General features: G+C 68.9%; 50 protein-coding genes. 31 read left to right on the top strand and 19 right to left on the bottom strand.

The genetic code is table 11. From position 1 onward, the window contains the following. Positions 1-382: 382 nt before the first annotated feature. Positions 383-1,594: a tyrosine--tRNA ligase gene (gene tyrS / locus IAE41_RS08415; RefSeq protein ID WP_200732779.1), complete on the bottom strand. Its 1,212-nt coding sequence runs from the start codon at positions 1,592-1,594 to the stop codon at positions 383-385. 167 nt (positions 1,595-1,761) lie between these two features. Here tyrS and IAE41_RS08420 point away from each other — a divergent pair, with 167 nt between their 5' ends. Both IAE41_RS08420 and IAE41_RS08425 read left to right on the top strand, forming a co-directional pair. After that, a complete protein-coding gene (locus IAE41_RS08420) occupies positions 1,762-3,234 on the top strand; it encodes a peptidoglycan DD-metalloendopeptidase family protein (RefSeq protein ID WP_200732780.1) in 1,473 nt (490 codons plus the stop codon). Between the two features lie 67 nt (positions 3,235-3,301). Beyond that, on the top strand, positions 3,302-4,429 hold the full coding sequence (locus tag IAE41_RS08425) for an anhydro-N-acetylmuramic acid kinase (protein ID WP_200732781.1): 1,128 nt from the start codon (positions 3,302-3,304) through the stop codon (positions 4,427-4,429). Between the two features lie 66 nt (positions 4,430-4,495). Here IAE41_RS08425 and IAE41_RS08430 read toward each other — a convergent pair whose 3' ends face one another. The 3 genes from IAE41_RS08430 to IAE41_RS08440 all read right to left on the bottom strand — a co-directional run bounded on the left by IAE41_RS08430 (position 4,496) and on the right by IAE41_RS08440 (position 6,896). Next, positions 4,496-4,726, bottom strand: coding sequence for a hypothetical protein (locus tag IAE41_RS08430; protein ID WP_079225485.1), 231 nt, complete (start codon positions 4,724-4,726; stop codon positions 4,496-4,498). Positions 4,727-4,803: 77 nt separating this feature from the next. Continuing rightward, positions 4,804-6,099, bottom strand: a complete 1,296-nt coding sequence (locus IAE41_RS08435; protein ID WP_200732782.1) for an MFS transporter — start codon at positions 6,097-6,099, stop codon at positions 4,804-4,806. Beyond that, entirely contained in the window at positions 6,096-6,896 is an 801-nt protein-coding gene (locus IAE41_RS08440; protein ID WP_200732783.1) for an exodeoxyribonuclease III, read from the bottom strand. The genes IAE41_RS08435 and IAE41_RS08440 overlap by 4 nt, the downstream gene beginning before the upstream one ends. A gap of 162 nt (positions 6,897-7,058) precedes the next feature. On the opposite strand from IAE41_RS08440, the gene pyrE reads away from it, so the two are divergent. From pyrE to IAE41_RS08480, 8 genes are all read left to right on the top strand, one after another. Then, positions 7,059-7,718: an orotate phosphoribosyltransferase gene (pyrE, locus tag IAE41_RS08445; protein ID WP_108767480.1), complete on the top strand. Its 660-nt coding sequence runs from the start codon at positions 7,059-7,061 to the stop codon at positions 7,716-7,718. A gap of 16 nt (positions 7,719-7,734) precedes the next feature. Continuing rightward, entirely contained in the window at positions 7,735-8,379 is a 645-nt protein-coding gene (locus IAE41_RS08450; protein ID WP_108758431.1) for a hypothetical protein, read from the top strand. 207 nt (positions 8,380-8,586) lie between these two features. Beyond that, a complete protein-coding gene (locus IAE41_RS08455; RefSeq protein WP_079225483.1) occupies positions 8,587-8,679 on the top strand; it encodes a potassium-transporting ATPase subunit F in 93 nt (30 codons plus the stop codon). Between the two features lie 12 nt (positions 8,680-8,691). Beyond that, positions 8,692-10,401, top strand: a complete 1,710-nt coding sequence (kdpA, locus tag IAE41_RS08460; protein ID WP_200732784.1) for a potassium-transporting ATPase subunit KdpA — start codon at positions 8,692-8,694, stop codon at positions 10,399-10,401. 10 nt (positions 10,402-10,411) lie between these two features. Further along, positions 10,412-12,469, top strand: coding sequence for a potassium-transporting ATPase subunit KdpB (kdpB, locus tag IAE41_RS08465; protein ID WP_200732785.1), 2,058 nt, complete (start codon positions 10,412-10,414; stop codon positions 12,467-12,469). Beyond that, positions 12,466-13,113: a potassium-transporting ATPase subunit KdpC gene (gene kdpC, locus IAE41_RS08470; RefSeq protein WP_200732786.1), complete on the top strand. Its 648-nt coding sequence runs from the start codon at positions 12,466-12,468 to the stop codon at positions 13,111-13,113. The genes kdpB and kdpC overlap by 4 nt, the downstream gene beginning before the upstream one ends. A 51-nt stretch (positions 13,114-13,164) precedes the next feature. Next, positions 13,165-15,825, top strand: coding sequence for a sensor histidine kinase KdpD (locus IAE41_RS08475; RefSeq protein WP_200732787.1), 2,661 nt, complete (start codon positions 13,165-13,167; stop codon positions 15,823-15,825). After that, positions 15,806-16,519, top strand: coding sequence for a response regulator transcription factor (locus tag IAE41_RS08480; protein ID WP_079224994.1), 714 nt, complete (start codon positions 15,806-15,808; stop codon positions 16,517-16,519). The genes IAE41_RS08475 and IAE41_RS08480 overlap by 20 nt, the downstream gene beginning before the upstream one ends. A gap of 144 nt (positions 16,520-16,663) precedes the next feature. Here the strand turns inward: IAE41_RS08480 and IAE41_RS08485 are convergent, their stop codons facing one another. Genes IAE41_RS08485 through coaBC form a run of 3 tightly spaced genes read right to left on the bottom strand, consistent with a single transcriptional unit; the run spans position 16,664 to position 20,787 of the window. Then, the gene (locus tag IAE41_RS08485) at positions 16,664-19,021 is read right to left on the bottom strand and encodes a phosphomannomutase/phosphoglucomutase (RefSeq protein ID WP_200732788.1); all 2,358 of its coding nucleotides are present in this window, start codon (positions 19,019-19,021) and stop codon (positions 16,664-16,666) included. 12 nt (positions 19,022-19,033) lie between these two features. Then, positions 19,034-19,522 (bottom strand): dUTP diphosphatase, encoded by a 489-nt coding sequence (gene dut, locus IAE41_RS08490; RefSeq protein ID WP_079224983.1) that lies wholly within the window; start codon positions 19,520-19,522, stop codon positions 19,034-19,036. Next, positions 19,519-20,787, bottom strand: coding sequence for a bifunctional phosphopantothenoylcysteine decarboxylase/phosphopantothenate--cysteine ligase CoaBC (gene coaBC, locus IAE41_RS08495; RefSeq protein ID WP_200732789.1), 1,269 nt, complete (start codon positions 20,785-20,787; stop codon positions 19,519-19,521). The genes dut and coaBC overlap by 4 nt, the downstream gene beginning before the upstream one ends. Before the next feature lie 227 nt (positions 20,788-21,014). Between coaBC and IAE41_RS08500 the strand changes: the two genes are divergently transcribed. From IAE41_RS08500 to IAE41_RS08515, 4 genes are all read left to right on the top strand, one after another. Then, entirely contained in the window at positions 21,015-21,641 is a 627-nt protein-coding gene (locus tag IAE41_RS08500) for a response regulator transcription factor (RefSeq protein ID WP_200732790.1), read from the top strand. 70 nt (positions 21,642-21,711) lie between these two features. Further along, positions 21,712-22,416 carry a DNA repair protein RadC gene (gene radC, locus IAE41_RS08505; protein WP_200732791.1) on the top strand — a complete coding sequence of 235 codons (705 nt, stop codon included), beginning with the start codon at positions 21,712-21,714 and terminating at the stop codon, positions 22,414-22,416. 127 nt (positions 22,417-22,543) lie between these two features. Further along, positions 22,544-24,232, top strand: coding sequence for an arginine--tRNA ligase (gene argS / locus IAE41_RS08510; protein WP_200732792.1), 1,689 nt, complete (start codon positions 22,544-22,546; stop codon positions 24,230-24,232). Positions 24,233-24,253: 21 nt separating this feature from the next. Continuing rightward, entirely contained in the window at positions 24,254-25,138 is an 885-nt protein-coding gene (locus IAE41_RS08515; RefSeq protein ID WP_200732793.1) for an SPOR domain-containing protein, read from the top strand. 136 nt (positions 25,139-25,274) lie between these two features. Here the strand turns inward: IAE41_RS08515 and IAE41_RS08520 are convergent, their stop codons facing one another. Both IAE41_RS08520 and IAE41_RS08525 read right to left on the bottom strand, forming a co-directional pair. Next, positions 25,275-26,027, bottom strand: a complete 753-nt coding sequence (locus tag IAE41_RS08520; protein ID WP_200732794.1) for an SDR family NAD(P)-dependent oxidoreductase — start codon at positions 26,025-26,027, stop codon at positions 25,275-25,277. Positions 26,028-26,118: 91 nt separating this feature from the next. Further along, on the bottom strand, positions 26,119-26,607 hold the full coding sequence (locus IAE41_RS08525; protein WP_200732795.1) for a hypothetical protein: 489 nt from the start codon (positions 26,605-26,607) through the stop codon (positions 26,119-26,121). An 84-nt stretch (positions 26,608-26,691) separates the two neighbouring features. Between IAE41_RS08525 and IAE41_RS08530 the strand changes: the two genes are divergently transcribed. Further along, complete coding sequence (locus IAE41_RS08530; protein ID WP_200732796.1) at positions 26,692-27,159, top strand: DUF1456 family protein; 468 nt, start codon at positions 26,692-26,694, stop codon at positions 27,157-27,159. Here IAE41_RS08530 and IAE41_RS08535 read toward each other — a convergent pair. Continuing rightward, a complete protein-coding gene (locus IAE41_RS08535; protein WP_200732797.1) occupies positions 27,128-28,015 on the bottom strand; it encodes a LysR family transcriptional regulator in 888 nt (295 codons plus the stop codon). The two genes, IAE41_RS08530 and IAE41_RS08535, sit on opposite strands and share 32 nt — an antisense overlap. Before the next feature lie 157 nt (positions 28,016-28,172). On the opposite strand from IAE41_RS08535, the gene IAE41_RS08540 reads away from it, so the two are divergent. Beyond that, entirely contained in the window at positions 28,173-29,321 is a 1,149-nt protein-coding gene (locus IAE41_RS08540) for an MFS transporter (RefSeq protein WP_234458392.1), read from the top strand. Here IAE41_RS08540 and IAE41_RS08545 read toward each other — a convergent pair. Beyond that, the gene (locus tag IAE41_RS08545) at positions 29,318-30,016 is read right to left on the bottom strand and encodes a TorF family putative porin (RefSeq protein WP_283222310.1); all 699 of its coding nucleotides are present in this window, start codon (positions 30,014-30,016) and stop codon (positions 29,318-29,320) included. The genes IAE41_RS08540 and IAE41_RS08545 overlap by 4 nt on opposite strands. A 171-nt stretch (positions 30,017-30,187) precedes the next feature. Between IAE41_RS08545 and IAE41_RS08550 the strand changes: the two genes are divergently transcribed. Beyond that, the gene (locus IAE41_RS08550) at positions 30,188-30,577 is read left to right on the top strand and encodes a DUF6165 family protein (protein ID WP_079224964.1); all 390 of its coding nucleotides are present in this window, start codon (positions 30,188-30,190) and stop codon (positions 30,575-30,577) included. A gap of 9 nt (positions 30,578-30,586) precedes the next feature. On the opposite strand, the gene IAE41_RS08555 is transcribed toward IAE41_RS08550, so the two are convergent. Continuing rightward, entirely contained in the window at positions 30,587-31,264 is a 678-nt protein-coding gene (locus IAE41_RS08555; RefSeq protein WP_200732800.1) for a response regulator transcription factor, read from the bottom strand. A gap of 188 nt (positions 31,265-31,452) precedes the next feature. Then, positions 31,453-32,025, bottom strand: coding sequence for an Ax21 family protein (locus tag IAE41_RS08560; protein WP_079224960.1), 573 nt, complete (start codon positions 32,023-32,025; stop codon positions 31,453-31,455). 286 nt (positions 32,026-32,311) lie between these two features. Between IAE41_RS08560 and IAE41_RS08565 the strand changes: the two genes are divergently transcribed. Continuing rightward, positions 32,312-32,671 (top strand): DUF1428 domain-containing protein, encoded by a 360-nt coding sequence (locus tag IAE41_RS08565; RefSeq protein WP_079224958.1) that lies wholly within the window; start codon positions 32,312-32,314, stop codon positions 32,669-32,671. Positions 32,672-32,695: 24 nt separating this feature from the next. On the opposite strand, the gene IAE41_RS08570 is transcribed toward IAE41_RS08565, so the two are convergent. Both IAE41_RS08570 and IAE41_RS08575 read right to left on the bottom strand, forming a co-directional pair. Continuing rightward, positions 32,696-33,379 carry a hypothetical protein gene (locus tag IAE41_RS08570; protein ID WP_200732801.1) on the bottom strand — a complete coding sequence of 228 codons (684 nt, stop codon included), beginning with the start codon at positions 33,377-33,379 and terminating at the stop codon, positions 32,696-32,698. A gap of 106 nt (positions 33,380-33,485) precedes the next feature. Further along, entirely contained in the window at positions 33,486-34,355 is an 870-nt protein-coding gene (locus IAE41_RS08575; RefSeq protein WP_200732802.1) for a histone, read from the bottom strand. Positions 34,356-34,803: 448 nt separating this feature from the next. Between IAE41_RS08575 and IAE41_RS08580 the strand changes: the two genes are divergently transcribed. From IAE41_RS08580 to IAE41_RS08620, 9 genes are all read left to right on the top strand, one after another. Beyond that, entirely contained in the window at positions 34,804-36,237 is a 1,434-nt protein-coding gene (locus IAE41_RS08580) for a Do family serine endopeptidase (protein WP_200732803.1), read from the top strand. 101 nt (positions 36,238-36,338) lie between these two features. Next, a complete protein-coding gene (locus tag IAE41_RS08585; protein WP_079224951.1) occupies positions 36,339-36,701 on the top strand; it encodes a hypothetical protein in 363 nt (120 codons plus the stop codon). 8 nt (positions 36,702-36,709) lie between these two features. Next, entirely contained in the window at positions 36,710-37,180 is a 471-nt protein-coding gene (locus IAE41_RS08590; protein ID WP_200732804.1) for a phage holin family protein, read from the top strand. After that, positions 37,177-37,623 (top strand): protein sip-5, encoded by a 447-nt coding sequence (locus IAE41_RS08595; protein ID WP_079224948.1) that lies wholly within the window; start codon positions 37,177-37,179, stop codon positions 37,621-37,623. Before IAE41_RS08590 ends, IAE41_RS08595 begins: the two co-directional genes overlap by 4 nt. Positions 37,624-37,690: 67 nt before the next feature. After that, positions 37,691-38,797: an AI-2E family transporter gene (locus tag IAE41_RS08600; RefSeq protein WP_200732805.1), complete on the top strand. Its 1,107-nt coding sequence runs from the start codon at positions 37,691-37,693 to the stop codon at positions 38,795-38,797. A 31-nt stretch (positions 38,798-38,828) separates the two neighbouring features. After that, positions 38,829-39,551, top strand: a complete 723-nt coding sequence (locus IAE41_RS08605; protein ID WP_200732806.1) for an HAD-IA family hydrolase — start codon at positions 38,829-38,831, stop codon at positions 39,549-39,551. 3 nt (positions 39,552-39,554) lie between these two features. Then, positions 39,555-40,922, top strand: coding sequence for a M17 family metallopeptidase (locus IAE41_RS08610; RefSeq protein ID WP_200732807.1), 1,368 nt, complete (start codon positions 39,555-39,557; stop codon positions 40,920-40,922). Positions 40,923-41,199: 277 nt separating this feature from the next. Then, positions 41,200-42,306: a catalase family peroxidase gene (locus tag IAE41_RS08615; RefSeq protein WP_200732808.1), complete on the top strand. Its 1,107-nt coding sequence runs from the start codon at positions 41,200-41,202 to the stop codon at positions 42,304-42,306. Beyond that, positions 42,303-42,839, top strand: a complete 537-nt coding sequence (locus IAE41_RS08620; RefSeq protein ID WP_108745758.1) for a cytochrome b — start codon at positions 42,303-42,305, stop codon at positions 42,837-42,839. The genes IAE41_RS08615 and IAE41_RS08620 overlap by 4 nt, the downstream gene beginning before the upstream one ends. A gap of 219 nt (positions 42,840-43,058) precedes the next feature. On the opposite strand, the gene IAE41_RS08625 is transcribed toward IAE41_RS08620, so the two are convergent. Genes IAE41_RS08625 through IAE41_RS08640 form a run of 4 tightly spaced genes read right to left on the bottom strand, consistent with a single transcriptional unit; the run spans position 43,059 to position 46,560 of the window. After that, on the bottom strand, positions 43,059-43,661 hold the full coding sequence (locus tag IAE41_RS08625) for a response regulator transcription factor (RefSeq protein WP_079224937.1): 603 nt from the start codon (positions 43,659-43,661) through the stop codon (positions 43,059-43,061). Beyond that, entirely contained in the window at positions 43,658-44,872 is a 1,215-nt protein-coding gene (locus IAE41_RS08630) for a sensor histidine kinase (RefSeq protein ID WP_200732809.1), read from the bottom strand. The genes IAE41_RS08625 and IAE41_RS08630 overlap by 4 nt, the downstream gene beginning before the upstream one ends. A gap of 6 nt (positions 44,873-44,878) precedes the next feature. After that, positions 44,879-45,655, bottom strand: coding sequence for an ABC transporter permease (locus tag IAE41_RS08635; RefSeq protein WP_200732810.1), 777 nt, complete (start codon positions 45,653-45,655; stop codon positions 44,879-44,881). Next, on the bottom strand, positions 45,652-46,560 hold the full coding sequence (locus IAE41_RS08640) for an ABC transporter ATP-binding protein (protein WP_200732811.1): 909 nt from the start codon (positions 46,558-46,560) through the stop codon (positions 45,652-45,654). The genes IAE41_RS08635 and IAE41_RS08640 overlap by 4 nt, the downstream gene beginning before the upstream one ends. Before the next feature lie 204 nt (positions 46,561-46,764). Here IAE41_RS08640 and IAE41_RS08645 point away from each other — a divergent pair, with 204 nt between their 5' ends. From IAE41_RS08645 to IAE41_RS08660, 4 genes are all read left to right on the top strand, one after another. Then, positions 46,765-48,015 carry an efflux RND transporter periplasmic adaptor subunit gene (locus IAE41_RS08645; protein WP_200732812.1) on the top strand — a complete coding sequence of 417 codons (1,251 nt, stop codon included), beginning with the start codon at positions 46,765-46,767 and terminating at the stop codon, positions 48,013-48,015. 103 nt (positions 48,016-48,118) lie between these two features. Further along, positions 48,119-48,808, top strand: a complete 690-nt coding sequence (locus tag IAE41_RS08650; RefSeq protein ID WP_200732813.1) for an ABC transporter ATP-binding protein — start codon at positions 48,119-48,121, stop codon at positions 48,806-48,808. Between the two features lie 14 nt (positions 48,809-48,822). Further along, positions 48,823-49,980: an ABC transporter permease gene (locus IAE41_RS08655; RefSeq protein ID WP_079224932.1), complete on the top strand. Its 1,158-nt coding sequence runs from the start codon at positions 48,823-48,825 to the stop codon at positions 49,978-49,980. Positions 49,981-49,992: 12 nt separating this feature from the next. Further along, positions 49,993-51,309, top strand: a complete 1,317-nt coding sequence (locus IAE41_RS08660; protein WP_200732814.1) for an ABC transporter permease — start codon at positions 49,993-49,995, stop codon at positions 51,307-51,309. Positions 51,310-51,562 lie beyond the last annotated feature (253 nt).

Here is a 51,562-nt window from a genome sequence, read left to right on the forward strand (position 1 = left end):
ATCCTTCCTGCAGGCGCCTTCACAAGATACCTGCGCATACTTTCAAAGATCCGGGAAGTGGCCTCAGCGCCGTTCCCGTGTGCTGCGAAGTTTCCTTCGTAGCGAGCCGCCCATTATGCCAGACTTTTTCAGTCCGTCAACACCTTCGTTCGATCATCTCGTTCGGCGGTGGTGGGCGCCCTGTTGTCGCTGAAGCCCTTGGTGGCGACCCCTGCGACGGGGGAGGAGAAGTATGCCCCCATCCACAGGGTTTGTGAAGGGGGTGTGGCGATTTTTTTCAACGGATGTTGCATCCGTTCATCCATCGCGCCCGTGGAGGCATATCGCGAAGAGCAGAAGCATAAGGAAGGGCCGGCTGGCGCCGGCCCTTCCTTATTTAGTGTCAGGCAACGACCAGGCGCACGCGGGCGAAGGTGCGCTTGCCGACCTGCAGCAGGCCTTCGAAGCCCGGCTGCAGCACCTGCTGTCCGTCCTCGACCACTTCACCGTCCACCTTGACCGCGCGCTCCTTGAGCTTGCGGTTGGCTTCGGAGTTGCTCGGGGTCAGACCGGCAGCAGTCAGCAGTGCGGCGATACGCAGGCCTTCGGCCGGAATGGCCACCTCCTGCAGCGGCAGCTGGGTGATGTCGCCCTGCCCGGTCACCGCCGCTTCCCAGCCGGCAATGGCCTGATCGGCCGCCGCGGCGTCGTGGAAGCGGGTTGCCAGCTCACGTGCCAGGCGCAGCTTGACCACGCGCGGGTTGAGATTGCCGGCGGCGACCTCTTCACGCAGCGAAACCGCTTCGGCCTGGCTGATATCAAAGGACAGCAGCTCGATCCAGCGCCACATCAGGGTGTCGTCGACCTTCATCGTCTTGGTGACGATCTCGATGGCCGGTTCGCTGATACCAATGTAGTTGCCCAGCGACTTGGACATCTTGTTGACGCCGTCCAGGCCTTCCAGCAGCGGCATGGTCAGCACCACCTGCGGCTTCTGGCCGTGGTGTTCCTGCAGGCCGCGGCCCATCAGCAGGTTGAACTTCTGGTCGGTACCACCGAGCTCGACGTCCGCTTCCAGGGCCACCGAGTCGTAGCCCTGCACCAGCGGGTACAGGAACTCGTGAATGGCGATGGACTGCTGGGCGGCGTAGCGCTTGGCGAAATCGTCGCGCTCGAGCATGCGGGCCACGGTGTGCTGGCTGGCCAGGCGGATCATGTCGGCCGCGCCCATCGTGCTGAACCACTCCGAGTTGAAGCGCACCTGGGTCTTGTCGCGGTCCAGCACCTTGAAGACCTGCTCCTCATAGGTACGGGCGTTGGCCAGCACGTCCTCGCGGCTGAGCGGCTTGCGGGTCAGGCTCTTGCCGGACGGGTCGCCGATCATGCCGGTGAAGTCGCCGATCAGGAAAATGACCTGGTGGCCAAGGTCCTGGAACTGGCGCAGCTTGTTCAGCAGCACGGTGTGGCCCAGGTGCAGGTCGGGCGCGGTGGGGTCGAAGCCAGCCTTGATCCGCAGCGGACGGCCTTCCTGCAGGCGCGCACGCAGATCCTCGATCTTGAGGATCTCGTCGGCACCACGGCCGATCAGGGCAAGGGCTTCTTCAATCGAGGACACGGTGACTACTCCCGGCTATGCCGTTTCTTGTGTGGGGTGTTAACGCCAAGTTAACCCATCCGGCTTCACAAAAGCCAATAGGCACAAGGGTTTGACGCGGTTTTCTCAGGTGTCTATGGTAACCGGCGATCAGGCCCGCGCTCCCGGGCCGCAGGAAAAAACCACTGATGCAAAATTCCGAACAAGGGCGCGCACGCAAGCAGCGCTTCCAGGAACGTCTCCACGTCCTGCACGACAACGCCCTGCACCGGAAGCTCAGGCAGCATCTCCCCGCCGCATTCAATGAACGCTGGACGCGTCGCCATTGGGTGCACGCGAGCCTGTTCGCCACCATCGGCGCCTTGGTGGCGACGATCGTGCCGGGTTTCTCGCACACCATCGATTCGCCCTACGCCGAAAGCCACACCAGCCTGGCCCTGCCCCTGCCGCCGCTGTCGCTGGCCCGCCAGCAGCAGACCCCGGGCGACAGCTGGCAGGTGCTGCGGGTGCAGCGCGGGCAGACCCTGAGCGACCTGTTCGACCAGGCCGGCATCCCCGCCACCACCCTGCACCGCGTGCTGGACCATCCGGGCGCGCGCGAATCGCTGACCAAACTGCGCCCCGGGGCCGAGATCGCCTTTGACATGCCGCTCTCGGGCGACCTGCGCAGCATCCGCTTCGACCGCGATGGCGACAACCGGGTGGAACTGAGCCTGGCCGGCGATGACATCAAGGAAAAGGTGACCAAGCGCGAGACGTCCACGCGCACGGTGGTCACCAGCGGCGAGATCACCAGCTCGCTGTATGCCGCGGCCCGCCGGGCCGGGCTGTCGCCGTCGGCGATCGCGACGATGACCGACGACATCTTCAAGTACGACATCGACTTCTCCAAGGACCTGCAGCCGGGCGACCGCTTCAGCGTGGTGATGGACGAGACCTGGCGCGAAGGCGAGAAGGTCGACACCAGCAAGATCCTGGCGGCGACCTTCACCACCGGTGGCAAGACCTACTCGGGCTTCCGCTTCGAGCGCGGCGGCAAGTCGGAGTACTACGACCTCAACGGCCGTTCGCTGAAGAAGAGCTTCATCCGCATGCCGATCCCGTTCGCGCGGCTGAGCTCGACGTTCGGCGCACGCAAGCACCCGGTGCTGGGCAAGATGCGCATGCACAAGGGCGTGGACTACGCCGCGCGCACCGGTACGCCGATCATGGCCGCCGGCGACGCCCGCGTGCAGTTTGCCGGCGTGCAGCGCGGCTACGGCAACGTGGTCATCCTCGACCATGGCCGTGGCCACACCACCCTGTACGGGCACATGTCGCGCTTTGCCAACATCAAGACCGGCCAGCGCGTGGCCCAGGGCACGGTGATCGGCTATGTCGGTTCGACCGGCCTGGCCACCGGCCCGCACCTGCACTACGAATTCCGCGTGAACGGCGAGCACCGCAATCCGCTGACGGTGACCATGCCGCCGCCGGAACCGCTGAAGGGCGCCGAGCTGGTGGCCTTCCGTGCGCAGACCGCGCCGGCCATGGCCCGTATCCAGGGCATGGAGAAGCTGATCTACGCCGAGGCCAGCCCGGCCCCGAGCAGCCGCGAGGCCGCGCCGACCGAGGTGGCCAGCGCCAAGGCCAAGCCTGGCAACAGCCACAAGCGCGGCTGACCCGCGCTGCGTTGACGAGGAAGGACGCGGCAGCCCAAGCTTGCCGCGTCCTTTTTTTATGCCCGCCATGAACACGACCGTCGACGTTGATGCCCCCCTCTACCTTGGCCTGATGTCAGGCACCAGCGCCGATGGCATCGATGCCGCGCTGGTGCAGTTCCCGGCCAGCGGCGGCTGCCGCTTCGTGCGTGGCCTGACGGCCCGCTGGGAGCCGGTGCTGCGCGCACGGCTGGTGGCGCTGGGCGAAGGCGGTCCGCTGGAGTCGCTGGAAGAGCTGGGCGATCTGGATGCGCGCATCGCGATCAACTTCGCCGCCGCCGCCAACCAGCTGCTGGACGAGGCCGGCGTGGACCGCCGCCAGGTGCGGGCGATCGGCTCGCACGGGCAGACCGTGCGCCACCGGCCGCTGGCCGACCCGGCCTTCACCGTGCAACTGGGCGATGGCAACCGCATTGCCGAACTGACCGGGATCACCACGGTGGCCGATTTCCGCCGCCGCGACGTGGCCGCTGGCGGCCATGGGGCGCCGTTGATGCCGGCCTTCCACCTGGCGATGCTGGGCACGGCCGGCGAGGACCGCGCGGTGCTCAACCTGGGTGGCATCGGCAACCTGACCCTGATCCCCCGGCAGGGCGTGCCGCGCGGCTTCGACACCGGCCCGGCCAATGCGCTGATGGATGCCTGGTGCCAGCGCCATACCGGCCGCACCTTCGACGCCGACGGGGCCTATGCGGCCAGTGGTGCGGTGGATGCACCGCTGCTGGCCAGCTGGCGTGCGGACCCGTGGTTCGCCCTGCCGCCGCCCAAGAGCACCGGCCGCGAGCAGTTCCACCTGGCCTGGGCCGAAGCGCGCATGGGCGAAGGCGAGTACGCCGCCGCGGATGTGCAGGCCACCCTGCTGGAACTGACCGCGGTGACCGTGGCCGATGCATTGCTGGCCCAGCAGCCGGAGACCCGCCGCGTGCTGGTCTGCGGCGGCGGCGTGCACAACCGGCAGCTGATGCGCCGGCTGGCGGCACTGCTGCCCGGCGTGGCGGTGGAATCCAGTGCCGTGCATGGGCTGGACCCGGAGTATGTGGAGGCGATGGGCTTTGCCTGGCTGGCACAGCGGACGATGGATGGGCTGGCCGGCAACCTGCCGAGCGTGACCGGGGCGAAAGGGCCGCGGATTCTCGGGGCGATCCATCTGGCGTGAGGTGATGCCATCGGCCGGGCGTGGCCCGGCGCTACCCCGTCCGCGCCATCCACGCGTGGTGTGGATCTACCGGAAGCCCTGCCCCGCCGGCATCGCCTGCAGAGCGGCGATCGCCGCTGACAGGGCGTCCACTTCGGGATCGCCGAAGCCGGAGCGGACCTCCAGCTCGCTGCTCAGCAGGCCCTGCTCGAGCAGCACCGAACAGGCCTGCTCGTGGCTCCAGCCGCGCGCCACGGCCACCCTTCGGATACGTTCATACAGCAGCGGGTCCACGTCCCGCAGCACTACATCGGCCATGCTCACTCCCCGTTCGCAAGGCACCGCCCCCTCGGCGCGTCCCGGGCGATCATCCCGCAGGTTGCGCAGTCAGGCAATCAGGGGGCGCTGCGGTCGTGGATGCGCGGCCACAGCCAGGCCAGCAGCAGCAGGGTCGGTACCACGGTGACCGCGCTGAGCATGAAGAAGGTGCTGTAGGAGCTGGCTTCGACGATATAGCCCGACACACCGCCGACGAACTTGCCCGGCAGGTTGGCCAGCGACACCAGCAGGGCGTACTGGGTAGCAGTGAAGTTGCGGTCGGTGAGCGAGGACATGAAGGCCACCAGCACGGTGCCGGCGAAGCCCTGGAACAGGTTGTCGGCGCTGAGCGCGGCGTAGAACGCCCACAGCTGGCCCGGGTTGTGCGCCATCAGCAGGAAGGCGAGGTTGGACAGGGCCACGCCCAGCGCCGCCACCAGCAGCATGCGGCGGAAGCCGAAGGCGGCCACGGCGATACCGCCAAGGAAGGCACCACCGATGCCCATCCACACGCCGAACAGCTTGGAGACGGTGGCGATGTCGGCCTTGTCGAAGCCCGAATCCAGGTAGAACGGGCCGGCCATCACGCCGATGACCTGGTCGGGGAACTTGAACAGCCCGACGAAAGCCAGCAGGCCCAGCGCCAGGGCGATGCCGTTGCGGGTGAAGAAGCTGGTGATCGGCTTGATGAAGGCTTCGGCGACGTCGATCCGGCGCTGCACGGCCTGCGCCGGGCGATCCGGTTCGCGGCACACCAGGGTGGTGATGATCGGCAGCAGCATCAGCCCGGCCATGGCCAGGTAGGCGACGATCCAGCCTTCGAACTGGGCCAGGTAGAGCGCGCCGGCACCGGCCAGGATCAGGCCGATGCGGTAGCCCAGCGTATAGGTGGCAGCCAGCGCGGCCTGTGCGGTTTCCGGGGCGATCTCGATGCGGTAGGCATCGACCACCGAATCCTGGGTGGCGCCGGCGAAGGACGCCACCAGCACCCAGGCCACCAGCGGCCACACGCCCTGTTCGGGGCGGACGAAGGCCAGCGCGACCAGGCCGATCAGCACCGCCACCTGCGACAGCAGCAGCCAGGAGCGGCGGCGGCCGAGGAACGCCAGCAGCGGGAACGCGTAGCGGTCCAGCAGCGGGGCCCAGGCGAACTTGAGCAGGTAGAAGAAGCTGGCCAGGCTGATCAGGCCGATGCTGCCCAGGTCCAGGCCGACATCACGCAGGCGGGTTGAAAGCGTCTGCGAGGCGATCAACAGGAACGGCAGGCCGCTGCCGAAGCCCAGCAGGGCCATGGTCAGGGCCGAGGGCGTGCCGAAGGCGCGCTTGATCCCGGCCCAGCCTTTGTAGCTGGGCTTTGCAGCGGCTTCGCTCACAGGTCGTAGTCCACGATGAACGGGGCGTGGTCGGAGAAGCGCTCGTCGCGGTAGATGGAGCAGCTTCGCAGGCGGTCACGCAGGCCGGGGGTGATGAACTGGTAATCGATGCGCCAACCGACGTTGTTGGCGCGGGCCGCGCCGCGGTTGCTCCACCAGGTGTAATCCTCGCCGGTGGGGTGCAGCAGGCGGTAGGCGTCGGCCCAGCCACGGCCGGTGGCCACGTCGGTGGCCTGGCCGTGGTCGGCACACAGGCCGTTGAGCCAGTCGCGTTCTTCGGGCAGGCAGCCGGAATTCTTCTGGTTGGACTTCCAGTTCTTGATGTCCAGCGCCGAGCGGACGATGTTCCAGTCGCCGCACAGGACGTAGTCGCGGCCGCTGCGCGCCCACTCCTCCAGGATCGGCCGCAGCCATTCCATCACTTCGAACTTGAAGCCCTGGCGCAGGTCGCCCGAGCTGCCGGACGGGATATAGAAGGAGACCACGCTGAGATTGCCGAAGCGGGCCTCGATGTAGCGGCCTTCGTCGTCGAACGGCGCCCAGCCCAGCGAAGTGATGACCTGGTCCGGCTCGCGCTTGCTGTAGATCGCCACGCCGCTGTAGCCCTTCTTGGTGATGGCGTCGCGGTAGAAGCAGTGGTGGCCGTCGGGGCGGAACATCGGATCGGTGAGCTGGTCCTCCTGCGCCTTGGTCTCCTGGATGCACAGAACGTCGGCGTCCTGGGCCCGGAACCAGTCGAGGAAGCCCTTGGTGGCGGCCGAGCGGATGCCATTGGCGTTGAAGCTGATGATGCGCATGCGGATGAACCTACGGCGGGAAACCGGGCAAGCATACCGGTTGCCCGGCGGCCCGCGCAGCCCGCCGGCCGGGCCCGGCAGGGCCTTCACAGGGGCCCAGGCGAGCGCGAAACGCCCAGCTGGATTAGGATTTGTGCTCCAAATGAAGACGAATCGAGTTTGATGAGCGACCACCGCCACCGTTTCCTGCAGCTGGCCCTGACCGCCGACGCCCTGCGCTTCGGCCAGTTCACCCTCAAGTCCGGCCGGCTGAGCCCCTATTTCTTCAATGCCGGTCGTTTCGACTCCGGCTCGCTGCTGTCCCAGCTGGGCGCCTGCTATTCGGATGCCATCGACGCCAGCGGCATCAAGTACGACGTGGTGTTCGGCCCGGCCTACAAGGGCATCCCGCTGGCCACCGCGATGGCCTGCGAGCTGGCCCAGCGTGGCCGCGACCTGCCGCTGTCGTTCAACCGCAAGGAAGTGAAGGACCACGGTGAAGGCGGCCAGCTGATCGGCGCCGACCTGACCGGCAAGCGCGTGCTGATCGTCGACGACGTGATCACCGCTGGCACCGCCATCCGCGAGGCCCTGGCCATCATCCGCGCTGCGGGCGGCATCCCGGCCGGCATCGTGGTGGCGCTGGACCGCCAGGAAATCGCCTCGGAAGCCGACCACCGCTCGGCGGCGCAGGCCGTGGCCGAAGAAGCCGGTATCCCGGTGATCGCCGTGGCGACCTTGGCCGACCTGCTTGATTTCGCCTCCGGAAACCCGGAACTTGTGGGCTACCGGCAGCCGCTGGAAGCCTATCGGGCCCAGTACGGCGTCCGTTCCGCACGCTGACCCAGGGGAAGGTCGCATGTTCCGAGTTCCTGCCATCGTTGCCACCAGCCTGCTGCTGGCGCTGCCGGCCAGCCTGCTGGCCCAGTCCGGCGCGCCGGGAAAGAAGCTGTACTGCTGGAACGAGGGCAAGGAGCGGATCTGCAGCGATTCGCTGCCGGCCGACGCGGTCAACAACGCCCGTGAGGAGTTCAATGCGAACAGCGGCGTGCGCAACGCGCAGGTACAGCGCGCGTTGACCGACGCCGAACGCGCCGCTGCCGCCACCGTGGCGGCGCAGGCGCAGCTGGACCAGATGGCAGCGCAGACCAAGCAGCGTACCGAGCAGGCCATGTTGTCGACCTACGGCAGCGAGGATGCATTGCGCAAGGTGTTCAACGAGCGCCAGGAGGTGCTCGACAACAACCTGAGCACCGCCCGCTACAACGTCACCAGCCTGCGGGATTCGCTGGTGACCCTGCTGGGGGCGGCGGGCGATCGCGAGCTGGCCGGCGGCAAGGTGGGCGACACGCAGGCCGAGGCGATCCGCCAGCGCCATGCCCAGCTGCAGGCACAGCAGCGCCTGCAGGCCAGCTTCGAGCAGCAGCAGGTGACGCTGAAGGCCGAGATCGACGCCAGCCTGCAGCGCTACCGCGAACTGAAAGGCATGGCCCCGGGCGGTTGAGGGCTGGCTGATCTGCCGTGGAGCCGAGCATGGGCTCGGCTCTACAACCGACGGCCTGCCGAGCATGGGCTCGGCTCTACAACGGGGCGGGCCACCGAATTTATGCACTCTTTACGCGCCGGCCCCGTCCGGCGCGTAGTGCGTTTATGGGGGGCAGGACGACGATGGCGGCCTGAGGTGGAGGGGTTCCACCAGGACGCATTTCCCATGTCCCCCTGGCTGTCGTTGTTCTGTGGCGTGCTGGTGCTGGTTGCCGCCGCCTATCTCCTTTATGTCGTGCTGCGGCCCGAGTCGTTCTGAGCGGAGCCTGCCATGACTGAGATGCTTGTGATTCTTGCTGCCAGCCTGCTGCTGGCCTGGCCGCTGGGCCTGTACCTGGCGCGTGTGATGCGTGGTGCGCCGATGAAGGTGGACGTGCTGTTCCACTGGATCGAAAAACCGCTGTACCGGCTGTTCGGCGTGGATGCCACGCGCTCGATGTCCTGGCGCGGCTACGTGCTGGCCTTCGTGCTGAGCAACGTGGTGGTGGCCGTGCTGACCCAGGCGGTGTTCATGACCCAGGCCTGGCTGCCATTGAACCCGGACCAGATCCCGAACATGCGCTGGGACACCGCGCTGCACACGATGATCTCGTTCCTGACCAACACCAACCAGCAGCACTACTCGGGCCAGGCGCAGCTGTCCTACCTCTCGCAGATGACCGGCATCACCGGCCTGCAGGTGGTGACGCCGATGATGGGCCTGGCGCTGGCGGTGGCAACGCTGCGGGCGCTGTTCGCGCGTGCGCCGCAGACCGTGGCGGCGCCCGCGGCCGGCGGCGACCGGCAGGTGCCGGTGGGCAACTACTACGTGGACGTGGTGCGCCTGTGCGTGCGCTTCCTGTTGCCGCTGTGCCTGGTCTGGACCCTGTTGCTGACCAGCCAGGGCGTGCCCTCGACGATGGCCGGCGGCCCGCAGGCCACGCCGATCGAAGCCAGCGCCGGCATGGCGCAGCAGAAACTGCCGCTGGGCCCGGTGGCGGCGATGGTCGCGGCCAAGCAGCTGGGCGCCAACGGCGGCGGCTGGTATGGCCCGAACAGCAGCTTCCCGCTGGAGAACCCGACCCCGGTGTCGAACCTGCTGGAGGTGGTGGGCATCCTGCTGATCCCGATGGCGGTGATCTTCATGATCGGTGCGTTCACCGGCCGACGCCGCTTCGGCGCCCTGGTGTTCAGCTGCATGCTCGGCATGTCGCTGCTGTCCACCGGCGCGATGATGTGGAGCGAGGGCCACAGCGCCAGCGCGGCTACGCCGCTGCTGATGGAAGGCAAGGAGGTGCGCTTCGGCGCCGACGGCACCGCGCTGTGGGCGGCAGTGACCACCCAGGTCTCCAACGGCTCGGTGAACGGCATGCACGATTCGCTGGCGCCGCTGAGCGGTGGCATCGCGATGGTCAACATGCTGGTCAGCGCGATCTGGGGCGGTATCGGCTGCGGCCTGCAGCAGTTCATCGTCTACCTGCTGCTGGGCGTGTTCCTGGCCGGGTTGATGACCGGGCGCACGCCTGAGCTGTTCGGCCGCAAGCTGGAAACACCGCAGGTGCGCCTGCTGGCCCTGCTGGTGCTGCTGCAGCCGATCACCCTGCTGGTGTTCACCGCGATCACCCTGGCCGTGCCCGGCCTTTCCGGCACGTCCAACCCCGGCTTCCATGGCATCAGCCAGGTCTTCTACGAGTACGTCTCGGCCTATGCCAACAACGGCTCGGGCTTCGAAGGGCTGGGCGACGCCACGCCGTGGTGGAACCTGAGCTGTTCGCTGGTGCTGCTGCTGGGCCGCTTCCCGCTGCTGATCATCCCGCTGGTGGTGGCTGCACAGCTGGCGGCCAAGCGCCAGGCGCCGGAGTCTGCCGGCAGCCTGCAGATCGAAACCCCGACCTTCGCCCTGACCCTGGTCTCGGTGATCGTCATCCTGACCGTGCTGCAGTTCATGCCGGCGCTGGTACTCGGCCCGATCGCCGACCACCTGAGCCTGGGACTGCACTAAGGACACCCTGATGAGTACCCACGCAAGTTCTTCCCGCAGTTCCCTTGTACCGCGCCCTGCCCTGCTTGATGGCGCCGGCCTGCGCCGTGCGCTGGTCGAAGCGGTGCGCAAGCTCGCACCGATGCACCTGGTGCGCAGCCCGGTGATGGCGGTGGTGATGGCCGGCACGATCGTCGCCGCCATCGTCACCCTGACCGGCAACGCGCCGCTGGGCTTCGGCCTGGCAGTGACCGCGATCCTGCTGGTGACCGTGCTGTTCGGCAATTTCGCCGAAGCCGTGGCCGAGGCACGTGGCCGCGGCCAGGCCGCATCACTGCGCCGGGCCCGCCAGGACCTGGTGGCGCGCCGCCTGGCCGGCCCGCAGCCGGGAGCCGCCGAAGCGCAGGTGCCGGCCGCCGAGCTGCGCCCGGGCGACCATGTGATCGTCAGTGCCGGTGAGCTGGTGCCGGCCGATGGCGAGATCGTGCAGGGCCTGGCCACCATCAACGAAGCGGCGGTGACCGGTGAATCGGCGCCGGTGCTGCGCGAGGCCGGTACCGACCGCTCCGGCGTGATCGGCGGCACCAAGGTGCTGTCCGACCAGATCATCGTGCGGGTGACCGCCGAGCCGGGCCACAGCTTCCTGGACCGGATGATCGCGCTGGTGGAAGGGGCCAACCGGCAGAAGACCCCCAACGAGGTCGCGCTGACCCTGCTGCTGGCAGCGATGACGCTGACCTTCCTGGTGGTGGTGGCGACCCTGCCGGCCATCGGGGCGGCCGTGGGCGTGCAGGTCGATCCGCTGCTGCTGATCGCGCTGCTGGTGTGCCTGATCCCGACGACCATCGGTGGCCTGCTGCCGGCGATTGGCATTGCCGGCATGAACCGTGCGCTGGCCGCCAACGTGCTGGCCAAGTCGGGCAAGGCGGTGGAAGTGGCCGGCGACGTGGACGTGCTGCTGCTGGACAAGACCGGCACCATCACCTACGGCGACCGCCAGGCCAGCCACTTCCATCCGCTGGCCGGCATCGACGCCAGCCAGCTGCGCGAAGCGGCACTGCTCTCTTCGCTGGCCGACCCGACGCCGGAAGGCAAGTCGATCGTGCGCCTGGCGCGTGAGCAGGGCTGCGCCACCGCCGAACCGGAGCAGGCCGACTACCTGGCCTTCAGCGCGCAGACCCGCATGTCCGGCGTTGACCTGGAACATGGGCGCCAGATCCGCAAGGGCGCGCTGGATGCGATCCGCAACCATGTGCAGGCGCTGGGCGGCACGGTGCCGGCCGAGCTGGCCGGGCGCGTCGAGCAGGTGGCACGCAACGGTGCCACTCCGCTGGTGGTGGCCGAGGGCCGCCACGTGCTGGGCGTGATCGAGCTGTCGGACGTGGTCAAGCACGGCATGCGCGAGAAGTTCGCGCAGCTGCGGGCGATGGGCATCCGCACGGTGATGATCACCGGCGACAACCCGCTGACCGCCGCGGCCATTGCCGCCGAGGCCGGCGTGGACGACTACATCGCCGAGGCACGCCCCGAAGACAAGCTGGCGCGCATCCGCCAGGAGCAGGCCGGTGGCCGCCTGGTGGCGATGGTCGGCGATGGCACCAACGACGCTCCCGCGCTGGCCCAGGCCGACATCGGCCTGGCGATGAACTCCGGCACGCAGGCGGCGAAGGAGGCCGGCAACATGGTCGACCTCGACTCGGACCCGGCCAAGCTGCTGGCGGTGGTGGAAGTGGGCAAGCAGCAGCTGATCACCCGCGGCGCATTGACCACCTTCTCGCTGGCCAACGACGTATCCAAGTACTTCGCGATCCTGCCCGCGCTGTTTGCCGCTGCGGTCCCGACCATGGCCGCCTTGAACGTGATGCAGCTGTCGAGCCCGCGCAACGCGGTACTGGCAGCGCTGATCTTCAATGCCCTGGTGATTCCTGCCCTGATCCCGCTCGCCCTGCGTGGCGTGCGCTTCCGCCCGGCCACCGCAACCGCGCTGCTGCGCCGGAACATGCTGGTGTACGGCCTGGGTGGCGTGCTGCTGCCGTTCGCGGCGATCAAGGCCATCGACCTCCTTCTTGTCCTGGTATCCGGCGCATGAACCGTTCTGTCTCCTCTTCCTCCCTGCCCCGCGAACACGCGGCCGAGGCCCGCGTGGCGCGCCTGCAGGACGATGCCACCTGGCGCCCGGCGATCGGCCTGGGCCTGGCCACCCTGCTGCTGGCCGGAGCGGTCTACGCCGGCATCGCCACCGGTTTTGCCGGCCTGAGCTACCCGACCCAGGCCGAAGGCAGCCTGCTGCGCGATGGCAGTGGCCAGGTGCGCGGATCGGCATGGCTGGCGCAGCCGTTCACCGGCGATGGATACTTCCAGGCGCGCCCATCGGCGGCCAGTTACGACCCGATGGCCGCGGCCGGTTCCAACCTGGCCCGCAGCAACCCGGCGCTGGCCGAGCGCGTGGCCGCCAGCACCGCTGCGGTGGCAGCGCGCGAGGGAGTGAGTCCGGCACAGGTGCCGGCCGATCTGGTCACCCAGTCCGGCGCCGGCCTGGACCCGCAGCTGTCGCCGGCTGCTGCGCAGGTGCAGGTGGCGCGCGTGGCGCGTGCGCGCGGCCTGCCGGTGGAGCGCGTGCAGGCGCTGGTGCAGGCGCACACCGAGGGCCGCCAGTGGGGCCTGTTCGGGCAGCCGCGGGTGAACGTGGTGACCCTGAACTTCGCCCTGGACCACGCTGCACGGGCACCGTGATGCCAGCCTGCACCGGCGGCGCGCACAATGGCGGCCATGACAGCAGCTGCGATGAATGATGCACGTACCCGCCAGGCCGATGCCCTGGTGGAAGGCCTGCAGCGCGAAGCCGGCGGCAAGCTGACGGTGTTCCTCGGCGCGGCGCCGGGCGTGGGCAAGACCTACACCATGCTGACCCGCGCGCAGGAACAGCTGCGCCGGGGCGTGGACCTGGTGGTGGCGGTGGTGGAAACCCACGGCCGCGTCGATACCCAGGCCCTGCTGGAAGGCCTGCCGCAGCTGCCATTGAAGGGCGTGGCCTACCACGGCCATGCCCTGCAGGAAATGGACCTCGATGCGGTGCTGGAGCGCCATCCGGCGCTGGTGCTGGTGGACGAACTGGCCCATCGCAACGCGCCAGGCAGCCGCCATGAACGGCGCTGGCAGGACGTGATGGAACTGCTGGACGCCGGCATCGACGTCTGGACCACGGTCAACATCCAGCACCTGGAAAGCCTCAACGATGTGGTGATGCGCATCACCGGCGTGCGGGTGAGCGAGACCGTGCCCGACGGCGTGCTCGACCGCCTGCATGACATCGTGCTGGTGGACCTGCCGCCGCGTGAACTGATCGCGCGCCTGCAGCAGGGCAAGGTGTACGTGCCCGAACAGGCTGCGCAGGCGCTGCAGGCGTTCTTCTCGCCGGCCAACCTGACCGCGCTGCGCGAACTGGCGATGCAGGAGGCCGCCGACCGGGTCGACAGCAGCCTGCGCGAAACCCGCGCCGCACGCGGCGAAGGCAACCTGCCGTTGCGCCGCGGCGTGCTGGTGGCCATCGATGGCGGCGGCCAGAGCGAATACCTGGTGCGCGTGGCGCGGCGCATCGCCGAACGCCGCGATGCGCCGTGGACGGTGGTGACCGTGCAGGGCCGGCGCCAGGACGAGGCGACCCGGCGCGAGATCGATGCGGCCTTCGCGCTGGCCCGGCGGCTGGGCGGCGAAGCCGAACTGCTGCATGGCTCGAGCATCGCCGATGCCCTGCTGGACCATGCCGCGCACAACGGCGTGTCGACGCTGGTGCTGGGGCGGACCCGCGAGCGGCCGCTGGCACGGATGTTCAACCGCACCCTGACCCAGCAGCTGATCCAGCGCGGCGCGCACTACGAGATCACGATCATCAGCACGCCGCAGGCGCGTGCGCGCGCGCGCCGCGAAGGCCTGCTGCCACCGATGCGCGGCATCAGCCACGAGCCGCTGCAGGCACTGCTGGCCACGGCGCTGGCCTGCGGCGTGGCGTGGCTGGGCGAACGCTGGGTGGGGATGGCCGACCTGTCGATGGTGTTCATCGTGGCGGTGGTGCTGGTGGCCGCACGCACCCGTGCCAGCGTGGCGGTGATGGCGGCGATCCTGTGCTTCCTGGCCTACAACTTCCTGTTCATCGCGCCGCGCTTCACCTTCGCCATCGGCGCGCGGCAGGGCGTGATCACCGTCTTCCTGTTCCTGGCGGCCGCGCTGGTGGCCGGGCGCCTGGCCTCGCGCCTGCGCATGCAGGTGATCGCCCTGCGCGCGGCCAACCGGCATGCGCGCGCACGCCAGCAGCTGGGCCGGCAGCTGGCCAGTGCGGCCGGCAACGGCGAGGTGGCGCAGGCCGGCCGGCTGGCGTTGGAACAGGCCATGGACGTGCCGGCCTGGCTGCGGATCGGCGCTGACACCGCCACCGGCGGCGGCGCCCAGCCTGGCGACACCGACCTGGCCGCCGCCGACTGGGCCCTGCGCCATCGCCAGCCCAGCGGCCGCTTCACCGATACCCTGGCCGGCGCGCAGTGGTGGTTCCTGCCGCTGCTGGATGGCGAAGACCGCGCCGTCGGCGTAGCCGGGCTGTACCTGCCCGGTGCGCAGGCCCGCCTGCTGCCCGAGCAGCGCCAGCTGGCCGAGGCCATGGTCGACGACATCGCCCAGGCCGCGCTGCGCACGCAGCTGGTGGCCGAACTGGAACAGGCCCACGTGAGCAACGAGACCGAGCGGCTGCGTTCGGCCCTGCTCTCTTCGGTGTCGCACGACCTGCGCTCCCCGCTGGCGGCGATGATCGGTTCGGCCGACAGCCTGGCCAGCTATGGCACGGCGATGGACGCGGCCGACCGGCGTGCGCTGCTGGACACCATCCTGGTGGAAGGCGAGCGGCTGGACCGCTACATCCAGAACCTGCTGGACATGACCCGGCTGGGCCACGAAGGGCTGACCATCCACCGCGACTGGATCGGCGTGGACGAGCTGATCGGTTCGGCCGCGCGCCGCCTGCAGCGCTACCAGCCCAAGGTGCGGCTGGAACTGGATATCCCGGCCACGCTGGCGCCGATCTGGGTGCACCCGGCGCTGGTGGAACAGGCGGTGTTCAACGTGATGGAGAACGCGGCCAAGTTCTCGCCGCCCGATGCGCCGGTGCAGGTGCTGGCGCGCGAGCTGGATGGCCAGCTGCGCATCGACGTGATCGATGCCGGCCCCGGCATTCCCGATGACGAGCGCGCGCGCATCTTCGACATGTTCTACAGCGTCGAGCGCGGCGACCGCGGCCGCCACGGCACCGGCCTGGGCCTGACCATCTGCCAGGGCATGATCGGCGCCCATGGCGGCAGCGTGCAGGCGCTGCCGGGACGCGACGGTCGCGGTACCCTGATCCGCATCACCCTGCCCCTGCTCAAGCCAGCCGCCCACGATGAGCCCGACCCCGATTGATGCCAGCGTGCCAGCCGCGCGCGTGCTGGTGATCGACGATGAAACCCAGATCCGCCGGTTCCTGGACATCAGCCTGCGCGCGCAGGGCTACCAGGTGCGCCAGGCCGCCACGGGCCAGGAAGGCCTGGACATGGCCGCCAGCGAGGACATGGATCTGGTGATCCTGGATATCGGCCTGCCGGACATGGAAGGCCACGAGGTGCTGGCGCAGCTGCGGCAGTGGAGCCAGGTGCCGGTGATCATGCTGACCGTGCGCGCGGGCGAGCACGAGAAAGTGCGGGCGCTGGATACCGGCGCCAATGACTACGTGACCAAGCCGTTCGGCACGCAGGAACTGATGGCGCGGGTGCGGGCGCTGCTGCGCACCCGCAGCGTGCCCAGCGATGGCACCCCGCCGGTGTTCGACGATGGCCACCTGCACGTGGATCTGGTGCGCCGCGAGGTGGCGATCGACGGCGAGCCGGTGGCGCTGACCCGCAAGGAATACGCGCTGCTGTCACTGCTGCTGCGCAATGCCGGACGGGTGGTGACCCAGCCGCAGATCCTGCAGGAGATCTGGGGACCGACCCACCAGCAGGACACCCACTACCTGCGCATCCTGGTCGGCAAGCTGCGGCACAAGCTGGGTGATTCGGCGCTGGATTCGCGCTACCTGTTCACCGAGCCGGGGGTGGGGTTGAGGTTCAAGGGGTGAGGCGTGCCGACCAACGGTCGGCACCCACCACACCGGTAGATCCACGCCATGCGTGGATGAACACCCATCGAAGTGCCGACCAACGGTCGGCACCCACCAAAGCGGTCGGCACCCACCAGGACGGTGGGCACCCACCAATATCGGTCAGAAGCCCAGCGGGGTGTCGCCCAGCAGGCCCTGCAGCTGGCTGCGGAACAGCGCCTGGATGCGTTGCAATGCGCCCTCGTCGTTGCCTTCGAAGCGCAGCACCAGCACCGGCGTGGTGTTGGAGGCACGTACCAGGCCCCAGCCGTCGGGGTAGTCCACGCGCAGGCCGTCGATGGTCGACAGGCGGCCACCGGCATACGGGTTGTCCTCCGACTGCGCCGCGGCCACCAGCATCGCCACCAGCGCATGCGGCGTGCCCGACGCCACCGGCACCTTCAGTTCCGGCGTGGACACCATGTCCGGCAGTTCCTCCAGCACCTCGTGCGGGGTCTCTTCGCGCTGGGCGAGGATTTCCAGCAGGCGGGCGGCGGCGTACAGGCCATCGTCGAAACCGAACCAGCGCTCCTTGAAGAAGAAGTGGCCGCTCATCTCGCCAGCCAGCTCGGCATCGGTCTCGCGCATCTTCGCTTTCATCAGCGAATGCCCGGTCTTCCACATCAGCGGGCTGCCACCGTTGCGCAGCACGTGGTCGGACAGCTTGCCGGTGCATTTCACGTCGTAGATCACCATCGCGCCGGGGTTGCGCATCAGCACGTCGGCGGCGAACAGCATCAGCAGGCGGTCGGCGTAGATGATCTTGCCTTCGCCGGTGACCACGCCCAGGCGGTCACCATCACCATCGAAGGCCACGCCGAGGTCGGCACCGAAGCGCTTGACCGTCTGCACCAGGTCTTCCAAGTTGGCCGGTTCGCTGGGGTCGGGGTGGTGGTTGGGGAAGGTGCCGTCGACATCGCAGTACAGCGGGATGACCTCGGCGCCGATCGCTTCCAGCAGCTGCGGGGCGAACGCGCCGGCCACGCCGTTGCCGGCGTCGGCCACCACCTTCAACGGGCGGTCCAGCTGCACGTCGTCGGCAATGCGCTGGATGTAGTCAGCCGCGACCTCGCGCTGCTGGTAGTCGCCCGGCGCAGCAGCCTGTGCCAGGCGGCCTTCGCTGATGCGCTGGTAGAGGTCGGTGATCGCGTCGCCGGACAGCGTTTCGCCGCCGATGACCACCTTGAAGCCGTTGTACTCAGGCGGGTTGTGGCTGCCGGTCACCGCCACGCAGGTGCCCGTGCGCAGGTGGAAGGCAGCAAAATAGACCAGCGGCGTCGGCGCCAGGCCGATGTCGATGACCGAACAGCCGGCGCGGCGCAGGCCCTCGGCCAGGCTGGCCGACAGCTCCGGGCCGGACAGGCGGCCATCGCGACCGACCACCACCTCGCGCAGCCCCTGTTCGAGGGCGACGGTACCGATGGCCTGGCCGATCAGCGCGGCGTTGCGCGCGTTCAACTCGGTGCCCACCACGCCGCGGATGTCGTAGGCGCGGAAGATGCCGGCCGGCAGATCCACCGGCGGCGGCGGCGGCACGGCCGGCGGGGTGCCGGCTCCGGCATCGTCCGCATCGGCGGCGGGTACTGCCGGTGCAGCCATCTGCAGGCTTTCGCGCAGGGTCGGGCCGTGATCGGCCTCGGCCGCAGCAGCACGACGCGCCGGCAGCGGCAGCGACTTCGGCAGGCGGCCCCGGCCCACCACCAGCAGCACGGCGATGAAGGCCAGCAGCAGCGCCACGATGGCACTGGGCAGGGCGCCCAGGCCCAGCGGGCCCGGCTGGATGTTGGGTGCGCTGGCGGTCAGCCGCAGCGGGGTGCCCTTGATCGGCCGCGCCATTGCCTCGGCACTGTCGGACAGGCTGGTGTTGCCCTGGGCAACGATGTCATGCGCGCCCTGGCGCAGCGACAGGAACCCACTGGATGGCGTGCGCAGCTGGTCCAGCGGGCTGGTCAGGCGCAGCAGCGGCTGCCGTACATAGACCACGGCCGGGCCCAGCGAGCCCAGCTGCACCGGTGCCGCCAGGCCGAGGCGGTTGCCACCGCCATCACGGACCACGCGCAGCCCCGGCTTGCCGTCGGCCAGGACCGACTCCAGCAGCGCCAGGCGGGCATAACCGAAGGTCGCGGCATCGGCGTAGGCGTCGGCCAGTCCGGCCGTCAGCACGTCCACCTGCTCCACCCCGGACCAGCTTTCACGCAGGGCCTGCGCGGCACCGGCGGCGTCGCCGGCCTGCAGTGACTGCTGCACGCGGTCACCCTTGAGATGCTGCTGCAGCTGCTGCAACTGGCCGGATGCGGCCTGCTGCACGCCCTGCACCGCCTCGTCGCGTACCTGCGCCAGCGTGTCCCCGCTGGCCTGCTGACGCCACTGCTGCACCGCGCTCCAGCCGAACCAGCCGGCCAGCAACAACAGCGCTGCACCGAGCAACGGCGCGTTGCGCCCCAATGACTGCTTCTGCCGTCCTTCCCCGCTGCCGCTCATCAGTTTCCCCCGTCAACGCACCCCGGTATGGCCGAATCCACCCGTTCCCCGCACGCTGTCGGTGAAAGTATCCACCACCTGCAGGCTGACGCGGGCAATCGGTACGACAACCAGCTGGGCGATGCGGTCGCCCGGCTCGATGGTGAAGGCTTCGCGGCCGCGATTCCAGACGCTGATCAGCAGCGGGCCCTGGTAATCGGCATCGATCAGGCCGGTGCCGTTGCCCAGCACGATACCGTGGCGGTGGCCCAGGCCCGAGCGCGGCAGGATCACGGCGCACAGGTTCGGGTCGCCGATGTGGATGGCCAGGCCGCTGGGCACCAGCGCGGTGTCGCCCGGCTGCAGGGTCAGCGCGGTTTCCAGCGCCGCGCGCAGGTCCATGCCGGCGCTGGCTTCGGTGGCATAGGCCGGCAGCGGCCAGCTGTCGCCGAAACGCGGGTCGAGCAGCTTCACCTGCAATGCCTGCAGGGGGGCCACCGGGGTGGATGTTGCCTGGGTCATGCCTGGAGTCTCCGCGCGATCAGCGCCAGCAGTTGTTCGGCCAGCTCGCGCTTGGAGGTGGCCGGGAATACCTGTTCGCCGTCCTGCCAGAAGGCAGTGGCGGCATTGTTGTCGCTTTCAAAACCGCCGCCGCTGATGCCCACCTGGTTGGCGATCACCAGGTCCAGGCGCTTGTCGACCAGCTTGCCACGCGCGTACTTCTCCACGTCGTGGGTTTCGGCGGCGAAGCCGACCACCAGCTTCAGCGACTGGGTCTGTGCGGCAACCTCGGCCAGGATGTCCGGCGTGCGCACCAGCTCGATCACCAGCGACTGGCTGTCGGCGGTCTTCTTCAGCTTCTGTGCCGCCACCTGGCGCGGGGTGTAGTCGGACACCGCGGCCGCGCCGATATAGATGTCCGCTGGCAGCGCATCCAGCACGGCCTCGCGCATCTGCGCGGCCGAGCGCACGTCCACCCGCTGCACGCCCGGCGGGGTCGGCAGCTGCACCGGACCGCTGACCAGCACCACCTGGGCGCCGAGGGCGGCGGCGGCACCGGCCAGGGCGAAGCCCATCTTGCCGCTGCTGCGGTTGCCCACGTAGCGCACCGGGTCGATGTCTTCATAGGTCGGGCCGGCGCTGATCAGCAGGCGCAGGCCCTGCAGCGCGCGGGTTTCCGGCGCAGCGGGCCGGGCGGCCGGGGCGGTGCCGCCCAGGCTGGCCAGCGCGGCGACGATGTCGCCCGGCTCGGCCAGCCGGCCGGGACCGGATTCGCCCTCGGCCAGCGGCCCGTCGACCGGGCCGATGATCTGCGCGCCACGCTGGCGCAGCAGGGCGATGTTGGCCTGGGTGGCCGGGTGCAGCCACATGCGGTGGTTCATGGCCGGGCACACGGTGAGCGGCGCGGTGCTGGCCAGGCACAGGGTGCTGACCAGGTCATCGGCGTGGCCCTGGGCCAGGCGTGCCAGCAGATCGGCGGTGCCCGGCGCGACCACGATGCGGTCGGCCCAGCGCGCCAGTTCGATATGGCCCATGGCCTGTTCGGCGGCACTGTCCCACAGGGTGGTACGGGTGGGCTGGCCGGACAGGGCCTGGAAGCTGAGGGGGGTGACGAACTGCTGGGCACCGGCGGTCATCGCCACCTGGACCAGGGCCCCGGCGTCACGCAGGCGGCGGACCAGTTCCAGTGCCTTGTAGGCCGCGATCCCGCCGCCGACGCACAACAGCAGTTTCTGGCCTTCCAGCGCGCGGGCCGGCGCGGGGAGGGCGTTGGGGGAATCAGCCACCTGGAAATCCTGTGCAAACGAGGGCGCTAGCTTACCCGATGGCCGGTAACGTCCCGGTACACAACGCACATAGCGCGCAGCTATCAGCAGATGGAGCTGCGACTACTTCATTTTCCGAATTGTCGCGCTGAGGTTTCAGAACATTCCTATACCTGTAACGGGTGCGGCTTCCGCAGAATCAATGCTGGCCCCCTCGGGTGCGCCATCTGCTATCCGAGGAGCCCACCGTGCCACCGCGCATCATCATCGCCGACGACCATCCGGTCGTACTGCACGGCATCCGCATCGTGCTTGAACGCCACAACATGTGCGTGGCCGGTGCCGCCTCCGACGGAGCGGCATTGCTGGATCTGGTGGCCCGCCGACCCTGCCATGCGGTGCTGACCGACCTGGCGATGCCCGGCACCGGGCCCGATGGCCCCGAACTGCTGGGCACGCTGCGGCACCGCTACCCGGCATTGCCCGTGGTGGTGCTGACCAGCGCGCGCCATCCCGGCCTGCTGGATGGCCTGCTGCGCGACGGCGTGCAGGGGCTGATCGACAAGCGCGCCGATTTCGCCGAACTGCCACGGGCCCTGCGCGCCGCCATTGCCGGGCGCACGTTCGTTTCCAGGCAGCTGCGCCGCCTGCTGGAATCGCGCGACCTGCTGCTGCAGCGGGTGCCCTGCGCGCCGTCGGCACGCGAACAGGAGGTGCTGGACCTGCTGGGCGACGGGCTGAGCGTGAACGCCGTGGCCGAACACACCGGCCGCAGCGCCAAGACCATCAGCCGCCAGAAGGCCGAGGCCATGCGCAAGCTGGGCCTGGACAACAACCAGGAGCTGTACGACTACCTGCAGGCCCAGCGCGTTTGAGGCATCGACTGACCGCCGCGGGCGGCAAACGCCGATGGCTGGCGCGGGCGGGGGCAGCGACCATGTGGCCATGCCCATCCATGACTGGCCCATCGACGAACGCCCGCGCGAGAAGCTGCTGACGCGCGGCCCCACTGCCCTGTCCGATGCCGAACTGCTGGCCCTGTTCCTGGGCTCCGGCTTCGGTGGCCGCGATGCGGTGCAGACCGCGCGCGACCTGCTCGGCAGCCACGGCCCGCTGCGGGTGCTGCTGGACCGCCCCGCCGCCAAGCTGGCCCGCCTGCCCGGGCTGGGGCCGGCTCGCAGCTGCACGCTGGCGGCCGGCCTGGAGCTGGCCCACCGCTACCTGGCCGCCGAACTGGCCCACGGCGAGAGCGTGGGCGACAACCCGCTGGCGGTCGGCCGCTACCTGCAGCACCGGCTGCGCGGGCAGGCGCGTGAACTGTTCCTGGTGCTGTTCCTGGACAACCGGCACCGCCTGATCGCCTGCGAGGAACTGTTCGCCGGCACCATCAACACCGCCCCGGTCTACCCCCGGGATGTGGTGCGGCGGGCCCTGCTGCACAACGCCGCGGCGGTCATCCTCAGCCACAACCACCCCTCCGGCGACCCTGAACCCTCCGGCGCCGATGCACGCATCACCGAGGAGCTGCAGCAGGCCCTGGCCCTGGTCGATATCCGCCTGCTGGACCACTTCGTGATCGGCGAGGGGCGGCCGGTTTCATTTGCTGAACGCGGCCTCCTGCCGCAGCTGCAACCGCGCCTGTTCGGATGACGCCGGGGCCCGGGGCGCCCGGCCGGCGGAGGCCGCGCGCGTTCACATGGGCAGGCCCCGGTCAGCGTACGCGCCGGCATCTGCGCTAAAATGGGCGATTCCGCCGCTCATTCTCACAGCAGGCCTCGTGAAAAATCTCCTCCGCGCCCTGATCAGCCAAGGCATCGAAGCCTTGCGCGCCAACGGCACCCTGCCCGCCGACTCCCTGCCGCCGGACTTCGTGGTCGAGCGCCCGAAGACCCGCGACCACGGCGACTTCGCCACCAATGCCGCCATGCTGCTGGCCAAGGCCGCGCGCAGCAACCCGCGCGCACTGGCCCAGGCGCTGGTTGAAGCGCTGCCGCGCAGCGAGGACGTCAGCAAGGTCGAGATCGCCGGCCCCGGCTTCATCAACTTCCACCTGGCCCCGGCCGCGTACCAGCGCGAAGCCGCCTCGGTCATCAAGGAAGCCCACGACTACGGCCGCAACCTGTCCGGCAATGGCCGCACGGTGGGCGTGGAGTACGTGTCGGCCAACCCGACCGGTCCGCTGCATGTCGGCCACGGCCGCGCGGCGGCGATCGGCGACTGCGTGGCCCGCGTGCTCGATGCCAACGGCTGGAACGCCAAGCGCGAGTTCTACTACAACGATGCCGGCGTGCAGATCGAGAATCTGGCGCTGTCCGTGCAGGCCCGCATCAAGGGCATCGCACCGGACCAGGACGGCTGGCCGGAAGGCGGCTACCGCGGTGAGTACATCGCCGACGTCGCCCGTGCCTACCTGGCCGGCGCCAGCGTGGACCTGGAAGGCACCATGGTGGTCGGCGCCAAGGATCCGGACGACCTGACCGCGATCCGCCGCTTCGCCGTGGCCTACCTGCGCAACGAGCAGAACCTGGACCTGGCTGCGTTCGGCGTCGACTTCGACATCTACTTCCTGGAAAGCTCGCTGTACGCCGACGGCAAGGTCGCCGAAGCGGTGGCCAAGCTGCAGGCCTCGGGCCACACCTACGAGGAAGGCGGCGCGCTGTGGCTGCGCAGCACCGACTTCGGTGACGACAAGGACCGCGTGATGCGCAAGTCCGATGGCACCTTCACCTACTTCGTGCCGGACGTGGCCTACCACCTGTCCAAGTGGCAGCGCGGCTACGAGCGCGCGATCACCGAGCTGGGCGCCGACCACCACGGTTCGCTGGCGCGCGTGCGTGCCGGCCTGCAGGCCATGGAAGTGGGCATCCCGCAGGGCTGGCCGGAATACGTGCTGCACCAGATGGTCACCGTCATGCGTGGCGGCGAGGAAGTGAAGCTGTCCAAGCGTGCCGGCAGCTACTTCACCCTGCGCGACCTGATCGACGAAGCCGGCCGCGATGCGACCCGCTGGTTCCTGATCGCGCGCAAGCCCGATTCGCAGCTGACCTTCGACATCGACCTGGCCCGCCAGCAGAGCAACGACAACCCGGTGTTCTACGTGCAGTACGCGCATGCCCGCGTCTGCAGCCTGCTGCGCCAGGCGCAGGAGAAGGGCCTGGTGTACGACCAGGGCAACGGCCTGGGCAACCTCGGCCGCCTGGCCGACGACGCCTCGCTGCTGCTGATGAACGAGATCTCGCGGTACCCGGAAGTGGTGGAAGCGGCTGGCGTGGCGCTCGAACCGCACCTGGTGGCGCAGTACCTGCGTGAATTGGCGCACGCCTTCCACACGTGGTATCACGGGACGCCGGTGCTGGTGGACAACGCCACCGACCGCAATGCCAAGCTGACCCTGGCCTGCGCCGCGCGCCAGGTACTGGCCAATGGCCTCGACCTCCTGGGCGTCAGCGCCCCGGAAAAAATGTAAGTCTCAGGAGACGCAGTACACATGGCAGCACGACGCGGCAAAAGCCAGGCACGACGCAACAGCAGCAGCCAGGGCACACCCGGATGGGTGTGGCTGGTCGCGGGCGTGGCGATTGCTGCGGTGGTGTTCCTGGCGGCGCCGAACCTGTTCAAGGGCGAAGGCGATGGCTTCCTGCGCGCGGGACCGCAGCCGAACCCGAACGCGCAGCCGGCCCCGGTTGCCGATGCCGACAGCGATGTCGGCAGCCAGCCGGTGGAAGCACCGGCCACGCCGAAGCCGGCCGAACCGGCCAAGCCTGCAGCCACCCAGTACGACTTCTACACCCTGCTGCCGGGCAAGGAAGTGGAAATGTCCGACGCCGAACTGGCCGCCAGCACGCGCGCCGAGGAACTGCGCCGGGCCAAGGCCGAGGCGCAGCGCGCGCAGGCCGCACTGGAAGGCAAGCCGGTTCCGGCGGCTGCGGCTGCGGCACCGGCGGCGCCCCCCAGCGTGGCCACCGCCACCCCGGCCACCCCTGCCGCACGCCCGCTGCCGGCACCGCTGAGCGAACGCCCGGCCACGCCGTCGGCATCGGCGGCGGCACCGGCCAGCACCAGCACCGCTGCGACCACGCCGGCCGCACGTGCAGAGGCCGCGCAGGCGGCCGCTGCCGCACCGGCCGCTGCCGCCGACAACGCGCGCTACATCCTGCAGGCCGGCGCCTTCGGGGCGTCCGGCGATGCCGAAGCGACCAAGGCCAAGCTGGCGATGATGGGCCTGGCGGCACGGGTGGAATCGGCGCAGATCAACGGCAAGACCGTGTACCGCGTGCGCATGGGGCCCTACGGCAGCGCCGGCGAGCTGTCCGAAGCCAAGCAGAAGCTGGATGGCACCGGGCTGCAGGCGATGGCGATCAAGGCGCAGTGACGTTCTGCGGGACCGCATGAAGAAAGCCGGGCATTGCCCGGCTTTTTTTTGCTTCGGTAGAGCCGAGCCCATGCTCGGCTGCATTCAACGGCAGCCGAGCGTGGGCTCGGCTCTACAAGAAGCGATACGACGCCGGTCAGCCTTCGCGGGCGACCTGGAAGCCGGCGAACGACTGGCTGACCGGCATCAGTTCCAGGCGATTGATGTTCAGGTGCGCCGGCAGGGATGCCACCCAGAAGATCTGCTCGGCGATGTCCTCGGCGGTCATCGGGTTGGCGCCGGTATACAGCTTGTCCGAGGCGGCCTGGTCGCCATGGGTGCGGACCACGGTGAATTCGGTTTCGGCCATGCCCGGCTCGATCGTGGTCACGCGCACGCCGGTGCCGTGCAGGTCCGAGCGCAGCCCCAGCGAGAACTGGCTGACGAAGGCCTTGGTGCCGCCGTAGGCGTTGCCGCCCGGGTACGGGTATACGCCGGCCACCGAGGAAATGTTGATGATCGCGCCCTTGCGCTCGACCAGCAGCGGCAGCAGGCGGTGGGTCAGGGTCACCAGGGCGGTGATGTTGGTGTCGATCATGGTGGTCCAGTCCGACAGCTTGGCGTTCTGCGCCGGCGCCGTGCCCTGGGCCAGGCCGGCGTTGTTCACCAGCAGGTCGATATCGCCGAAGGCCGGCGGCAGCGCCAGCAGGGCGGCTTCCATCGCCACCGGGTCACGCACATCGAACACAGCAGCGTGCACCACGTCCTTGCCATAGCGCTCGACCAGCGGCTGCAGGCGTTCGCCACGGCGGCCGGTGGCGATCACCTTCCACCCAGCCTGGGCGAAGCGATGGACGGCGGCGGCGCCGAAGCCGGAGGTGGCGCCGGTAATCAGGACGGTGCGGGTCATGCAGACAACTCCGTGGGGAACCAGACCCCCATTCTGGCACCGTCGACCGATGCCTGCGTTGCCGGATCAGGCCGGGGTGCCCAGCCCGGGATCAGCGCAGGCGGAACACGCGTGCCTTGGGCAGGTCTTCGTCCACCTGCAGGAACCAGCGCCCGGCGATGCCCGGGATCACTTCGATCTGCGGTGCCTGCAGGGTCCTGCGCAGCTTCATCTGGCCCTTCATCACCTGCCACTGCTGGCCATTGTCGAGGGTGAAGACGGTGCCGGGTTCCCAGCCGGCGACATCGCCCACCACCCGCGCCGTGACCGGGCCTTCTTCCAGGCCCAGGTGCATGGCGGCCGGGGCCGGAACGTTTGCCGGCAGGGGCGCCGCCGGTCGGGTGGCCAGGGCTGCGGGGGCCGGCGCTGCGGTTTCCGCCTCGCGCATCACCCGGTTCAGCGCCTGCAGCTGTGCCGGGCTCAGCCCAACTTCGGCCAACTGGGCCGCGCTGAGGCGCTGTTCGACCGGCACGAAGCGGTCCTGGGCGGTGGCGGCGAAGCTGCTGGCAACCAGCAGGGCGGACAGGAGGAACCGGCGCATCGGCGAAGTCTCAGCGGAAGTGCGCACACTTTGCTACGACGGGATGACAGTCCGGTGACACGCGCCAGGCCGGTACAATGGGCCATGATCAACAACGATGTACTGCGCAGCGTGCGCTACGCGCTGGACCTGGGCGACCACCACGTGGTGACCCTGTGCCAGATGGCCGACCCGGCCTTCGTGGTCGATGCCGAGCAGGTGAAGGCCTGGCTGCGGCGCGACGACGAAGCGGGCTTCGAACCGATGAACGATGGCGCGCTGGCGCACTTCCTGGATGGCCTGATCGTGCACCTGCGGGGCCGCGGCGAGAGCCAGCCGCTGCGCGCGGTGGAAACCCGCATCGACAACAACCTGGTGCTGAAGAAGCTGCGCGTGGCCTTCCAGCTGCGCGACGTGGACCTGATGGAGATCTTCGCCAGCGTCGGCTTCAAGGTGTCCAAATCCGAGCTCGGCGCGCTGTTCCGCCAGCCCGGCCATACCAACTACCGGCGTTGCCTGGACCAGATGCTGCGCAACTTCCTCAAGGGCCTGAGCCTGCGCGTTCGCGGCTGAGCACGGCATCGACGAAGGCCCGCGCCGCCGGCGTGGGCAGGCGTTGCCAGGCCAGGTGCACGCGCCGGGTCGGGGTGGGCTGCAGCGGTATCCGCACCACCCCTTCAAACCCCTGCGCGATCAGCACCGGCACGATGCCCACCGCCAGGCCATGGCGGACGAAGCGCTCGATCAGCTCCATCTGGTTGACCTCGAAACGCACCGGGTGCGGCAGGCCGGCCGCGGCGAATGCATCGTCGGTCTGCCGGCGCGCGCCGGTCCCGCGCGCGAAATCCACCAGCGCCTCGTCCTGCAGCCGGGCCAGCGGCAACCGCGCCTGCCCGGCCAGCCGGTGCGTCGGCGCCACCACCGCCACCAGGTCCTCTTCCTGCAGCATCTGGTGGCAGACGCCATCCAGGCTGGCCGACGGTGCCAGACCGACCAGGGCGACATCCAGTTCGCGCGCCTGCACCTGCGCGATCAGGGTTTCGCTCTTGTCCACGCGCAGCTGGAATTCCACCTGCGGGTAGGCCTCGCGGAAGGTGGCGAGGATGGCCACCACGTCGATGTCGGTGAGCGAGGAAATCTGCCCGATCGCCAGCGTGCCGCGTACCGTGCCGGTCACCGCGGCGACATCGGCGCGCAGGTGGCGCAGGCTGGCCTGCACCTGCCGCGCATGCACCAGCAGCGCCTCGCCGGCCGGGGTGACCCGCACCTGGCGCGGCAGCCGCTCGAACAGCGGCGTCCCCAGTTCTGCTTCCAGATGCGCGATCTGGTGGCTCAGCGCCGACTGCACCACGTGGCAGCGCGCGGCGGCACGGGTGAAGTTGCCCTCCTCGGCCAGGGCCACGGCGAATTCAAGCTGCTTGAGGTTCACGGCATGCCGCCCCGCATCATCATCTGGTTTCCAGATGCCAAGGATGATGATGATTCATTTCCATCATCAATGCAGCAGGAGGACACTGTGCTCCCACGTTCTGGAATGCCCCGTGAGCCCGTCCCTCCCTCCCCTGCACCGCTGGCAGGTGCTGCTGATGTCGGTGGCCACCGGCGTGGCGGTTGCCAGCAACTACTACGCGCAGCCGCTGCTGCACACCATTGCCGATGCCTTCGGCGTGCCGTTCGGCCAGATCGGGATGGTGGTGACGGCCGCCCAGCTGAGTTACGCCGCCGGCCTGATCCTGCTGGTGCCGCTGGGCGACCTGTTCGAGCGGCGGCGGCTGATCGTGGTGATGAGCCTGCTCTCGGCCACCGGGCTGGTCATCAGTGCCTGTGCGCCGTCACTGGCCTGGCTGCTGGTGGGCACCGCCATCACTGGCCTGTTCTCGGTGGTGGCGCAGGTGCTGGTGCCGTTCGCCGCCACCCTGGCCGCACCGGAACATCGCGGCAGGGTGGTCGGCACGCTGATGAGCGGGCTGCTGCTGGGCATCCTGCTGGCGCGTACCGTGGCCGGCCTGCTGTCCAGCCTGGGCGACTGGCGCCTGGTCTATGCCATCGCCGCCGCCGTGCTGGTGCTGACCGCACTGGCCCTGCAGCGCGGGCTGCCGCGCTTCCACCACAGCGCCGGCCTGGGCTACTTCGCCCTGCTGCGTTCGATCGGCACCCTGTTCGTGCAGGAACCGGTGCTGCGCCAGCGCACCCTGCTCGGTGCCTGCAGCTTCGCCATGTTCGCCATCTTCTGGACGCCGCTGGCCTTCCTGCTGGCACAGCCGCCCTACGAATACAGCGACGCCACCATCGGCCTGTTCGGCTTGGTCGGTGCCGCCGGCACGCTGGCAGCGGGGCTGGCCGGGCGCATGTCCGACCGCGGCCAGACCGGCCGCGCCACCGCCATCGCGCTGCTGATGCTGCTGCTGTCGTGGCTGCCGCTGGGCCTGTCGGCGCACTCGCTGCTGGCGCTGCTGGCGGGCGTGGTGGTGCTGGACCTGGCCGCGCAGCTGCTGCATGTCAGCAACCAGAACCTGATCTATGCGCTGCAGCCGGAAGCACGCAACCGCCTCAACGCCGGCTACATGACCGGCTATTTCATCGGCGGTTCGCTGGGTTCGCTGCTGTCGGCGCAGGTCTACCAGCACTTCGGCTGGGCCGGTGTATGCGTGGCCGGTGCCGCGGTGGCCGTGCTGGCCCTGCTGCTGTGGCTGCCCGGCGCGTGGCGTGCGCGCCAGGCGGCCATCGCCCGCTAGAAGCTGCCCTGCAGGGCCAGCTCCCAGCGCCCGCCGGCATTGCCGGGGAACAGCCGGCGCGCGGCATTGTCGGTGTCATGCACGGTGGCCCGCAGTTCCCACGCAGGTGCCAGGGTGGCGATGGCGCTGAGCTGGCCATGCAGGTAGTCCGGGCCCTGTGCGTCGGCCAGCCAGTAGTGGCCGACGGCCGCTTCCAGGCGGAAGCGTTCGTTCAACGGCAGGCGTGCCCCCAGCTGTGCATAGGTGCCGCGATGGCCACCGGCCAGCGCATCGCTGGAATGGGCCAGCTGCAACCAGGCCCGCTGCTTCCAGCCGAGCGTGGCGCCCAGTTCGGTCCAGTCCAGTGCACGGCCGGTGCCCGGGTAGAGGTAGCGGGTGAGGTTGGCATCCAGGGTCCAGTCCTGCGCCACCGCGCCGGACCAGCCGGCCACCAGATCGAATTCACTGCGCGCGCCGCTGTCCGGGGTGAACGACACGTTCGATCCCCACACGCTGGCATACAGGCCTGAAGGCAGAGCGAGCTTCGCCCCGGCCTGCACCGCCGGGTCGCCGCCGGTCTGCGAGCTGCCGCGCCACACGTAATCGCTGGTCACCGCCATGTTGCCGCTGGCCTGCACCTGCGCCTGCGCGCTGCCGATGCCGAGCAGGCCGGCCACCAGTGCGGCCACGGCCGCGCTCATCCCCTTGCTGTCCACTGCGTGGTGTTCCTCGTCGAAGGCGGTCGCGCCGCCGGGACGGCAGTGTCGGCGGCAGCGCCGTAACGGATCGATGGCGCAGCCACGCCCAACGCGCAAATTCACCGTAAAGCGACCGGGCGCCGGCAACAGCCGGGGTATCATGGCCCCCTGTTTCCAGGAACCAACCGCGTGGACGCCATCCTGACCCCGGTATCGATCGGCGAGCTGATCGACAAGATCACCATTCTCGAGATCAAGGCCGAGCGCATCGACGATGCCGCCAAGCTGGCCAACGTACGCACCGAGCTGGACGGCCTGCTGCCGTTGCTGCAGCAGCAGCTGCAGGCGCAGCCGGCGCTGGGCGCGCTGCGCACCCAGCTCAAGGCCATCAACGAACGCATGTGGGACATCCAGGACCAGCTGCGCGACAAGGAAGCAGCGCAGGTGTTCGATGATGCGTTCATCCAGCTGGCCCGCGGCGTCTACGGCACCAATGGCGAGCGCATCGTGGTGAAGAACGAGATCAACCGCGTCGCCGGCTCGGCGCTGGTGGAAGAGAAGCAGTACCAGGGCGAGTAAGCCTGCGCTTCAACTGGCGTCCAGCAGGTGGCGGATGCGGAACAGCTCGCCATCGCTGCGGATGCCCAGCTTCTGGTAGGCCGTTTTCTTCTGCGTGCTGATGGTGCTGGCCGAACGCTGGAAGCGCCGTGCCACTTCCCCGGTGCTGCAGCCCTGCAGTACCAGCCGCAGCACTTCGCGTTCGCGCGGGCTGAGAGGCGTGAGCGCCAGCGCGGTCGCACGCTGCGTGTGCGATCGGTTGAGCTGCCTGTGCAGCTCCGGCGGCACGAAGCGGCCGCCCCGCGAGAGCGTGTCCAACGCGCGCAGCAGCGCGTCCGGCGAGGAAGCCTTGGAGATGAAGCCGCGCGCACCGGCCTGCATGGCCGTGGCCACCGTGCTGGCATTGCAGTGGGCCGACAGCACCAGCACGGGCAGGTGCGGGTAGCACTGGTCCAGCTCGCGCAGCAGGGCCAGGCCATCGCCTCGATCGCCCAGCGCGAACGCATCCACCACCAGCAGGTCCAGTGACTGCGGGTCTCGCTGCAGCTGTGCCAGCAGCCGTGCCGGGTCGGCATGACTGGCGCAGACCAGCACGCCGCTGTGCTGGCTCAACAGCACTTCCACGCCCAGCCGCAGCACCGGATGCGGATCCAGCAGCGCCAGGCGACGCGGCTGATCGGAAAGCAAGGGAGGTAGCGCAGGTAGCATTGCGGCGGTCCTGTTGCACAGCACCCACACCGTAGGTGCGCGCCGCCAGCAGCGGAATCCAATTTATTGCAATGCAACAGGCAAGCCGTTCAACGGTCACCTTTCATTCCGGTTCGCCAGAACGCAACAGGCCCGGCAATGCCGGGCCTGTCGATGCACATCCAGCGCACGGGCGCGCCGTGGTGCGATTACCAGCTGAAGCGCGGGCCGACGGTGTATTCCTTGTCGCCGTGGCGGTTCATCTTCAGCTCGCCGTTCAGGCCCCAATTCTGGTTCAGCTTGACCTGGCCACCCAGGCGGCCGTACCACTGGCCTTCCGGATTGACACCGTGCTTCTTCGAATAATCTTCGTAACCCACCAGGCCGTAGACTTCGGCGTGCGGGCCGAAGGCGGTGCGGATACCGGCTTCAGCGCTGTAGCCGTTGAAGTCCAGGCCGTGCTTCGGGTCGAACTTCTGGTAGGCGACGCGGGCAACGAAGTCGCTCGACGGGGCGATTTCAACGTTGTAGCCGGCACCGATCTTCCACTGGTCAACCTTCAGGTTGGTGTGGTCGATTTCCTGGCGGCTGTATTCACCGAAGGCATGGAAGTTCGGCAGGAAGCCATAGGAACCCTTCACGCCCCAACCGTCGGCCTTGATGCCGTCGACGTCGGTCTTGGCGTAGTCGGCTTCAGCGTAGTTGTAGGACAGGTTCTCGGCGGCCGAGGCAGTGAACGGCAGGGCAGCGGCCAGCGCCAGGGCAATCAGCGAATTCTTCATGGGGGTACACCTTTACTTTCTTATGTTGTGCAGCAGCGCCAGGGCGCCATCGCATCGGGAATGTAAATTCTCCGTTATTCGCCACAACGCTCCCTGAAAACAGCGACCTTCGCATTGCTGAATTTTTTGCCTTGATTCAGGCTCTTTCAGGCATACGCGCGCGGTCGCGAACGCAGCTCTGGCGTGATTGCCGCGTGTTGCCAGCACCGTTGTCGATTTCCCCCACGCTGGTTCGTCGGGTCATTGAAGGCCGTGCATGTGGCACGGCCCACCTCGGAGGCAAGCGATGAGTTACATCGATGGTTTCGTCCTGGCGGTGCCCACCGCCAACAAGGAAAAATTCCTCGCCCACGCGCGCAGCGGCGACGTGGTGTTCATCGAGTACGGCGCGCTGCGCGTGGTCGAGTGCTGGGGCGATGATGTGCCACACGGCAAGACCACCGATTTCTTCGGTGCGGTGAAGGCCACGCCGGAGGAAACGGTGGTGTTCTCCTGGATCGAGTGGCCGGACAAGGCCACCCGTGATGCAGGCATGCAGAAGATGATGGAAGACCCGCGGCTGGATCCGGCGAAGAACCCGATGCCCTTCGATGGTGCGCGGATGATCTACGGTGGCTTCATCCCGATCTACGAACTGACCGCCTGAGCACCGATGGCCGGGCGCGCGTGCTCAGCGCGCGTCCGTGTCATCACTTCCGGCCGCATGGCCGGCGCCCAGCGCGGCGCCGGCACCCAGGCCCATGCCACCCATGCCGCCGCCCATGCCGCCACCACCGCCGCGGCCGCCCTTGGCATCGCCGTCGTTGCGCCCCTTGCCACTGCCACCGCCACTGCCACCGGGCCGGGTGGGCCCCTGCGGTGGAATGCGCAGATCGCTCGGGATGGGCGCCAGATCGAGTGCCTCGCGCACGAAGTCGCGCAGCGATATCACCAGTTCGTGGGTGTGCACCGGCCGGCCCTGTGCCAGTTCCTCGGCGGCACGCGCGGCCAGGCGCACCTGTTCGTCGGTGCCCAGCAGCAGGATGTCGGACAGGGCGGCTTCGACCGCATCGCGGATGCGCCGGGCGCGGTCCGAGCGTGGCTCAGCGATGCCTTCGGCTTCTTCGCGCTGGCGCAGGTCACGGCGATGGGTGGGGTCCACGCCCAGTTCGCCGGTGAAGGAACCGCCCAGGGTCTTGTAGGCCGCCATCAGCGTGCGCAGGCGTTCGTTGATCTGCCGGTTCTCGCGCTCGCGGCGCTGCTGCAGGGTCTGCATCACCAGCAGGCGGATGCCCACGCCCAGCAGGGTGATGAGGACCAGGCCGGCCAGGGTGGACAGTACGCCCTGCCAGGAACTGAAATCGATACCGCGCATGCCCGGGGCTCCAGCGGGAAGAACCCGCATCTTGCCGCAATGCCTGCCCCTGGAATGCGAAAGGCCCTCCCGCCCGGGGGCGGAAGGGCCTTCTGTCACCGCGCGATTACTTGCGCTTGGCGACCTTGCGCACGGCCTTGGCCGGGGCCTTCTTGGCAGCGGCCTTCTTGGCCGGCGCCTTCTTGGCGGCAACCTTCTTCAGCGGCGCAGCCTTCTTGGCGACGGCGACCTTCTTGCCGACAACCTTCTTGCCGACAACCTTCTTGGCAGCAGCGGTCTTCTTGGCAACGGTCTTCTTGGCGACAGCAACCTTCTTGCCGACGACCTTCTTGGCAGCGGCGGTCTTCTTGGTGGCGACCTTCTTGGCAACGGCGGTCTTCTTGCCGACAACCTTCTTGGCGGCGACGGTCTTCTTGGCCACAGCCTTCTTGGCCACAGCCTTCTTGGCGGTAGCGACCTTCTTGCCGACAACCTTCTTGGCGGCCGCGGTCTTCTTGGCAACGGTCTTCTTGGCGACGGCAGCCTTCTTGGTGGCGGCCTTCTTCACGGTGGCGACCTTCTTGCCGGCAGCCTTGGTGGCGGCCTTGGTGGTCTTCTTGGCCGCAGCGGCCTTCTTGGTCACGGCCTTGCCGGCAGCAGCCTTCTTCTTGGCCACTTCCTTCTTCAGGGCAGCGGCTTCGGCCTTGGCGTTCTTCTTGGCCGTTTCCAGCTTCTGCTTCGCCTTGGCGACGGTCTTGCCGACCGACTTGGCAGCCTTGTCAGCCTTCTTGGCAACGGTCTTCTCGACCTTGGCCACAGCCTTCTTGGCCTTGGCAACGCGGGTACCGGCAGCCTTGGTGGCGCGCTTGACGGTCTTCTTGACCGACTTCACGGCGTCTTCGGCGGCGTGGGCGATGGTCTCGCCAACGTTGGCGGCGGTTTCTTTAACGTTCTCGACGGCGTCGGTCACGACCGACACACCATTACCGTTGCTCATGTTGCCCTCCTGGGGGCCTGGATTGTCAAAACGGGGCGATGCTATACCGACATTGTCCATCGTGGAACGGGGCGCACATATCCAATCGCATCGGATGCGACGGCCCTGGTGTAAGCGACAGCCAGTGCCAGGCCGACCTTCATTCAGAAAACCCCTTTATTTAAGTGCTACGCGATGATGCCCGCGTGTGCACCGGCATCCCGCCCATGGCGCTGCATGGCCCGTGCAAGAGATGCGCGGCAAGCGCCATGGCAACGCCAGGATGCGCCGAACTGCGCAAGTATCGGAACGTGTCGGCACGCGGCGGAGGCACGCCTGCAGGGTCGATATGCGCGTCGCGAGCCAGGCTTTTTTTCATGGGCCATTTATCCGGATCGCGACACACTCATTCAGCTTGTTCTACCGTATAGCCCTACGGCCCCACTCCACCGCCAGCGAACCGACTCCCATGCGACCGCTTCCCACCCTGCTCACGCTCGCAATCGCGGCTGCCTTCGGCGGCTTCGTCGCCACAGGCATCAACGCCCACCTGGACAACCGCGCCGATGCCGCGCCGCTTCCCGCCGCGCTGACGACCAGTGCCGCGTTGCCGGCCGCGGTTGCCGGGCAGGCGGTACCGTCGCTGGCGCCGATGCTGGAAAAGGCCATGCCGGCGGTGGTCAGCGTCAACACCAAGCAGGTGGTGCGGGTGCGCAATCCGTTCTTCAACGACCCGTTCTTCCGCCGCCTGTTCCCGGACGTGCCGCAGGAACGCATCAACGAATCGCTCGGTTCGGGCGTCATCATCGATGCCAGCGAGGGCCTGGTGCTGACCAACCACCACGTCATCGACAACGCCGACGACGTGCAGGTGACCCTCGCCGACGGGCGCACGGTGAAGGCCGAATTCCTCGGTTCGGACCGCGACACCGACATCGCCCTGATCCGCATCCCGGCGCAGAACCTCACCGACATCAAGCTGGGCAACAGCGACCAGCTGCGGGTGGGCGACTTCGTGGTGGCCATCGGCAACCCGTTCGGTTTCAGCCAGACGGTGACCTCGGGCATTGTCTCGGCGGTGGGCCGCACCGGCATCCGCGGCCTGGGCTACCAGAACTTCATCCAGACCGATGCGTCGATCAACCCGGGCAATTCCGGTGGCGCGCTGGTCAACCTGCAGGGCCAGCTGGTCGGCATCAACACGGCCAGCTTCAACCCGCAGGGCAGCATGGCCGGCAACATCGGCCTGGGCCTGGCCATTCCGTCCAACCTGGCGCGCAGCGTGGTCGACCAGCTGGTCAAGCACGGCGTGGTGGTGCGCGGCACGCTGGGCGTGGAAGCACAGAACCTGAGCGCGCAGATCGCCCAGGGCCTGGGCCTGGGTGAAACGCGTGGCGCGCTGATCACCCGCGTGCTGGCCGGTTCGGCCGCCGCTGCAGCCGGGCTGAAGCCGGGCGACGTGGTGGTGTCGGCCAATGGCCAGCGCGTGGACAGCGCCGAAGCGCTGCACAACGTCGAAGGCCTGGCCGCCGTCGGCAGCGTGCTGGCGCTGGACGTGCGCCGCGAAGGCAAAGCGGTGCAGATCAAGGCCACGCTGAAGGAACAGGCACGATCGGTCACCGGCGAAAGCCTGGACCCGCGCCTGACCGGCGCCACCTTCACCGACCTGCCCGAGTCGCTGCGCCAGTCCGGCGTGGGCGGCGTGCTGGTCAGCGAGGTCAAGCGCGGCAGCCGCGCGGCCAGCAACGGCCTGCAGCAGGGCGACATCATCGCCGAGGCCACGGTGGGCGAATTCGCCGACCTGGCCAGCTGGCGTGCCAACTTCCAGCAGCGCCCGGCCAACCTGGTGCTGCGCATCCTGCGCAACAATGGCCAGCAGCAAGGCCAGCTGGTGATGCGCTGATCGCCCCGCCGTAACACCCCCTATACCCGGCCGATGCTATTGCTGTACGCCCTATCGGCCGAACCCTTCGTTCGTCCCCCCATCGCAACAGGAGTGATTCGATGAGCCCCACCAATACCGAGAACCTGAAGGAACACCTGGGTGAAGCCGGTTCCCACCTGAAGCAGGCCGCCACCGCTGCCGGCGGTGCGATCAAGGGTGCAACCGGCGCCGCCGGTGACGAACTGCGCATCGGCAAGGCCAACGTCAAGGCCGAACTGTCCGACAGCGCGCTGTCCGGCCTGGCCGCTGCCGAATTCGGCGGTGCCGCTGCCAAGGAACAGGTCGACGCACTGATGGACAAGGGCAAGGACCTGGTCGACAGCGCCGCCGAGCTGATCCGCGAGCGTCCGCTGGCGTCGTTCGGCGTGGCCTTCGCCGCTGGCTGGCTGATCGCCAAGCTGGCCAGCAGCAGCGACAAGTAAGCTGCGGCGTGAGCGAAGAGACCACGCAAGCACCCGATCCGGCGGCGACCCCGCCGCTGGACGAGAGCATCCGCCAGGTCGGCGCGGCAGGTAAGGCCGCCGCCGATTCGGCCAGGAATTCGCTGCGCTCGCTGCGGCGGTTGGCTTCGGCCGACTTCGCCCTGGCCCGCAGCGCATTCGGCCGCGCCCTGGCCTGGGCCGGGGTGGGCATCGTCTTCGGGGCCTCGGCCTGGCTGCTGATGGCCGCCACCCTCATCGCCCTGCTGCAGAGCTGGGGCTTGAGCTGGCTGCAGGCCCTGCTGATCACCTCGCTGCTGAGCCTGGCCGTGACCGGCTATGCGATCTGGCGGGTGTCCTACTTCTTCCACCACACCGGCATGCATGCCACGCGGCGCCAGTTGTCGAAGTTGGGCCTGTTCGACGAACCCAGCGAAGACGACCCCGACGCCGAGGTGCAGATTCCGGAGGGCAAGCCATGAAGTTCGGCGCGCTGCAGCGGCGGGTGAAGCGCTGCGAACAGGTGATGGCCGTGCGCATGGCCGAAACCGAAGACAACTGGACCGTACTCAGCCAGGTCTGGCGGCAGGGCTGGTCGCCGCTGCGCATCATCACCGTCGGCCTGGCCGGCGGTTTCCTGGCCGGCAAGCTGGAAGTACCAGGCAAGGTGAACGGCGCACGCTGGCTGCAGATGATCGGCTCGGTATCGAACCTGTTTGCCAGTGGCCAGGCCGCGTTTGCCGCCGCGATGGCGGCACACGCGGCCGATACGGCTGATGAAGCCGCCGACCAGGCCGATGAGGCGGCCGAGCAGATGGCCCCGCAGGCCGCGGCCCGCCCTGCCCCGCGCGCGGCTGCCACGCCCGAACCGGAACTGCGCGAACCACAGCCGGCCGAAGCGGCCACCGACGTCTCCGAGCGTTGACTCGACACACCCGCCGCGTTGATCGCGGCGGGCTGATAATGGGCCTCCCTTCCCGGTTGGTGCGTCGATGAGCGAGTCCCTGCTGTCCCCTGCGGCACCCCGACCGGACAACGCGGCGCCCCTGCCGCCGCCGTCGCGCCCACGCGGGCCGATGTCGCTGGTGGTGCTGGCCACCCTCGCCGTGGCCTTCACCCTGTGGGCCGCGCAGGACATCATCCTGCCGGTGCTGCTGGCCATGTTCTTTGCGCTGGTGGGCAACCCGATCCTGCGTTTCCTGCGCCGGCTATGGATCCCTCGCGCGGTCGGTGCACTGCTGATCCTCGGCACCGGCCTGGGCGTGACCGCCTCGCTGGGCGTGCAGCTGATCGGACCGGCGATGGACTGGGCGCAGGAAGCACCGCAGCAGCTGCGCAAGGTCGCCCGCCAGGTGCAGGACCTGACCAAGCCGGTGCAGCAGGCCAACCTGGCGGCGGAGAACTTCGCGCGCGCGGCCGGTGGCGAGAGCAACCGCAGGATCCAGGTCATCCGCACCCAGCTGGACGACCCCTACCGCATGCTGACCCGGGCCCCCAAGCTGGCCGCATCGGTGCTGGCGGTGGTGCTGCTCACCCTGTTCTTCATGATCTATGGCGAGAGCCTGCAACGCGCGGCCATCGCGCTGTTCCCCAACCGCCAGCAACAACGGTTCACCACGGACATCCTGCGCTCGATCGAACGCGAGGTCTCGCGCTACGTGCTCACCATCAGCGTCATCAACACGCTGGTGGGGCTGGTGTTTGCCGGCGTGCTGATGCTGCTGGGCATCGGCCTGCAGGAAGCGCTGCTGTGGGGCACGGTGGCCGCGCTGCTGAACTTCGCGCCGTACGTGGGCCCGCTGATCGGCGTGGCGATGATGCTGCTGATGGGCTTCGTCGAGTTCCGCGACCCGCTGCAGGCCCTGCTGCCGGCCGCGGCCTACCTGGGCCTGCATACGCTGGAAGGGCAGCTGGTGACCCCGATCGTGCTGGGCCGGCAGATGAAGCTCTCGCCGCTGGTGCTGATCCTGGCCCTGATGGTGTTCGGCTGGGCGTGGGGCATGGTCGGCCTGCTGCTGTCGGTGCCGCTGCTGGTCTGCATCAAGCTGGTGCTGGCCCGCGTGGAGGGCATGCAGGGCTGGGCGCGGCTGCTGGAATGAAAGCCCCGGCGGGCAGGCGTAGAATGGCCGGGTGAAATTTCCAGTCCAAGCCATCACCCTCGACCTCGACGACACGCTGTGGCCGTTCGCGCCGATCGGCGCCCGCATCGACGTGGTCCTGCACGAATGGATGTGCGAGCACAGCCCCGCCACCGCTGCCATGTACCCGGTGGCGGCGATGCGCGAACTGCGCGAGCGCTCCTTCCGCGACAACCCGCACCTGCATTTCGACCTCAGCGCACTGCGCCGGCTGACGATCCAGGAGGCGCTGCAGAACAGCGGCGCCAGCCTGGACCTGCTGGAGCCGGCCTACGAAGTGTTCTATGCCGCACGCAACCAAGTCGAATGCTACCCCGACGCGCTGGAGGCGCTGGCGCGCATCGCCGCGCGGGTGCCGGTGGCAGCACTGAGCAACGGCAACGCCGACCTGGAGCGGATCGGCCTGTCGCATCTTTTCGCCTTCCAGCTGGGCGCGCGCGAACACGGCGCGGCCAAGCCGGAGGCCAGCATCTTCCATGCCGCCTGCGAGCGCTTGGGCGTGGCCCCGGCGCAGGTGCTGCACGTGGGCGACCATGTCGAGATGGACGTGGCCGGGGCGATCGCCGCTGGCCTGCGCGGTTGCTGGATCAACCGCGACGCCGCCACCTGGACCCATCCGCAGCTGCAGCCGGACCTGCAGTTCGACACCCTTACCGGCCTGGCCGACTGGTTGGACGCCAACCTTGATGCCGCCGACGAACACCGGAGTAACTGACGCATGAGCGAGATCACCGGCTTCACCGCCACTGCCACCGCCGCACTGCCGCTGCACGTGCTGGACCGCGACCAGTTCGCCCGCTGGAAGGCCGCCCAGCCGGCTGCCCGGCAGGCATGGCTGGACGCACAGGGCTTCACCGCCGGCGCCCACAGCGTGGCCCTGCTGCCCGGCGAGAACGGCCTGGCCGGTGCGGTGATCGGGGTGGGCGACCGCGCCGATGCCTACGCCTATGCACATGCCCCGCACGCCCTGCCCGAAGGCAGCGTGTGGCAGCTGGCCACCGAACTGCCGGCCGCCGAACAGGCGCTGCTGCAGCTGGGCTGGGGCCTGGGCAGCTACCGCTTCGACCGTTACCGCAAGCGCAACCGTGCACCGGCGCAGCTGCTGGCCAGCCCCGGCGCGGAAGTGGCCGACCTGATCGCCGCCAGCCTGCGCGTGCGCGACTGGGTCAACACCCCGACCGAGGACATGGGCCCGCAGCAGCTGGAAGACGCCGCGCGTGCGCTGGCCGACACCCATGGCGCGCAGGTCGAAGCGATCACCGGCGATGAACTGCTGAAGCAGAACTTTCCGGCCATCCATGCGGTGGGCCGTGCCTCGCACCGTGCGCCGCGCCTGATCGTGCTGCGCTGGGGCAAGGACAGCGACCCGGCGCTGGCGCTGGTCGGCAAGGGCGTCTGCTTCGACACCGGCGGCCTGGACATCAAGCCGGCCGACGGCATGCGCAACATGAAGAAGGACATGGGCGGCGCCGCCCACGCACTGGCCCTGGCCGGGCTGGTGATGGCCCAGAAGCTGCCGGTGCGCCTGACCCTGCTGATTTCGGCGGTGGAAAATGCAATCGGCCCCGATGCCTTCCGTCCGGGCGAGATCATCGCCACGCGCAAGGGCCTGAGCATCGAGATCGACAACACCGACGCCGAAGGCCGCCTGGTCCTGTGCGACGCACTGACCTTCGCCGGCGAGCAGAAGCCCGACCTGGTGCTGGATTTCGCCACCCTCACCGGTGCGGCGCGCATTGCCCTGGGCCCGGACCTGCCGGCGCTGTTCAGCAATGACGACACGGTGGCCCAGCAGTGGCTGCAGGCCGGCGATGAAACCCGCGACCCGGTGTGGCGCATGCCGCTGTGGCGCCCGTACCTGCGTTACCTGAGCAGCGGCGTGGCCGACCTGGCCAATGCCGGCTCGCGCATGGCCGGCTCGGTGACCGCCGCGCTGTACCTGGAACGTTTCCTGGAGAACGACCAGCGCTGGGCGCACCTGGACGTGTACGCCTGGAACGACGGCGAACGCCCGGGCCGTCCGGCCGGTGGCGAGGCCCTGGCCCTGCGTTCGGCCTGGGCGATGCTGAAGGCACGGTACGCCTGAGCCTGCGCGCTCCCCTGCCCCACCGGCCTGGCCGGTGAGGCGGCGGGGCGGCGGCACGCGCTCCACGGTAGAGTCGACTGTCAGTCGACTATCGCGCGCAGCGCGGGATTTTCCAGGGCCGGTCGGAGAGCAGTCGACCAACGGTCGACTCTACCGCTGCCGGGGCCGGGGCCGGGGCTGGCAAATCTGACGAAAAATTGAATTTCGGCCCCGGCCGGGTTCTGCGAGGATGTGCGGGTCGACCACCCACACGATCCGTGAAGGCAGGAACCCGACCATGTCGCTCTTCCGCTACACCCGCGCCGGCCAGACGCCCGGCGCACCGCGCGCCCATTCCCCGTTGCCCTGGATCACCCTGATCGCCTTGATCCTGGGCGGCGTCGCGCTGGCCTTCGCCTGGCTGGCCGGCTGGATCGGCAACCGCCTCACCGCGCAGCGCTTCACCGACACCATCGAAGCCACCGGCCCGGCCCACCCGGGCTTCCGCCGCGCGCACAGCAAGGGCATCTGCGTAAGCGGCTGGTTCGAACCCAGCGCGCAGGCACCCACCCTGTCCAGCGCGCGGGTGTTCTCGCAGGCCCGCGTGCCGGTGATGGGCCGCCTGTCGATCGGTGGCGGCGACCCGTACGGCGCCGACAACACCGCCCGCGTGCGCAGCATGGCCGTGCAGATGGTCAGCGACGATGGCCAGGAATGGCGGATGGCGATGAACAGCTTCCCGTTCTTCGCGGTGCCCGACGCCGAGGCGTTCTACGAGCAGACCCGCGCTTCCATCCCCGACCCGGCCACCGGCAAGCCCGACCCGCAGAAGATGGCGGCCGTGCTGGCCAGGTACCCCAGCGCGCAGGCCTTCCAGCAATGGGCGAAGACTGCGCCGTGGACCAGCAGCTGGGCCGACACCACCTACAACAGCGTCAACAGTTTCTGGTTCACCAACGCGCAGGGACAGAAGCGCGCGGTGCGCTGGCGCTGGCAGCCGCTGGCACCGGTGGTGGAGATGGATGCGGACACGCGCAAGCAGGCCAGCGTCGATTTCCTCAGCCAGGAACTGCAGCAGCGCCTGGCCAAGGGTCCGGTGCAGTGGAACCTGGTGGTCAGCACCGCCGCGCCCGGCGATGCCATCGACGATCCGTCCACGCCGTGGCCGGACACGCGCGACCAGGTGGTGGCCGGCGTGCTCAGCCTGGACCGCATGCAATCGCAGGAGGAAGGCGCCTGCGGCCAGATCAACTTCGATCCGTTGATCCTGCCCAGCGGCGTACGCGGCAGTGACGACCCGATCCTGGCCGCGCGCTCGGCCGTGTACTCGCAGTCCTTCAATCGCCGCGAACGCGAACGCGCCGCCGGCAACGTTGAACCGCCGAAGAAGGAGGCCGCACGATGAGCACCGGCAACGGCCACTTCAACCTGCTCGCGCGCATCCTGCACTGGACCATGGCGGTGATGATCCTGGCCATGCTGTTCGTCGGCGTCACCATGGTCGCCTCGCTGCACCTGCGGCCGATGCTGGTCGACCTGCACCGCCCGCTGGGCATCGCCATCCTCGTGCTGGTGCTGCTGCGCCTGTACAACCGCCTGCGCCACCGCCCGCCGCCGCTGCCGGCGGACCTGCCGGTGTGGCAGGCGCTGGCGGCCAAGGCTTCGCACTGGATGCTGTACGGGCTGATGCTGGCGATGCCGCTGATCGGCTGGGCGATGCTGTCGGCCGGCGGCTACCCGATCACCCTGTGGGGCGGCGTGCACCTGCCGCCGATCGTGCCGCACACTCCGGCGCTGTATGCGGCCCTGCGCAACGCGCACAGCCTGCTGGCGTATGTGTTGTTCGCCACGGTACTGATGCACGTGGGCGCGGCGCTGTTCCACCTGTGGGTGCGCCGCGATGGCGTGTTCCAGGCGATGGCGCGCGGAAAGGATTGAGCGACGCGAATCGGTAGCGCCCGAGCCCATGCTCGGGCGGCGGCGCGCAGCGACGAACAGCAGCCGAGCGTGGGCTCGGCTCTACAACAGTACGTGTTGGGCGTGTTCCAGGCGATGGCGCGTGGAAAGGATTGAGCAAAGCCGGCATCCGGTAGCGCCCGAGCCCATGCTCGGGCGGCGGCGCGCAGCGACGAACCGCAGCCGAGCGTGGGCTCGGCTCTACAGCCAGCCCTTCTGCCGGGCCAGCCGGTACGCCTCGATGCGGTTGGCCACGCCCAGCTTGCCGATGCATTCGGACAGGTAATTGCGCACCGTGCCGTGCGACAAGCCCAGCTGCTCTGCAATCTCGCTGGCCGTGCGGCCTTCGCCGGCCAGGCGCAGCACGCGCCGCTCGCGGTCGGTCAGCGGGTCGGCCTGCGACCACGCGTCCATCGCCAGCTGCGGGTCGATCGCGCGGATGCCCTGCTGGACCTTGCGCAGCGCGTCGGCCAGGTTTTCCGCCGGGGCGTCCTTCAACAGGTAGCCCAGCACCCCCGCTTCCAGCGCGCGGCGCAGGAAACCGGCGCGGGCGAAGGTGGTGACGATGACCACCTTGATCGGCAGTTCGTGGCGGGCAATGCGCTGGGCCAGCTCCAGGCCGGTCAGGCCGGGCATCTCGATGTCGGTCACCAGGATGTCCGGCTGCAGCTGCTGCAGCATGCGCCAGGCCGCCTCGCCATCGGCAGCGCTGCCGAGCACCTCGATGTCCGGTTCCAGGCCCAGCAGCGCCGACAGCGCGCCGCGCACCATCGCCTGGTCCTCGGCCAGCAGGATGCGGATCATGCTGCACCATCCTGTGCCAGCGACGCCGGCGGGACCGGCGGGGTGGCTGCCGCCAGCGGTACGCGCAGGGTCAACAGCGTGCCCTCGCCCTTGCCCGACTGCACCTGCAACTGGCCGCCCAGCGCAGCCACGCGCTCGCGCATGCCGCACATGCCGTTGCCCTCGGCCTGCAGGCCGCCCCGTCCGTCATCGCGTATCTGCATCACCAGCTGCCGTCCTTCCTGCATGAACTCCACCCGTGCCTGGGTCGCCTGCGCATGGCGCACGATGTTGGTGGCCGCCTCGCGCAGCGCCAGCGCCAGGCCGCGCTCCACCTCCACCGGCATCGGCGGCGGCACCGTGTAGTGCAGGTGCACCTGCTGGCATTCCAGCAGCAGCCGCGCCGAAGCCAGCTCGCCGGCCAGATCGCTGGCGCGGATGCCGGTAACCGCGCTGCGCACCTGCGCCAGCGCTTCGCGGGCAATGGCCTCGGCCTCGCCGATCTCCTGCCGCGCACGCGCGTCATCGCGGTCGTACAGCTTGCGGGCCAGTTCCAGCTTCAGCGTGATCAGCGACAGCGTGTGGCCCAGCAGATCGTGCAGGTCGCGGCCGATGCGCTCGCGCTCGGCCGTGGTCGCCAGCCGCCGCACTTCCTCCTGCGACAGCTGCAGGGCCACGTCGCGCTGCTGGCTCAACGCCTCCACGTTCACCACCAGGCCGACGATGAAGGACACCGCCGGCATCCACACCAGCGCCTGCCACGGGTAGCCGAAGTACAGCGCGGCGGCGCAGAACACGATGTTCAGTGCGGTCAGCTGCAGCAGGTACATCCACCAGCCACTGCGCCCGCTCATGCGCATCATCACGCAGCCGAACACGAAGTAGCTCAGGCCGGACGGATACCAGGGCAGCAGCACCAGCGACAGCGCGACCATCGCCAGCGCATAGCGCGGGCCGTGGTGGCGCGGCGCCAGCATCACCCGCGCATACAGCAGCAGGAACAGCGGATAGCTGGCCAGGGTGAGGAACAGCCAGCGCAGGGTGAAGCCGTTGCCCAACGCGGGGGTGAGGAAGATCCACACCGACCAGAGCAGGTGGATCGCACCGCTCCACGGCGATTTGCCCCGCCGCAGCAGGTCGGCCACGGCCGAATCCGGCGCGGGGCGCAGCAGCGACGCAAGCCGGTTCGATGGCACGGGCGGATCCAGGCGGGAACGTTCGCTGCCGATCATGCCAGTTCAGCCGACCCGGCGCAGGCGACGGCGCGCCAGCAGCAGCGCCGCCACGGTCACGCCCAGCAGCACCAGCAGATGCCCGGCGATGCTGCCCACCGCCGGCTGCCCCACCACGGGCAGTGCCAGCTGGGCCAGGTGCCAGGTCGGCCACAGCGGTGCCATCGTGGAAAACAGCTTCGGCAGCGCCGACAGCGGCAGCCACAGCCCCGACAGCAGGGCCAGCGGCAGGTACACCAGGTTGACCATCGCCGGTGCCGCGCTGGCACTGGCATGGCTGCCAATCAGCAGGCCGATGGCGCCCAGCGGCAGCGCTGCCAGTGCCGCCACCGCCAGCAGCTGCAGGATCTGCTGCGCCTGCAGATGCACGCCGCCCAGGGTGCAGGCCACGGTGACCAGCAGCCCGGCCACCAGCAGCGCAAACAGCACCGCCATCGCCAGCCGCGCCAGCAGGGGCGCTGCGGCCGGCATCGGCAGCGCGCGCTTCAGGGTCAGCAGGCCACCCTCGCGGTCCAGCGCCAACTGCACGCCGAAGCCGAACAGGGCCGGTGCCATCGCGCCGAACACACAGTAGGTGGCCAGCAGGTACAGCGGCGCATGGCCACGCCCCAGCAGCACGCCGAACAACAGGTAGAACAGCACCGGGAACAGCAGCGAGGGCACGGCGAAGGCCGGCGTGCGCCAGGCCCGGCGCAGTTCGGCCTGCAGCTCGGCGATGTAGGGGCGCAGGACGGCACGCAGGGATGGGCGCGGCGCAGCGAGGGAACGGGTCACGGTGTTCATGCAGCCTCCCGGGTCATGTCAAGGAAGGCGTCGGCCAGCGCCGCGCCCTGTACTTCCAGTTCCTGCAGCTGCGCATCGGCGGCCAGCAGGCGGGCCACCACCGGTTCGGCCGGGCTGGCCAACAGGTGCAGGTGCGCGCCATCGCGCTGCACCTGCTGCACGCCCGGCCAGCGCTGCACGTCCTCCACCGCCAGGCTGCTGCGGCAGCGGATGCGGCGCGGCCGGTCGGCCAGGCGCAGTTCGGCCAGCGGCGCATCAGCCAGCACGCGGCCCTGTTCCAGCACCACCACCTGCTGTGCCAGTGCTTCGGCTTCCTCCAGGTAATGGGTGGTCAGCAGCACGCCGCAGCCTTCGGCCACCAGCTGCCGGATCGCCTGCCACATCACCTGCCGCGCCTGGATGTCCAGGCCGGTGGTGGGCTCATCCAGGAACAGCACGCGCGGGCGGCCGCACAGCGCGATGGCGAACTGCACCGTGCGCTGCTGGCCACCGGACAGCTTCCCATAGCGACGTCGGGCCAGATCCTGCAGTCCGGTGCGCTGCAGCACCTCCGCCAACGGCATCGGCGCGGCATAGCAGGCGCTGGCCTGTGCCACCAGTTCATCCACCTGCAGCATCGGCGGCAGGCTGGTGCTCTGCAGCATCACGCCCAGCCCCAGGCGGCTGGCGCGCTGCTGCGGATCGCCACCGAGCAGTTCAACCTGCCCAGCATCGGCGCGGCGCAGGCCCAGCAGCACGCTGATCGCGGTACTCTTGCCAGCACCGTTGCGGCCCAGCAGGGCCAGGACCTGGCCGGCACGCACCTGCAGGTCGATACCCTGCAGTGCGGCATGGCCGGCGTAATGCACCTGCACCTGGTGCAGGCGGGCCAGCGGGGCCGTAGTGGGAGCTGCGGTCGGATCCATCGGTGCGGTACCGGTAGCGGGGACGTTGCCATCCTGTGCCGCGCCGGTCACGTTTCGCAGTGGCCGCCGTCAGCTCCATCGGGTGACAGCTGTCACTGCCATCCCGCCCCGTGCCACCTGCATGCTGCGCTGCACGCTTGTCCACCGGAACCGCCGCTGTCGCCCTTCCGGCCATATCCGCCCGAACGCCTGTGATGGAACGCAATGAACGCTTCTGCCGAGCTGTTGAAGGAACTCCGCATCGACCGCAAGAACCCGCCACCGTCCTCCGGGGATGGCCCGGGCGGCCGCCGCTGGCTGTGGATCGCCCTGGTCGTCATCGTGCTGCTGCTGGCCGGCGGCGCCTTCCTGCTGTTCGGCCGCGAGCCGGCGCCTGAGGTCGAGACCGCACCGGCGGTGGCGATCCAGCAGGGCAGTGCCAGCAGTTCGGTGCTCGATGCCAGTGGCTACGTGGTGGCCCGGCGCATGGCCACGGTGTCGGCCAAGATCACCGGCAAGGTGCGCGAGGTGATGATCGAGGAAGGTATGCGGGTGGAGGCCGGCCAGATCATGGCCACGCTGGACCCGATCGATGCCGATGCACAGCGCAGCCTGTCCGCGTCGCAGGTGCAGGCGGCGCGTGCGCAGGTGGCCGGCCTGCAGGCGCAGCAGCGCCAGGCCGCCGCCGAAGCCAGCCGCCTGCAGGCACTGGTGGGCCAGCAGCTGGTCTCGCGTTCGCAGTACGACCAGGCCGTGGCCCAGCGTGACAGCGTGCGTGCACAGCTGGATACCGCCCAGCGCAACGTCAAGGTGGCCAGCGACCAGCTCGCCATTGCCGACCTCGGCGTGGACAACAACATCGTGCGCGCGCCGTTCTCCGGCGTGGTCACCGCCAAGGCCGCGCAGCCGGGCGAGATCGTCTCGCCGCTGTCGGCCGGCGGCGGCTTCACCCGTACCGGCATCGGCACCATCGTCGACATGGATTCGCTGGAAATCGAAGTGGAAGTGGGCGAAGCCTTCATCGGCCGCGTGCAGCCGAAGATGCCGGTGGAAGCCACGCTCAATGCCTACCCGGAATGGAAGATCCCCGGCGAGGTGATCGCCATCATCCCCACCGCCGACCGTGGCAAGGCGACGGTGAAGGTGCGCGTCGCGCTGAAGGTGAAGGACCCGCGCATCGTGCCGGAGATGGGCGTGCGGGTCAGCTTCCTGGAGCAGGCGCAGCCGCAGGCCGCCGCCAGCAGGCCGCAGGGCGTGCGCGTGCCGGCCACCGCCGTGGTCGAGCGCGAAGGTGCCAGCGTGGCCTTCGTGCTGGGCGATGCCGACCGCGTGCAGCAGCGCACCGTGCAGGCCGGCCAGGCGATGGGCAAGGACCGCCAGATCCTCAAGGGCCTGAGCGCGGGTGAACCGGTGGTGGTCAACCCACCGCAGACCCTGCGCGATGGCGCCAAGGTGCAACAGAAACAAGCGCAGTAACGACCAGGCGCCCGCGTGGCGCCGCCGGCAGCACCGTTCGACGCACGCCTGCGGCTACCGCAGGCGCAGTGCCCCGTTTCCCGCCTTCCGTGGAGAACCACCCATGTCGACCCTGGTTTCACTGCGCAACATCACCAAGACCTACCAACGCGGCCCGGAAAAAGTGAAGGTGCTGCACGGCATCGACCTGGACATCGCCAGCGGCGACTTCGTCGCGCTGATGGGCCCGTCCGGGTCGGGCAAGACCACCCTGCTCAACCTCATCGGCGGCCTGGACAACCCCAGCGGCGGCGAGATCAGCATCGAAGGCGAGCGCATCGACCAGATGAGCGGCGGCCAGCTGTCCACCTGGCGCAGCCACCACGTCGGCTTCGTCTTCCAGTTCTACAACCTGATGCCGATGCTGACCGCGCAGAAGAACGTGGAACTGCCGCTGCTGCTGACCCACCTCAGCGCCGCCCAGCGCAGGCGCAATGCCGAGATCGCGCTGACCCTGGTCGGCCTGGCCGACCGCCGCAACCACCGCCCCAACGAACTGTCCGGCGGCCAGCAGCAGCGCGTGGCGATCGCCCGCGCCATCGTCTCCGACCCGACCTTCCTGATCTGCGACGAACCCACCGGCGACCTCGACCGGCAGTCGGCCGAGGAGATCCTGGGCCTGCTGCAGCAGCTCAACCGCGAACACGGCAAGACCATCATCATGGTCACCCATGACCCGAAGGCCGCCGAGTACGCCACCCACACGGTGCACCTGGACAAGGGCGAGCTGGCCGACGCCCCGCTGGCCCACTGACGGAGGCCCCGGCGATGAAATACTTTTCCCTTGTCTGGGCGCAGCTGTTCCGCAGCCGCACCCGGACCCTGCTGACCCTGCTCTCGGTGGTCGCCGCGTTCCTGCTGTTCGGCATGCTCGATTCGGTACGCGTGGCATTCAACTCCGGCGGCAGCGTGGAAGGTGCCAACCGCCTGGTCACCGCATCGCGCCTGTCGATCACCCAGTCGCTGCCGATCCGCCTGGAAACGCAGATCCGCCAGGTCGACGGCGTGCGCGACGTGGCCTATGGCATGTGGTTCGGCGGCATCTACCAGGACCCGAAGAACTTCTTCCCGAACTTCTCGGTGTCGCCCAACTACTTCGATGTCTACCGCGAACTGCAGATCGACCCGGCGCAGCTGGAAGACTGGAAGCAGACCCGCACCGGTGCCATCGTCGGCGAGAGCCTGGCCAACCAGTTCGGCTGGAAGATCGGCGACACCATCCCGCTGCAGGCCACCATCTTCCCGCGTGGCGGCAGCAATGACTGGCCGCTGGAACTGAAGGGCATCTTCCGTTCCAAGGACCGCGCGCAGGCGGGCAACGAAGAGCGCCAGTTGATGATGAACTGGAAGTACTTCGACGAATCCAACGACTACATCAAGAACCAGGTGAGCTGGTACACGATCACCCTGGACAACCCCGACCATGCCTCGCGGGTGGCCCAGGCCATCGATGCGATCTCGGCCAACTCCGACCACGAAACCAAGACCCAGACCGAATCGGCGTTCCAGCAGGCCTTCGTCAAGCAGTTCGCGGATATCGGCATGATCGTCACCTCGATCATGGGCGCGGTGTTCTTCACCCTGCTGCTGTTGACCGGCAACACCATGGCCCAGGCCGTGCGCGAGCGCATTCCCGAACTGGCCACGCTGAAGACCCTGGGCTTCAAGGATGGCACCGTGCTGACGCTGGTGATGGTCGAGTCGGTGCTGCTGATCGGCCTCGGTGGCCTGATCGGCATGGGACTGGCCGCGCTGGTGCTGCCGGCCATCGCGCCGAAGAGCATGGGCATGCTGCCGCCGCACGTACCCACACCCACCTGGCTGGTGGGCGTGGGCCTGATCGTGGTGATCGGCATCGTGGTCGGGCTGCTGCCTGCGCTTCGGGCCAAGCGCCTGAAGATCGTCGATGCGCTGGCCGGCCGCTGAGGAGGACTTCCAATGAACAAGCTCAAGAAGTGGCTGGGCAACGCGCTGACCGTGCTGCTGCTGGCGGTGGGCCTGGTGCTGTGGATCGGCCTGCCATGGTTTGGCGTGCTGGCCGTGGCCGTGCTGGTGGCGCTGTGGCTGCTGCTGACCCGCAGCGGCCGCCTGGCCCTGGCGGCCACCCGCATCGGCATCGCCAGCCTGCCGCAGCGCTGGGGTGCCTCCTCGGTGATCGTGGTCGGCATCGCCGGCGTGGTCGGCGTGCTGGTGGCGATGCTGGCGATGGGCGAAGGCTTCCAGGCCACGCTCAACAACACCGGCGATGACACCACCGCCATCGTGCTGCGGGGTGGCTCGCAGGCCGAGACCAACTCGGTCATCACCCGCGAACAGGTACCCACGCTGTCCACCCTGCCCGGCATCAGCCGCGATGGCGAAGGCCGGCCCCTGCTGTCGCCGGAACTCTCGCAGGTGGTGAACCTGGTGTCGCGGGCCGATGGCACCGACGTCAATGCGCAGTTCCGCGGCGTCGGCCCACAGGCGTGGGCAGTGCATGACAAGGTGAAGATCGTGCAGGGCCGCAAGTTCGCCACCGGCCTGCGCGAGATCGTGGTCGGCCAGGGTGCGCAGGGACAGTTCCGCAATCTGGATGTCGGCAAGACGCTGACCCTGGGCAACCAGGCCTGGACCGTGGTGGGTGTGTTCGCCACCGGCGACGCACATGATTCGGAGCTGTGGACCGACGCCGATACGCTGGCCACCACCTACCAGCGCGGTGCATGGCAGTCGATCAGCGTGCGCACCGATGGCAAGGCCGGCTTCGAGCAGTTCAAGGCGGCGGTGGCTGCCGACCCGCGCCTGAAGCTGGACGTGGAAACCACGCGCGCCTACTACAGCAAGCAGGGCGGCGGCCTGACCACGCTGATCGACATCCTCGGCAAGGTGATCGGCACGATCATGGCAGTGGGCGCGGTGTTCGGTGCGCTCAACACCATGTATGCCGCCGTGGCCACGCGTGCACGCGAGATCGCCACCATGCGCGCGATCGGCTTCCGCGGCCTGCCGGTGGTGACTGCGGTGATGCTGGAAACCATGCTGCTGGCGCTGCTGGGTGGCTTGCTCGGCTGCGCCGTGGCCTGGTTGTTGTTCAACGGGTACAGCGTGTCCACCATCGGCAGCAATTTCAGCGCGGTGGTGTTCAAGTTCCATGTGTCGCCGGAGCTGCTGTGGAATGGGCTGAAGTGGGCGCTGGGCATCGGCCTGGTCGGTGGCCTGTTCCCGGCACTGCGCGCGGCGCGCCTGCCGATCACCACGGCGCTGCGCGAAACCTGATCGGCGCGCGGGCGTTTGGAATGATGGATGTGGAAGGGCGAAGCGAAGGCTTCGCCCTTTTTTGTTGGGCGTCATCCACGCATGGCGTGGATCTACCGGTGCCTTGTCCACGCATGGCGTGGATCTACTGGTGCCTCATCCACGCATGGCGTGGATCTACCGGTGCCTCATCCACGCATGGCGTGGATCTACTGGTGCCTTGTCCACGCATGGCGTGGATCTACCGGTGCCTCATCCACGCATGGCGTGGATC

The sequence above is a fragment of the Stenotrophomonas sp. S39 genome (assembly GCF_016624665.1).
Taxonomy (GTDB): domain Bacteria; phylum Pseudomonadota; class Gammaproteobacteria; order Xanthomonadales; family Xanthomonadaceae; genus Stenotrophomonas.

What these genes read in the sequence shown, in the direction of transcription:
- IAE41_RS08530 (WP_200732796.1), top strand. Translation starts at nt 26,692, where the DNA reads ATGATCAACAACGATGTACTGCGCAGCGTGCGCTACGCGCTGGACCTG.
- IAE41_RS08625 (WP_079224937.1), bottom strand. Translation starts at nt 43,661, where the DNA reads ATGATCCGCATCCTGCTGGCCGAGGACCAGGCGATGGTGCGCGGCGCG.
- IAE41_RS08475 (WP_200732787.1), top strand. Translation starts at nt 13,165, where the DNA reads ATGAATGATGCACGTACCCGCCAGGCCGATGCCCTGGTGGAAGGCCTG.
- IAE41_RS08525 (WP_200732795.1), bottom strand. Translation starts at nt 26,607, where the DNA reads ATGCGCCGGTTCCTCCTGTCCGCCCTGCTGGTTGCCAGCAGCTTCGCC.
- kdpB (WP_200732785.1), top strand. Translation starts at nt 10,412, where the DNA reads ATGAGTACCCACGCAAGTTCTTCCCGCAGTTCCCTTGTACCGCGCCCT.
- IAE41_RS08610 (WP_200732807.1), top strand. Translation starts at nt 39,555, where the DNA reads ATGAGCGAGATCACCGGCTTCACCGCCACTGCCACCGCCGCACTGCCG.
- IAE41_RS08655 (WP_079224932.1), top strand. Translation starts at nt 48,823, where the DNA reads ATGAAATACTTTTCCCTTGTCTGGGCGCAGCTGTTCCGCAGCCGCACC.
- IAE41_RS08595 (WP_079224948.1), top strand. Translation starts at nt 37,177, where the DNA reads ATGAAGTTCGGCGCGCTGCAGCGGCGGGTGAAGCGCTGCGAACAGGTG.
- kdpC (WP_200732786.1), top strand. Translation starts at nt 12,466, where the DNA reads ATGAACCGTTCTGTCTCCTCTTCCTCCCTGCCCCGCGAACACGCGGCC.
- pyrE (WP_108767480.1), top strand. Translation starts at nt 7,059, where the DNA reads ATGAGCGACCACCGCCACCGTTTCCTGCAGCTGGCCCTGACCGCCGAC.
- IAE41_RS08565 (WP_079224958.1), top strand. Translation starts at nt 32,312, where the DNA reads ATGAGTTACATCGATGGTTTCGTCCTGGCGGTGCCCACCGCCAACAAG.
- IAE41_RS08640 (WP_200732811.1), bottom strand. Translation starts at nt 46,560, where the DNA reads ATGGATCCGACCGCAGCTCCCACTACGGCCCCGCTGGCCCGCCTGCAC.
- IAE41_RS08480 (WP_079224994.1), top strand. Translation starts at nt 15,806, where the DNA reads ATGAGCCCGACCCCGATTGATGCCAGCGTGCCAGCCGCGCGCGTGCTG.
- IAE41_RS08520 (WP_200732794.1), bottom strand. Translation starts at nt 26,027, where the DNA reads ATGACCCGCACCGTCCTGATTACCGGCGCCACCTCCGGCTTCGGCGCC.
- kdpA (WP_200732784.1), top strand. Translation starts at nt 8,692, where the DNA reads ATGACTGAGATGCTTGTGATTCTTGCTGCCAGCCTGCTGCTGGCCTGG.
- IAE41_RS08645 (WP_200732812.1), top strand. Translation starts at nt 46,765, where the DNA reads ATGAACGCTTCTGCCGAGCTGTTGAAGGAACTCCGCATCGACCGCAAG.
- IAE41_RS08600 (WP_200732805.1), top strand. Translation starts at nt 37,691, where the DNA reads ATGAGCGAGTCCCTGCTGTCCCCTGCGGCACCCCGACCGGACAACGCG.
- IAE41_RS08660 (WP_200732814.1), top strand. Translation starts at nt 49,993, where the DNA reads ATGAACAAGCTCAAGAAGTGGCTGGGCAACGCGCTGACCGTGCTGCTG.
- IAE41_RS08585 (WP_079224951.1), top strand. Translation starts at nt 36,339, where the DNA reads ATGAGCCCCACCAATACCGAGAACCTGAAGGAACACCTGGGTGAAGCC.
- IAE41_RS08615 (WP_200732808.1), top strand. Translation starts at nt 41,200, where the DNA reads ATGTCGCTCTTCCGCTACACCCGCGCCGGCCAGACGCCCGGCGCACCG.
- IAE41_RS08560 (WP_079224960.1), bottom strand. Translation starts at nt 32,025, where the DNA reads ATGAAGAATTCGCTGATTGCCCTGGCGCTGGCCGCTGCCCTGCCGTTC.
- IAE41_RS08650 (WP_200732813.1), top strand. Translation starts at nt 48,119, where the DNA reads ATGTCGACCCTGGTTTCACTGCGCAACATCACCAAGACCTACCAACGC.
- IAE41_RS08455 (WP_079225483.1), top strand. Translation starts at nt 8,587, where the DNA reads ATGTCCCCCTGGCTGTCGTTGTTCTGTGGCGTGCTGGTGCTGGTTGCC.
- IAE41_RS08420 (WP_200732780.1), top strand. Translation starts at nt 1,762, where the DNA reads ATGCAAAATTCCGAACAAGGGCGCGCACGCAAGCAGCGCTTCCAGGAA.
- radC (WP_200732791.1), top strand. Translation starts at nt 21,712, where the DNA reads ATGCCCATCCATGACTGGCCCATCGACGAACGCCCGCGCGAGAAGCTG.
- IAE41_RS08430 (WP_079225485.1), bottom strand. Translation starts at nt 4,726, where the DNA reads ATGGCCGATGTAGTGCTGCGGGACGTGGACCCGCTGCTGTATGAACGT.
- IAE41_RS08540 (WP_234458392.1), top strand. Translation starts at nt 28,173, where the DNA reads ATGTCGGTGGCCACCGGCGTGGCGGTTGCCAGCAACTACTACGCGCAG.
- IAE41_RS08620 (WP_108745758.1), top strand. Translation starts at nt 42,303, where the DNA reads ATGAGCACCGGCAACGGCCACTTCAACCTGCTCGCGCGCATCCTGCAC.
- IAE41_RS08515 (WP_200732793.1), top strand. Translation starts at nt 24,254, where the DNA reads ATGGCAGCACGACGCGGCAAAAGCCAGGCACGACGCAACAGCAGCAGC.
- IAE41_RS08485 (WP_200732788.1), bottom strand. Translation starts at nt 19,021, where the DNA reads ATGAGCGGCAGCGGGGAAGGACGGCAGAAGCAGTCATTGGGGCGCAAC.
- IAE41_RS08450 (WP_108758431.1), top strand. Translation starts at nt 7,735, where the DNA reads ATGTTCCGAGTTCCTGCCATCGTTGCCACCAGCCTGCTGCTGGCGCTG.
- IAE41_RS08555 (WP_200732800.1), bottom strand. Translation starts at nt 31,264, where the DNA reads ATGCTACCTGCGCTACCTCCCTTGCTTTCCGATCAGCCGCGTCGCCTG.
- IAE41_RS08575 (WP_200732802.1), bottom strand. Translation starts at nt 34,355, where the DNA reads ATGAGCAACGGTAATGGTGTGTCGGTCGTGACCGACGCCGTCGAGAAC.
- IAE41_RS08425 (WP_200732781.1), top strand. Translation starts at nt 3,302, where the DNA reads ATGAACACGACCGTCGACGTTGATGCCCCCCTCTACCTTGGCCTGATG.
- IAE41_RS08440 (WP_200732783.1), bottom strand. Translation starts at nt 6,896, where the DNA reads ATGCGCATCATCAGCTTCAACGCCAATGGCATCCGCTCGGCCGCCACC.
- IAE41_RS08580 (WP_200732803.1), top strand. Translation starts at nt 34,804, where the DNA reads ATGCGACCGCTTCCCACCCTGCTCACGCTCGCAATCGCGGCTGCCTTC.
- dut (WP_079224983.1), bottom strand. Translation starts at nt 19,522, where the DNA reads ATGACCCAGGCAACATCCACCCCGGTGGCCCCCCTGCAGGCATTGCAG.
- IAE41_RS08635 (WP_200732810.1), bottom strand. Translation starts at nt 45,655, where the DNA reads ATGAACACCGTGACCCGTTCCCTCGCTGCGCCGCGCCCATCCCTGCGT.
- IAE41_RS08630 (WP_200732809.1), bottom strand. Translation starts at nt 44,872, where the DNA reads ATGATCGGCAGCGAACGTTCCCGCCTGGATCCGCCCGTGCCATCGAAC.
- IAE41_RS08570 (WP_200732801.1), bottom strand. Translation starts at nt 33,379, where the DNA reads ATGCGCGGTATCGATTTCAGTTCCTGGCAGGGCGTACTGTCCACCCTG.